At 70.7% G+C, this 57671-nt stretch carries 42 protein-coding genes and 1 pseudogene; 24 read left to right on the forward strand and 19 right to left on the reverse strand.

The window, feature by feature from the left end:
* Positions 1-180: 180 nt before the first annotated feature.
* Positions 181-1458: a winged helix DNA-binding domain-containing protein gene (locus ACFV2J_RS09315; RefSeq protein WP_385097808.1), complete on the reverse strand. Its 1278-nt coding sequence runs from the start codon at positions 1456-1458 to the stop codon at positions 181-183.
* 157 nt (positions 1459-1615) lie between these two features.
* On the opposite strand from ACFV2J_RS09315, the gene ACFV2J_RS09320 reads away from it, so the two are divergent.
* Positions 1616-2776, forward strand: a complete 1161-nt coding sequence (locus ACFV2J_RS09320) for a magnesium and cobalt transport protein CorA (RefSeq protein ID WP_385437934.1) — start codon at positions 1616-1618, stop codon at positions 2774-2776.
* 1065 nt (positions 2777-3841) lie between these two features.
* On the opposite strand, the gene ACFV2J_RS09325 is transcribed toward ACFV2J_RS09320, so the two are convergent.
* Positions 3842-4087, reverse strand: a complete 246-nt coding sequence (locus ACFV2J_RS09325) for a transposase (RefSeq protein ID WP_385087661.1) — start codon at positions 4085-4087, stop codon at positions 3842-3844.
* Positions 4088-4656: 569 nt separating this feature from the next.
* On the opposite strand from ACFV2J_RS09325, the gene ACFV2J_RS09330 reads away from it, so the two are divergent.
* The 8 genes and pseudogenes from ACFV2J_RS09330 to ACFV2J_RS09365 form a co-directional block, all read left to right on the forward strand.
* A complete protein-coding gene (locus ACFV2J_RS09330) occupies positions 4657-6516 on the forward strand; it encodes a WD40 repeat domain-containing protein (protein WP_385087663.1) in 1860 nt (619 codons plus the stop codon).
* 23 nt (positions 6517-6539) lie between these two features.
* On the forward strand, positions 6540-7028 hold the full coding sequence (locus tag ACFV2J_RS09335) for an NADPH-dependent FMN reductase (protein ID WP_385087665.1): 489 nt from the start codon (positions 6540-6542) through the stop codon (positions 7026-7028).
* A gap of 3 nt (positions 7029-7031) precedes the next feature.
* The gene (locus ACFV2J_RS09340) at positions 7032-7424 is read left to right on the forward strand and encodes a VOC family protein (RefSeq protein WP_385087666.1); all 393 of its coding nucleotides are present in this window, start codon (positions 7032-7034) and stop codon (positions 7422-7424) included.
* Between the two features lies 1 nt (position 7425).
* Positions 7426-8832 carry a hypothetical protein gene (locus ACFV2J_RS09345; RefSeq protein ID WP_385087668.1) on the forward strand — a complete coding sequence of 469 codons (1407 nt, stop codon included), beginning with the start codon at positions 7426-7428 and terminating at the stop codon, positions 8830-8832.
* Entirely contained in the window at positions 8829-10913 is a 2085-nt protein-coding gene (locus tag ACFV2J_RS09350; protein ID WP_385087670.1) for a hypothetical protein, read from the forward strand. Before ACFV2J_RS09345 ends, ACFV2J_RS09350 begins: the two co-directional genes overlap by 4 nt.
* Before the next feature lie 4 nt (positions 10914-10917).
* A complete protein-coding gene (locus ACFV2J_RS09355; protein ID WP_385437939.1) occupies positions 10918-11883 on the forward strand; it encodes a pyridoxal-phosphate dependent enzyme in 966 nt (321 codons plus the stop codon).
* A gap of 56 nt (positions 11884-11939) precedes the next feature.
* Entirely contained in the window at positions 11940-12539 is a 600-nt protein-coding gene (locus ACFV2J_RS09360; RefSeq protein WP_385087672.1) for a GTP cyclohydrolase II, read from the forward strand.
* 236 nt (positions 12540-12775) lie between these two features.
* Positions 12776-12961: pseudogene (locus ACFV2J_RS09365) on the forward strand (CorA family divalent cation transporter); the annotation flags it as partial.
* A gap of 110 nt (positions 12962-13071) precedes the next feature.
* On the opposite strand, the gene ACFV2J_RS09370 reads toward ACFV2J_RS09365, so the two are convergent.
* The 5 genes from ACFV2J_RS09370 to ACFV2J_RS09390 form a co-directional block, all read right to left on the reverse strand.
* Positions 13072-15255, reverse strand: coding sequence for an MMPL family transporter (locus ACFV2J_RS09370; RefSeq protein WP_385087673.1), 2184 nt, complete (start codon positions 15253-15255; stop codon positions 13072-13074).
* 192 nt (positions 15256-15447) lie between these two features.
* Complete coding sequence (locus tag ACFV2J_RS09375) at positions 15448-15969, reverse strand: MarR family winged helix-turn-helix transcriptional regulator (protein WP_385087674.1); 522 nt, start codon at positions 15967-15969, stop codon at positions 15448-15450.
* A 122-nt stretch (positions 15970-16091) separates the two neighbouring features.
* A complete protein-coding gene (locus ACFV2J_RS09380) occupies positions 16092-16562 on the reverse strand; it encodes an MSMEG_6728 family protein (RefSeq protein WP_385087675.1) in 471 nt (156 codons plus the stop codon).
* Between the two features lie 93 nt (positions 16563-16655).
* Positions 16656-17306: a DUF3159 domain-containing protein gene (locus tag ACFV2J_RS09385; protein ID WP_385087677.1), complete on the reverse strand. Its 651-nt coding sequence runs from the start codon at positions 17304-17306 to the stop codon at positions 16656-16658.
* 131 nt (positions 17307-17437) lie between these two features.
* Positions 17438-18658: an FAD-dependent oxidoreductase gene (locus ACFV2J_RS09390; protein ID WP_385087679.1), complete on the reverse strand. Its 1221-nt coding sequence runs from the start codon at positions 18656-18658 to the stop codon at positions 17438-17440.
* A gap of 132 nt (positions 18659-18790) precedes the next feature.
* On the opposite strand from ACFV2J_RS09390, the gene ACFV2J_RS09395 reads away from it, so the two are divergent.
* A complete protein-coding gene (locus tag ACFV2J_RS09395; RefSeq protein WP_385437946.1) occupies positions 18791-19447 on the forward strand; it encodes a TetR/AcrR family transcriptional regulator in 657 nt (218 codons plus the stop codon).
* A gap of 375 nt (positions 19448-19822) precedes the next feature.
* Positions 19823-20455, forward strand: coding sequence for an NAD(P)H:quinone oxidoreductase (gene wrbA, locus ACFV2J_RS09400; RefSeq protein WP_385083359.1), 633 nt, complete (start codon positions 19823-19825; stop codon positions 20453-20455).
* 180 nt (positions 20456-20635) lie between these two features.
* On the opposite strand, the gene ACFV2J_RS09405 is transcribed toward wrbA, so the two are convergent.
* Positions 20636-21157: a GNAT family N-acetyltransferase gene (locus ACFV2J_RS09405; protein WP_385083361.1), complete on the reverse strand. Its 522-nt coding sequence runs from the start codon at positions 21155-21157 to the stop codon at positions 20636-20638.
* 26 nt (positions 21158-21183) lie between these two features.
* Between ACFV2J_RS09405 and ACFV2J_RS09410 the strand changes: the two genes are divergently transcribed.
* Positions 21184-21717, forward strand: a complete 534-nt coding sequence (locus ACFV2J_RS09410) for a CGNR zinc finger domain-containing protein (RefSeq protein WP_385083362.1) — start codon at positions 21184-21186, stop codon at positions 21715-21717.
* A 63-nt stretch (positions 21718-21780) separates the two neighbouring features.
* Here ACFV2J_RS09410 and ACFV2J_RS09415 read toward each other — a convergent pair whose 3' ends face one another.
* Positions 21781-22635 (reverse strand): alpha/beta hydrolase, encoded by an 855-nt coding sequence (locus tag ACFV2J_RS09415; RefSeq protein WP_385437951.1) that lies wholly within the window; start codon positions 22633-22635, stop codon positions 21781-21783.
* 94 nt (positions 22636-22729) lie between these two features.
* Positions 22730-23089: an ArsR/SmtB family transcription factor gene (locus tag ACFV2J_RS09420; protein ID WP_385083366.1), complete on the reverse strand. Its 360-nt coding sequence runs from the start codon at positions 23087-23089 to the stop codon at positions 22730-22732.
* Positions 23090-23181: 92 nt separating this feature from the next.
* On the opposite strand from ACFV2J_RS09420, the gene ACFV2J_RS09425 reads away from it, so the two are divergent.
* Positions 23182-24372 (forward strand): cation diffusion facilitator family transporter, encoded by a 1191-nt coding sequence (locus tag ACFV2J_RS09425; protein WP_385083388.1) that lies wholly within the window; start codon positions 23182-23184, stop codon positions 24370-24372.
* Between the two features lie 18 nt (positions 24373-24390).
* On the opposite strand, the gene ACFV2J_RS09430 is transcribed toward ACFV2J_RS09425, so the two are convergent.
* On the reverse strand, positions 24391-25431 hold the full coding sequence (locus ACFV2J_RS09430) for a cation diffusion facilitator family transporter (RefSeq protein WP_385083367.1): 1041 nt from the start codon (positions 25429-25431) through the stop codon (positions 24391-24393).
* A 1171-nt stretch (positions 25432-26602) separates the two neighbouring features.
* Between ACFV2J_RS09430 and ACFV2J_RS09435 the strand changes: the two genes are divergently transcribed.
* The 7 genes from ACFV2J_RS09435 to ACFV2J_RS09465 all read left to right on the forward strand — a co-directional run bounded on the left by ACFV2J_RS09435 (position 26603) and on the right by ACFV2J_RS09465 (position 43727).
* Positions 26603-33799, forward strand: a complete 7197-nt coding sequence (locus ACFV2J_RS09435; RefSeq protein ID WP_385437953.1) for an SDR family NAD(P)-dependent oxidoreductase — start codon at positions 26603-26605, stop codon at positions 33797-33799.
* A 5-nt stretch (positions 33800-33804) separates the two neighbouring features.
* On the forward strand, positions 33805-38568 hold the full coding sequence (locus ACFV2J_RS09440; protein ID WP_385437955.1) for a beta-ketoacyl synthase N-terminal-like domain-containing protein: 4764 nt from the start codon (positions 33805-33807) through the stop codon (positions 38566-38568).
* Complete coding sequence (locus ACFV2J_RS09445; protein ID WP_385085618.1) at positions 38558-38905, forward strand: acyl carrier protein; 348 nt, start codon at positions 38558-38560, stop codon at positions 38903-38905. The genes ACFV2J_RS09440 and ACFV2J_RS09445 overlap by 11 nt, the downstream gene beginning before the upstream one ends.
* 2 nt (positions 38906-38907) lie before the next feature.
* Complete coding sequence (locus tag ACFV2J_RS09450) at positions 38908-39711, forward strand: alpha/beta fold hydrolase (RefSeq protein WP_385085616.1); 804 nt, start codon at positions 38908-38910, stop codon at positions 39709-39711.
* Positions 39712-41010 (forward strand): glycosyltransferase, encoded by a 1299-nt coding sequence (locus ACFV2J_RS09455; RefSeq protein ID WP_385437960.1) that lies wholly within the window; start codon positions 39712-39714, stop codon positions 41008-41010.
* Positions 41007-42812 (forward strand): ABC transporter ATP-binding protein, encoded by a 1806-nt coding sequence (locus ACFV2J_RS09460; protein WP_385085612.1) that lies wholly within the window; start codon positions 41007-41009, stop codon positions 42810-42812. Before ACFV2J_RS09455 ends, ACFV2J_RS09460 begins: the two co-directional genes overlap by 4 nt.
* Positions 42813-42932: 120 nt before the next feature.
* Positions 42933-43727, forward strand: a complete 795-nt coding sequence (locus ACFV2J_RS09465; protein ID WP_385085610.1) for a polysaccharide deacetylase family protein — start codon at positions 42933-42935, stop codon at positions 43725-43727.
* A gap of 51 nt (positions 43728-43778) precedes the next feature.
* Here the strand turns inward: ACFV2J_RS09465 and ACFV2J_RS09470 are convergent, their stop codons facing one another.
* Positions 43779-44786, reverse strand: a complete 1008-nt coding sequence (locus ACFV2J_RS09470) for a DUF2278 family protein (protein ID WP_385437963.1) — start codon at positions 44784-44786, stop codon at positions 43779-43781.
* Positions 44787-44911: 125 nt separating this feature from the next.
* On the opposite strand from ACFV2J_RS09470, the gene ACFV2J_RS09475 reads away from it, so the two are divergent.
* Positions 44912-45385 (forward strand): SRPBCC family protein, encoded by a 474-nt coding sequence (locus ACFV2J_RS09475; RefSeq protein ID WP_385085606.1) that lies wholly within the window; start codon positions 44912-44914, stop codon positions 45383-45385.
* 67 nt (positions 45386-45452) lie between these two features.
* On the opposite strand, the gene ACFV2J_RS09480 is transcribed toward ACFV2J_RS09475, so the two are convergent.
* The 5 genes from ACFV2J_RS09480 to ACFV2J_RS09500 all read right to left on the reverse strand — a co-directional run bounded on the left by ACFV2J_RS09480 (position 45453) and on the right by ACFV2J_RS09500 (position 52133).
* Positions 45453-46604 carry an XdhC family protein gene (locus tag ACFV2J_RS09480; RefSeq protein WP_385085604.1) on the reverse strand — a complete coding sequence of 384 codons (1152 nt, stop codon included), beginning with the start codon at positions 46602-46604 and terminating at the stop codon, positions 45453-45455.
* A 61-nt stretch (positions 46605-46665) separates the two neighbouring features.
* A complete protein-coding gene (locus ACFV2J_RS09485; RefSeq protein WP_385085602.1) occupies positions 46666-48123 on the reverse strand; it encodes an NCS2 family permease in 1458 nt (485 codons plus the stop codon).
* 166 nt (positions 48124-48289) lie between these two features.
* On the reverse strand, positions 48290-50671 hold the full coding sequence (locus ACFV2J_RS09490) for a xanthine dehydrogenase family protein molybdopterin-binding subunit (protein WP_385437968.1): 2382 nt from the start codon (positions 50669-50671) through the stop codon (positions 48290-48292).
* 2 nt (positions 50672-50673) lie between these two features.
* The gene (locus tag ACFV2J_RS09495) at positions 50674-51246 is read right to left on the reverse strand and encodes a (2Fe-2S)-binding protein (protein ID WP_385085598.1); all 573 of its coding nucleotides are present in this window, start codon (positions 51244-51246) and stop codon (positions 50674-50676) included.
* A complete protein-coding gene (locus ACFV2J_RS09500) occupies positions 51246-52133 on the reverse strand; it encodes an FAD binding domain-containing protein (protein WP_385085596.1) in 888 nt (295 codons plus the stop codon). Before ACFV2J_RS09500 ends, ACFV2J_RS09495 begins: the two co-directional genes overlap by 1 nt.
* Before the next feature lie 334 nt (positions 52134-52467).
* On the opposite strand from ACFV2J_RS09500, the gene ACFV2J_RS09505 reads away from it, so the two are divergent.
* A complete protein-coding gene (locus tag ACFV2J_RS09505; protein ID WP_385437971.1) occupies positions 52468-54141 on the forward strand; it encodes a PucR family transcriptional regulator ligand-binding domain-containing protein in 1674 nt (557 codons plus the stop codon).
* Between the two features lie 149 nt (positions 54142-54290).
* The gene (locus tag ACFV2J_RS09510; protein ID WP_385098239.1) at positions 54291-55064 is read left to right on the forward strand and encodes a hypothetical protein; all 774 of its coding nucleotides are present in this window, start codon (positions 54291-54293) and stop codon (positions 55062-55064) included.
* A gap of 91 nt (positions 55065-55155) precedes the next feature.
* Here the strand turns inward: ACFV2J_RS09510 and ACFV2J_RS09515 are convergent, their stop codons facing one another.
* Both ACFV2J_RS09515 and ACFV2J_RS09520 read right to left on the reverse strand, forming a co-directional pair.
* Positions 55156-55470, reverse strand: coding sequence for a hypothetical protein (locus ACFV2J_RS09515; RefSeq protein ID WP_385093375.1), 315 nt, complete (start codon positions 55468-55470; stop codon positions 55156-55158).
* Between the two features lie 203 nt (positions 55471-55673).
* The gene (locus ACFV2J_RS09520; protein WP_385093380.1) at positions 55674-56498 is read right to left on the reverse strand and encodes a GntR family transcriptional regulator; all 825 of its coding nucleotides are present in this window, start codon (positions 56496-56498) and stop codon (positions 55674-55676) included.
* Positions 56499-56712: 214 nt separating this feature from the next.
* Between ACFV2J_RS09520 and ACFV2J_RS09525 the strand changes: the two genes are divergently transcribed.
* Entirely contained in the window at positions 56713-57591 is an 879-nt protein-coding gene (locus ACFV2J_RS09525; protein ID WP_385093372.1) for a (2Fe-2S)-binding protein, read from the forward strand.
* Positions 57592-57671 lie beyond the last annotated feature (80 nt).

Below are 57671 nucleotides of genomic sequence, written 5' to 3' on the forward strand. Positions count from 1 at the left end.
GCCCCTCCGCCCGCGGCTCCGGGGGGGGGGGGGGCCCACCCCGCCCCCCCCCCCACCCCCCCCCCTGTTCCACCATCGCCGTCCCGGCACACGGGTACGGCACGCGCATCCGGCGGCCATCCGGCGGACGCGTCCGGACGGTGCGGCAAGAAGGCGCGGCGGGGAGCGTCACGAGCGCCGCTACCCGGTGACGGTCCCGAAGCGGATGTCGTACGACCCGTCGCCGGACATCACCCGGAGCATCCGCTCCGCCTCCCCCACCACCTCCTCCCGTCGCCCCTTCGTGAGCGTGCCGAAGGGCTCTACGGTGAGGACGTTCCCGTCCTGCCGCCACAGCCCCGCCAGGAATCCGTCGACGAGCAGGGTGCGGTACGCCTGGTTGCCCGCCCAGGTACGCCCCTTGAGGCCGGCGGGCACCACCCGGGAACGGTCGGCGTGCGCGAGGAGCAGGTTGTCGAACTCGGGCAGGAAACGCGGCGGGGCCGGGGTGTCCGGGTCGGGGCGGGGCGCGTCCGGAAGGTCGAAGAGTTCGACCCCCTTCTCGTCGCGGAAGGTGACCAGCCGTGGCCGCAGCCGCTCGAACGCCTCCCGGAGCCGGGTCAGCCCCGCCCAGGTCTGCATGTCCTTGACGGAGGCGGGCCCGAAGGCGGCCAGGTAGCGCAGCACGGTGGCGTCGGGGGCGGGCGCGGGCTCGGCGGGGCGGCCGAGCCAGTGCTCGGCCGTGGTCAGCGCGACCTGCCCGCTGTGGCCCCACAGTCCGCGCGGGGTGACCTGGACGAGCGGCAGCCCGCAGCGCGCGGCGACCGAGAGCGCGAACGGGTCGGCGTCCGGCCACCGGGCGAGCAGCGCCTCCCGCAGTTGCTTCATGGTGCGCGGCTCGGCCTCCACCAGCTCACGGGCGATCACGGCGAGCCGCTCCAGGTCCACGCCCACGAGCCCCTTGCGGAAGGCGTTGAGTTCCCGGTCCCGGGCCGGCTGCACGAGCGGGCGCACCGAGAGCGCGTCGGCGGCGGTGTGCGTGTGGATGGTGGAGCGGAGGGTGACGATGCGGACGACGGCCCGGTCCGCCATGGCCGTCGACAGATCCTCGGGACGGAACCCTTCGAGGCGGGCGGCGAGGGCGTAGTACGGCGGCTTCACGTTCTGCGCCTGGAGGCCGACGAGGTGACCGACCGCCTCCGTGGCGGTGAGAGCGGCGGACCGGCGCAGCAGGTGCTGGCGCTCCAGGGTCGCGCGGTTGAGAGCCCGGGGGCCGAGCACGGGCACGGCGGACGTGGCCTCGCCGGCGCGCGCCGTCACCGACGCCTTCGCGGGCGCGTTCCCCCGCGCCTGCGTCCGCGGCTGTGCCTGTGGCTGCGCCTGCGTCTGTGGCTGCGCGTCCGTACGCTCGGCGGCGCCGTGCGCCTCGGTGCCGCGCCTCTCCGGGGAGCCCGCCGTCGTGCCGTTCGTCCTCGTCATGCCCCGCACGTTAACGGGGCTCGCGGACACCCTCCGTCCTCGATGACCGGCCAAGCTGTGCCCGGTCGGTACGCCCGCCCCCTTCCCGTGACATTTGACCCGTATATCCTGCTCGGTGATCACACACACGTACGGACCCGCATGGGAGGCAGCCGCAATGTCCGAGCGACGCCCCCGCCCGGCCGCCAGGAACGGCAAGAAGTCCGTCTGGCGGCGCGCCCTCAACGCGCCGGACGCGCCCCCCGTCGCACCCCCGGCGCCCCGCCCCGACCCGCCGGCGACGGAACCCTCCGACACCGGCAGCGTCGTGCAGGCCGCCCTGTACCGCGACGGCGTACGCGTCTCCACGCCCGCGTCCCTCGCCGACACCTTCCGGGAACTGCGCGACCAGCCGGACGGCATGGCGTGGATCGGCCTGGCCCGTCCCACGGAGGCCGAACTCCTCTCCCTGGCGGCCGAGTTCGACCTGCACCCGCTTGCCGTCGAGGACGCCATGGAGGCCCACCAGCGGCCGAAACTGGAGCGCTACGGCGAAACGCTCTTCGTCGTGCTGCGCGCCGCGCGCTACCTGGACGCGCTGGAGGAGGTCGACTTCGGCGAACTGCACGTGTTCGTGGGACCCGACTTCCTGATCACCGTCCGGCACGGTGCGGCGCCGGACCTCTCCGCGGTGCGGCGCCGGATGGAGGACACCACGGAGCTGCTGAAGCTCGGCCCGGAGGCCGTCCTCTACGCGATCCTCGACTCCGTGGTCGACGGGTACGTCCCCGTCGTCTCCGGTGTCCAGAACGACATCGACGAGATCGAGACCGAGGTCTTCCGCGGCGACCCCGCGGTCTCCCGCCGCATCTACGAACTCTCCCGCGAGATGGTCGAGTTCCAGCGGGCCACCCGCCCGCTGGTGGGCATGCTGCACGCCCTGATGGCCGGTTTCGCCAAGTACGGCACCGACGAGGAACTGCAGCGCTACCTCCGCGACGTCGCCGACCACGTCACCCACACCAGCGAACGCGTCGACGGCTTCCGCCAGGCCCTCGCCGACATCCTCACCGTCAACGCGACCCTGGTCACCCAGCAGCAGAACGCCGAGATGCGCGCCCTGGCCGAGGCCGGCTTCGAACAGAACGAGGAGATCAAGAAGATCTCCTCGTGGGCAGCCATCCTGTTCGCCCCGACGCTGGTCGGGACGATCTACGGGATGAACTTCCGGCACATGCCGGAGTTGCACTGGGTGCTCGGATACCCCTTCGCCATCGTCCTGATGGCGGTCGTCTGCACCAGTCTGTACGTCATCTTCAAGCGGCGGGACTGGCTCTGAATAATCAGGCCCACGAGCGAGTGCTACCGATTCGAACCGCTGAGAAACCACGTCCTGGCCGCTCTCGGGGGGATAGGGAGGCTCCCCAAAGAATGAGACGCGCTCCACGTCGCCGGAAACTCCCCACCACAGGCCGAATAGTCTTGTCGCACCTTCAGCAACAGCATCAACGGCGAACACCGGTCCCGATGACCGGAGTCCAAGCCGATGCGGGGATCGTGAGAGCGTGTTGGGGGATGACCTCGGTGAGCACGATGCAGACCGATTAGCACAATCACCGGCCGCACTGGGCGAGCCAGGCCACAAGATCGTAGGTACCGCCCGCGGAGTCGCCGCGGATGAGGGTCCGCCGCCCCCGCCACTATTCCCCGGGCAGTTGGGCGAGGGCAAGACGGGTGTTCGTGATGTGGCCGGCGACGGTGTTCGAATCTGCCCTCCCGGGGCGGAATAGAACGGTGACCAGTTCACCGGTCCCGCCCAGCCCATCGTGGACCATCTTCATCTCAGCGGGTGGTGATCGTAGGTCCCTTTCCCAGGTCGAGGTGGGCGCCGATCAAGATTCCGTCCAGGTCCACGGTCCCCGCCCACCGGTGTCCGGAGCTCGGCGTTCTACCAACTTCCACATATACGGCCGGACTTCAGACAGGGCGTTGCGGATCGCGATCAGTGCTTCTCATCGGATCCAGCAAGCATGTCGATCAGAGAAGAAGTCAAGGGGGCGGAGGCACTGCTCCGAACACCGCCGGCTCGGCCCAGTAGTGCATATCGGCGACGCAGTCCCCGCCGAGCAGACCGCCAACGCAAGATCCATGTGTGTCCTACCCGGGTAGTGAACGGCCCGTGGATTGCGGCAAAGGGCGAGTGCTGCTGATGTGATGCGGTCAAGGCCGGTCTTGCGGGCCGCTTCGACCAGTAGAACGGAACCGGTCTGCGAGACCACGAAACAGCCGTCATCCCGCACCCGCATCTCGCCGACCACGTCCAGGACCAGTTGCCAGTTCTCGGCATGCGCAAATCCGCCGCGATACAGCACCGATCGCGAAGGACCACCCTGGCGGAATCGGCCTACGACGAAGCCGGCTCCCAGCTGCTGGGGAGGAACAGGCGCCAGACGATCGCTGCCGAGGCGGTGACCGAGGGCAGGTGCCGAGACACGCCCGCCTGGCAGGTGATCACCTTGCCGGCGGTGCCGGTGCCCTGCCGCAACACACAAGCCGACGCGTCACCATCCACGAGAAAGCCCGCGCCAATGATGATCAGAGCAATAAGTTTGATCGCCGCGGCCGCCTTCCATGCGAGGCGGGCACGCACATGCGCCGAATCTCACGGGATGGCAGTGATGAAGTGGCCCACGGGCCTGCAGTCGCCGCCCTCCCCGGCCAGCCAGCCATGGGCTCGAACGATTTCACCTGCCTCCCCAGCAGATACACCAGGCCCCGCCGACGCTGATCCGCCCGGGCGAACGGCCCGAACACATCAGCCGCCGACATTCCGAAGGATTTTGGGCCTCATCCAACTCTCCGCGTGCCGCAGACCGGGCAACAACACAGCCCCCTCAACCGGACACGCCACCAGCAAATGAACCTGACCATGCACAACCAGAGGTTTGTTGACCTGCGACTTTCGATCAAATCCCCTCTGTATCACCACCTGTACCACACACTGCTGATTGTCTCTCCCGTCACAGGTTGTGAGCTGCTGGTGAAGGCATGGGTGCTGGCTGGCTGCGAGCCGCCTGCTGTTTCGGCGTCACCCCGCCTTTCATCCCTACCGTCCACATCTACGATCGCGAAACGTCAGATCCCCACGCAGCACCGCGAGTTCAACCTCAGTGGTAGGATGTCGGCGCATTGGGTAGCCCTGTGCAAGGGCGGCTTGGCATGACCAAGTGCCTGTACGGACTGTACGGCAAGACTCGCATTTTCTTGGGAGGCTTGAGCGTGGGGGATTTATCAGTGCAGGCGGTTTGGAGTGCACAGCCAGACCTTAAAGGTCATTTATCTCCCGTAACATCGGTAGCCCTGTGCCCTGTCAGTGGTGATGTCCTGACGGCTTCTTACGATGGCTACGTGATCCGGTGGGATTCAGCAATCCAGATAATCCGCTGGACTGTCCGCTTCCCCGATCTAGTCAACAGCATCTCGGTCAACACGAACGGCGCCCTGGTGGCCGCAGCGTGCGCGGATGGCTTCGCCTACGTATTGGACGCCGTGAGCGGATTTGAGCGGTTCCGTCTTGGTAGCCACCGAGACGACGTCAACGATGTGGCCTGGAACCCGAGTCACGACAAACTTGCGGTTGTTTGCGACGCCGGCGAGCCAGGGATAAGCATCTGGGACATCGGACAGCCGACTCCGTCTCGAGTTATTGTCGAGGGGCACCAGCACGGCGTGTTTTCGGTCTCGTACTCACCCAGTGGCGAGCGCTACGCGACAGCATCCGAGGATGGAACGGTTCGCGTCTGGCGAGACCGAGAGGAGATCGGAAAACTCCCTCATGGGGGCGATGTAGAAACGGTTGCTTGGTCGCCGACGGACATGCTGCTCGCAACCGGCTGTGACGACGGCGCACTTCGCCTGTGGAACACGGACACACTTGAGCTAGCACATGAACTCCGCGACTCGGCCGCATCGGTACGCCGCGTGGCATTCTCCTTGGATGGGTCGCTCGTGCTCGCAGGTTGCTACGACGGGAAGTTACGTGTCTACGACACTGGCAACGGTGAGATGGTCGGCGAGCATAGCCAGGCACTCCAGTGGGAGCGAGCGGCCGTCTTTGACCAAGACGGTGCTGTAGTTGTGGGCTCCTTCGGAGCTCGCCCCACTCGGACTGCAGACGCTCGAGTAGCGAGCGCACCTCCGCCAGCGACCTGGGGCATAAACGCCCTTTGTTCTTCGCGTCGGGGCATCTACTTCGCAACTGACTGTGGGTATGTCGGCGATCTCGACGGAGCCATACAAAATGTTGCCGACACCATGATCTGCGATATCTCCGGAACCGTCAACGGTGACCTTCTCGTCCGAACGACTGACTATCTCGGTCGAGTGATTGACGTGACCGAGGACGCGTCGCACGTTGCTTGGACTGTGGGGGGAGGACCTGCCAACACCCTTACCGAGACTCCCACAGGAACAGTGGTCGTTGGCAGCTATGACGGTCACCTCAGCCATTGGACTCCTAATGGGATTCTCCTCGGCCGAGCGCCCGCCCATCACGGACCGATCAAGAAGGTTGCCTGGTCCGAACAGTTGAAAGCCGTTGTGGTCGGTTCGTCGGACGACACAGTCAGCATCTGGTCCGTCGAAGACGAAATCAAGATCATCAACCGGCTGAAAACTGAAAACCTCGCACTGGTCAACGATGTGCATCCACTCCTGACTGCCCAAGCAATAGCACTAGCCTCCCGCGACCGGATGCTGCGCATCTGGTACCCCAAGGATGGGACTGTCACAACATTCCCGATCGTGCACTCTAAGTCGGTCAAGGCAATAACTGGCACTCCAGATGACTCACTCATTGTTACAAGCAGCTACGACGGTAGTCTCTGCTTCTGGCGACTCGACGGAAATCAGCAGCTAGACTCCTACCGCCAAGTCTTTCACCACGGCAAACCGGGTGTTCCAGCACTAGCCGTTCATGGAACTCGTTTGTTCAGCGGTGGCTGGAACGGCACGATAGCAGAATGGGACTTCGGCGGAAACTTGATACGCACATACGAACCCAGGGAATGGCACCAATGAGCAGTGCGACGAGAGTGCTCGTGATGACCACTAGCAGGTCACTGGAATCGCGATCGAGAACCGCTGGGCTCCTGGCATCGCGACACCTGGGAAAAAGAGAAATCGATGTCGATTACTTCGACGCCCGGAATCTATCTTATGAACTAGACGACGACGAGCTTCAAACGCTCAGAGGTCGGTTCGCGGCAGCCGATGGCCTTCTCTTGTGCTTCCCAATTCATGATTGGGGCGCCTGTCCATTCACGCGACAGATTCTCATCAAGGCGTTCAGTGAAGAGTTGCATCCTTTCCGCCCTACCGGGTTGATCGCTGGCGGCGGCGGCCCGCGGTCATTCTTGGCCTATGCCGATCTGGCACTCATGCTCACAGCGGAATCCAATGCGACTATTGTTGGGGCCGCGGTACATGCTGCGGGGGAGTTGGTCGACCCCGCGACTGGCGACATTGATCCAGGGTTGGCCGGGCGTATCGAGGCCCTCGCTGAAGCACTGGCACGATTGGCTAGAAGATAACTCATGGTCACAGCAGTAGAATCTTTCTGTGAAATTTATGTTCGCGACTTGGGATTGAACATCCAGTGGTTCGTGACAGAACTTGGATTTCACTGTGAACGCTCAGAGCGCGATTTCGCAGAGCTAACGGCAGGGGCGACCCGGCTGCTGCTAAATTCACAGGCAGTGGCTGAGTTCGAACCAGCCAACCCGATTCATAAGATCGCCCAGAACGCGCCACGCGGCGCTGGAGTCGAGATCGGCATCTATGTGGACGACCTCGATCAGGCGTACGCCGCAATTGTGAACAATGACGCTTTCGAGATCGCTGGACCGCCGAAGGCGGTCCCCTGGGGAGGGCGCGACTTCCGGATGGTCCATCCGGATGGCTTTTACATCAGGATTGCCGGGGTGTGACATGGGATCTCCTGCAAATGTCGTGATCCATGAGGCGGCCAGAGCACTCGCCCTGCTCGACCTGTCAGTCGCCCATGAAACTCATGGCACGTTTGCAGAATGGATCAATAATCGAAAATTGCCTAGTAGCGCACGACAAAAGCTACTGGGCACCTTCGGAAACATCGGAATCCTTGACGTTGAAGGTATCGAGCCTGTTTTAACCGAGTCGGCGAGAGAACAGTTGTGGGGGACATCCGTGCGCTCGAAGCGCGCCATGGCTCGTCACGAGTGGTTCCAGCAGAAGCTCTGGATCGAGGTCGACAGCGCACTGCGCGGTTTGGCAATCCCACTACAGCAAGATCACACGCTTGCGAACGACGAAGAACGACTATCAACCCTGCTGGCTGCCATGAGCCATGCAGACATTGGATTGAGCGCTTCGCTGGCAACACTGCCATGGCCCACCGGAACTCAGCTCTGGGACATCGCCGGCGGAAGCGGACATCTATCGATCGGAATAGCAAGAAATTTCGACCCGATGGAGTTCGAGGTTGTCGTAATTGACCACCCCGCAGCGGCCGATGCGGTACGGAGCGAGGTGTCTAAGCATCGGGGCGGAAGCGTCAGGTGCAAATTCATTGCGTCCGACGTATTGGCCGAGATGTCCTCCAGCCTTCCGGGCTTGGATCCGCCGAACGGCGTATTTCTCTTCAGTAGATGCCTACACAACTTCAGCCCGGGAGCCCAGGACGAGTTGCTGTGGGCGGCATGGCGTGCTTCTGAGGCGTCGCTGCGAATCATGGTGGTCAACCCATCCTGGGACTGGGACGTGGCGACGGGTGGTGTATGGAATCCTGGCGTAGCGATATTCGGCTTCTACATGGCGGTAAATGCAGTCGGTGGCGGCGTTCCTCGTCGTTCGGTACTTGCGGAGCGACTTGGACGTCTCGGCACCGTTGTTCGTGATCAATTGACCGATACTCTCGATTTGTTCTCCATTGGCGCGAGTCCAAAGTCGCTCGAGGGGTGGGAGGTCGACCACAACCATCGTAAGAGTATGGACTTCCCAGCCACCGCCGAGGACGATCTCGAAAGGATATTCGACGCCTTCGTTCCGGCGGCACTCTTAACGACAATCTCTGACTGGAAACTTGATGAGTTTACTTCGATGCCTCGAACTCTAGGACAGTTGGAGAAGTATCTCGGTCTTCCTACCGCAGTCGCCGAGAGTGTAATGGGGGGTATTGTCGCACTCGGGTGGTGCCGGCGAGATGAACATGGAAGATTTCTGTGGACGATCGCTCGTTTAACCGTCGATGATCGGGTACTCCTCAGTCGCTTTCGAAACGCGTGGCGCATGCTCGCGGCAGACGTGCCAAATTCCATGTCTAGTAGTTCAGCGAGAGAAATCATGATGTTTCTATGAAGAGCTGGCTGGCCCTACGCGACGCTACTGAGGCGCAGGCTAAAGCCTGCGGTGGCAAGGTATTCAACACGTGGCGATTGATCCGTCTGCTCGCTAGATCCTCGTGCAACGTCTCGGTGCCCGAATCGGCCATAATTCCCAACCTCGCCGAGTCAGCACGTCAGCCGGAGGCGGCACTCATTCCGGCAGCGTACCCGCTGATCTTCCGATCCAGTTCGGTACTAGAGGACGCCGGTGATTCCAGCTTCTCTGGGCTTCTCACATCGACCCCAGTGTTCGGGGAGGAATCAGTTCCAACGACGCTGTCGACAATGGCGGAAGAAGCGGCGGCCCTAGAAGCGTATCCCGCTTCTGCTCTAGTTCAACCTCTGATCTCGGTCCATACCGGATTCGTTGTGGGAATTGTCGGAAACGGGTCGTCTCCGAAGACAGCTCGCGTCGAGCACGCAGTTGGGGAAGTTCCCGTGGAATCGTCGCCCGACGGTTGGCTGATGTTCAAGATGGGTATTGAGGACGGATCCCCTGTATGGGAGCTGGACGACGAGTCTACGAGCCTGACGGGTCCCGTTGACCTCGTTGGTATTGCGCAGGAGTTGCTGCTGCTCGCTTCTCTCGACTGGGATGAGAAACTCGCCGAGACCTGGTACATGGAATTGGAAGCCGGAACAGACGGGATTGGCAGGCTCTGGTGCTTCCAAGTCCGCTTTGATCTTCGCACTACTCCGACATGGGCAGATCGTCCTCTCCGGGTCAAGGAGTTCGGAACTGATCGAAACTTTCCGCCTCCTGTGTCAAATTTGACGGCATCACTACTCGGCCCCGTGTTGAGCAACCAGTTCAAGGCACCGATTGTCCTGGATGAGAGGTCACGGACGTTGGTTTGTCGCTCAACCAGCGTGCCACCGGCTGCATTTCGCGAGCAGTGCATTAAGGCTGTCCGCAATTTTGGAACCCTTGACGTAACATCGCTGGTCGACCATCTGGACTCTCTCAATAGCCTGTGGCGCAGGGTTCGGGAGTCATGGGTGTCGTCTCTCGATGACGAGAGCGTTTCGGGTGCCCTGGATCGCCTGCGCATGACGGAGGCATACGTGGAAGGCTACTTCAGCACCTCCTGGTTCCGCTGTGGTGTCGGCACTGAGATTATTTGCGCACCCCAACTTGAAGCCATTGAACTGGCGGCTCTTGATACCGGCTACCGCTCAAGACTTGCGTTGGAGCTGCGGGACGCCACCTATGACGAACTCCTACGGCTGACCGGTGATCTCCCCCATCTATCAGTTCTTCTGTTTGGGAGCGATGCCGTCGGCGAGGATCGATTGGTCCACAGCTTGAGTCTGACACCAGCCGAGCAAGCGCGTCTACTCGGAAGATTCTTCGATCGTGACATGCTAATTGACGCGGATACGCTGGTCAGCATCCTTCGTCCGTATCGGTCCGACTCCAAACTTCTCGAATCAATGACCGTTGCACTATGGGCGCAGGACTTCGACAACCAGATCAAAGACGCAGCTTATCTAGTCGCGTACAATGCAATCGACCGTATCGCATCGCATCTGGCTATTGACCGGTCACTGCTCCATTTTCTGAGTGTGGACGAAATCGCGGCAGCGTGTACGGACTCAGCGCGAGCAAGTCAGGCCAATCTACTGGCCGGGCTTCGATCGGCTACTGTCGAAGTTCTAGACAGCGGGGCACTGAACGAAGCAGCGATCGAGGCGCCAATTCAACTGTCACGAATTAGTCAACCGATTGCATGCGACGAAGTGCTTGAATTCGTTCTGGCTGATTCATTTGAAGATATCTGCGATGATTCGGATTCCCTTCGAGGACGCCGGGTCTACGTGATCTCGGCATTGTCGCCGACAGAAGCCCTGCACCTTCCTCCGGTCAGGGGTATATGGTTGTTTGAGTTGGGAGAGATGTCCCACGCCTCACATCTTCTACGTGTGCGTGAGGATATCGGCTTCATAGTACTTGGCAGACGGCAACCAATGGAGAAGATGCTCGGTACGTACTCCTGCAAGGTTGTCGACTCGGCATTGGTACGCACCAGTGCGAGCGGTCCGGCTGATGCCTAGGAGGGTGAATTCGGGAAGTGCGGCAACGCCACTCACTACGATCTCTATTGAGACGGGCGCTCACCGCTTATTGATTGATATCAAGCGGGAGGACATGGGGGAATTCGGTTCCATCAAGGGTCGTGTTGCCGCTGCACTCGTAGCCGACGGACTTCAGAAGAATCCAGGTGCCCGCCACTTCGTGGAGTCAAGTTCGGGAAATCTCGCAGTTGCAATGGCACGAATCTGCTCCGGCATGGGGCTGCGCTTCACGGCAGTCGTTGACCCTCGAACGCCCAAGGCGCTCGTTTCCGAAATCCTGGGCTCTGGCGGGGCAATAGAAATGGTTGACTGCATAGATTCAGAGGGGAACTACCTCAGTGAGAGGATTCGGCTAGCATCGAAGATTGGTGCCGACCAAGGCGCGTGGTGGCCCAATCAGTATGAGAATTTTACTAATCCACTGACACATTTCACGACGCTCGCTCCAGAAGTGTTTGAGCCGGCCCGTGGTCCTGTTGCAGCGGTATTCGTCGCGGTCTCAACAGGCGGAACCGCACGTGGGATCTACGACTATTCGCGCATCCATTCGCCAAGAACACGCGTTGTCGCAGTCGACGTTGAGGGATCGAGAGCGCTGGGTGCTGAAGCGGGGCCACGCATGGTTACCGGTATTGGCTCGACGCGGGAGAGCACGTTCCTGCGAGGCTTAACCGGTATCGAGCGCGTCTGGGTAACTGAGGAGGAGGCAGTTTCTGAGATGGTTCAGTTCAATCTTGACGCAGGCATTGCCCTAGGCGTGTCTGCAGGGGCCTTACTAAGGGCAGCAATCAACCAATCTTTCGAGCTTTCGGGTACCGGCGGCCGCATCGTGTGCGTGGCAGCCGATGGCGGCACTCCATACACCGAGCTGCACGGGGCTTTCGATAGCCGCCGATTGGGACCACGTCGGTACTCATTGATCTGGGATGGCCGTGCGCATCCTAACTGAAAGAGAGCGTGTAATATCGGACGGATTTAGCCCGCAACTAGGGTCGGGGGTTTACAGTGTTCTCCGTTGTCGATATCGCCACGTGCCGTCTAACGACGAAATGGGGTGATGCCGCTTGCGACGTATTCCGCTTCCAGAGCGGGAGAGAGCAATTAACGCTGAGATTTGGCGATGGATTGTCCACCGTAGCGGACGGAGTTTTGACACGGATCCAGTCAGAATGCCTGACCGGGGAGGTGCTGGGGTCGATGCATTGCGATTGCGGCGGCCAACTCGCACAGGCACTAAAGACCATTTCACTATCGAATGATGGTGGGATTTTGATCTATTTGCGAGGTCATGAAGGGCGCGGAATTGGCATCTTTGACAAGATCCGCGCTTACGAACGTCAGACAGGCCTGGGCGAAGACACTGTCGACGCGAACGTCAATCTGGGACTTCCCATTGATGCCCGTAATTACTATGAGGCGATTTCGATATTGAGGTATTACGGTGTCGTGTCAGTTCGTCTCATGACCAACAACCCGCTTAAAGTCATGGCCCTGGAAGGGGGCGGGATCACAGTATCTGAGCGGGTACCGCATTCCGCGAGCGTTGATCATCCTATTGCGGAGCGGTACTTGGAGACAAAGCGAAGCCGCATGGGGCATAACTGACCCCCCCCCTGCGTTCCATACGCAGATGAGCCTGTAGACGTCGCGGGGTCATGACACCCGTGATCGCTGCGGTCCCGCAAGGCCGGGCGCCGCACAGGAGCGGAACAGGATGATCAGCTCCGGGCGCCGAGCGGGTCAACGACCACTTAGTGCCCTGAACGACACCGAAAGAGTCATCTTCTCAATTCAGAGACGGACACGACCACATCACCGCAGGTCAGCAGGACCCAGCAGACTTCAAGAAGATCTCCTCGTGGGCGGCCATCCTGTTCGCCCCGACGCTGGTCGGGACGATCTACGGGATGAACTTCCGGCACATGCCGGAGTTGCACTGGGTGCTCGGATACCCCTTCGCCATCGTCCTGATGGCGGTCGTCTGCACCAGTCTGTACGTCATCTTCAAGCGGCGGGACTGGCTCTGAGCGGTCACGGTGAGGGCCACCACCGCGAGAGGGCACAGTCCCGATCGTGGCCGCCCGGCCTGGACGCTCTGATCAGAACGCCCTCACGGTCACCGAGATGTTCCACGGCATCAGGTCTGTTCACCCCCGGTCGGCGGACGGTGAGGAGATGCACCGTGGAGCGCGGGACCTGCCCGCTCCGCGCCGTCGCGCTCGGCCCGGTGGGGCACGGGCGCCGTTTCGCGGCTCAGCGCTCCCGGCCACCACGCGCGGCGGCCGATGTCGCGGACGAGCGCGGGGACCAGCAGGGAGCGCACCACCAGGGTGTCGAGCAGGACGCCGAACGCGACGATGAAGGCGATCTGGACCAGGAAGGCCAGCGGGATGACGCCGAGGGCCGCGAAGGTCGCGGCGAGGACGACGCCCGCCGAGGTGATCACCCCGCCGGTGGCGACGAGCCCGCGCAGCATCCCTTGGCGCACTCCGTACCGCAGTGACTCCTCACGGACCCGGGACATCAGGAAGATGTTGTAGTCGACACCGAGGGCGACGAGGAAGACGAAGCCGTACAGCGGCACGGACGCGTCGGTGCCGGTGAAGCCGAGGACGTGCCGGAACACGAGCGACGAAATGCCCAGTGTGGCGGCGAAGTTGAGCGCCACCGTGGCCACCAGCAGCAACGGCATCAGGACCGAGCGCAGCAGGCCCGCCAGGATGACCAGGATGATGGCGAGGACCACGGGGACGATGAGGGTGCGGTCGCGTTCGGCGGTCTGCCGGGTGTCGTACTGCTGGGCCGTGTAACCGCCCACGAGCGCGTCGGCGTCCGGGACGGCGTGGACGGCGTCGCGCAGCCGGGCGACGGTGTCCTTGGCCGTGTCGCTGTCGGCGGCGGCCCGCAGGGTGACGTCGACGCGTACCCGGCCGTCGACGATCTTGGGGTCTCCCCCGCCGGGCCGTCCGGACTCCGTCACCGCGGCGGCCGAGGCGACGCCGTCCGTGGCGCGCGCCGCGGTGATCACCTGGGTGACCCGGCCGGCGTCGGCGAGAATCACGGCGGGGTTCCCGGAGCCGCCGGGGAAGTGCTCCGAGAGGGTCTGCTGGGCGGCGACGGAGGGGGCGTCGTCGACGAAGATCTCGTCGAGGGGGACGCCCTTCGCGGTGAGGGTGGGGGCGAAGGCCGCGCAGGCGAGGAGGCCCGCGAGGGCGATCGCCCAGACCTTGCGGGGTGTGCGGTCCACCAGGTCGGCGACCCGGCGCCAGACTCCACCGCGGGCCCCGGCGCCCCCGGTCGGGCGGGGGCGGGCCGGCCAGTAGGCGGCACGGCCGAGGAGGACCAGGACGGCCGGCAGGAAGGTGAGCGTGCTCAGTACGGCGCAGACGACGCCGATGGCGCCGACCGGTCCGAGCGCCCGGTTGTTCGTCAGGTCGCTGAGCAGCAGGGCGAGCAGACCGAGGGCGACGGTCCCGGCACTCGCGACGACCGCGCCCCAGGACTGCCGCAGCGCCGCCCGGACGGCGGTGAACCGGTCGTCGTGCAGGGCGAGTTCCTCACGGAAGCGGGCGGTGAACAGGAGCGCGTAGTCGGTGGCCGCGCCGATCACGAGGATGGAGAGGATGCCCTGCACCTGGCCGTCCACCCGGACGACGTCGTGGTCGGCGAGGACGTAGACGACGGAGCAGGCCAGGCCGAGCGCGAACACCGCGCCGAGGATGATGACGAAGGGCAGCAGCACGCTGCGGTACACGAGCAGCAGGATGACCAGGACGGTCGCGAGGGCCACGCCGAGCAGGAGGCCGTCGATGCCGGCGAAGGCGTCGGTGAGATCGGCCCGGCCGGCGGCGGGCCCGGCGATGCGTGCCGTCGTTCCGGGGACGCGGTCGGCGGCGGTCCGGACGCGGTCGAGGGTGTCGGGCAGCTTGTCGCCGAGATCGGGCCGGAGCTGGACGACACCTTCCAGTGCCTTGCCGTCGCCCGACGGCAGAGCGGGAGAGGCCTGGCCGACGACGCCGGGTGTACCGGCGAGGGAGGCCAGGGCGCGGGTCGCCGCCGTCCGGCGCGCCCCCTGCACCGAGCCCTCGCCGTCCACGGTCCACACGACGATCGCGGGCAGGGTCTCTTCCTGCTGGAAGGCGCGCTGCTCGGAGACCACCTCGGTGGACTCGGCGCTGCGCGGCAGGAAGGCGGCCTGGTCGTTGGTGGCGACCTCACCGAGCCTGCCGGCGTAGGGGCCGAGGGTCCCCCCGATGCCGAGCCAGGCGACGAGCAGGACGACGGGGATCAGCCACAGGGCCCGTCGTGGGGTGATGGACATCGCTCTCCAGGTGTCACGGCGGCAAGGCGTTCGACGCACGGGTGTCCAGATATCTCAATGAAAAACAATCTCGATCATTGAGTTATCTGGTGGCCGGATCGTAGACCACGGGGATGTTTCCGGGGACGGCGCCCGTCCGGATGCGGGGGTGTCCGGCGGTTCCCGCGCGTCGGTGTGACCGGCCGAGGGGCCTCAGCGTCCGGGGGACCGTACGCCGGCGAGCTGTTCGTTCATGGCCGTCAGGAAACGCAGGACCACGGACAGTTCGTCCTCGCTGAAGCCTGACCGGACACTCGCGGTGACCTCGGCGAGCGGCCGGAAGTGGGCGCGGGCCGCCGACTTGGCGTCGGGGACCCAGTACAGGTGGACCACTCTGCGGTCGGGGCTGTCCCTGACGCGCCGGATGTGGCCGGCCCGTTCGAGCCGGTCCAGGCAGGCCGTGACGGCACCCGAGGTGAGCCCGAGGTGTTCCCTGAGCCTGCCAGGGGTGAGCGGCTCGGGAGCGTCGAGGATCGCGGCGAGTGCCTGGACGTCCGTGGCGTGCAGTCCGTGTTCGCCGGCGAAACCGTGCACCAGCCGGTTGACCTCGCCGTTCATCCGGCGGAGCTGCACGGCGAAGGCCTGGAGGCCGGTCTGCGCGGCGCGCTCGCGCTCCGGTCCCCCGCCGGGGTCCCGCTCACCCGCCCGGTCGTCGGAGTCGTCTGCTCTGGCCACGCGGGTCAGCCTATAGAAGTCGGCGGCGACGGCTGGTCCCCGAGCCGCCGGCCCACCGGCTGGATCCGGGGGCTCTCCCGGCTCGGTGTCACCATCTGCCGTACAGGACTGGGCGCACGGTTCTACGAAGTGGCCCGGTCGGACGTCGGCCAGACGTACGGAAGGTCGTCGGGAACGTCCGGGAAGAACGGGGTGTAGATCTCCGGTGCCTTGCGCACCAGTGCCGACTGGTGGCTCCGGTGGAAGGCGGGGTCTCCCAGCCAGGGTGGTAGCTCGTGGTCGTCGGCGAGCTGCTCCTGGACACGTACGGTGGCGCCGGGACGGTGCCTGGCGAAGTCGGTGGTGAGGGTGGAGGCACACGTGTCGGCGCGCGCTTCCGCCGTCCACATGGCGCACACCTCCAGGCCGTAGCGGACCAGGGCCTCCTCGTAGCCGGCCCACATGCGTACCGCGGGATGGTGTCGCCATCCGTAGTCGGGGACGATCAGGCCGCGCAGCACCTGGAGGGCCTCGACTCGCTGTTTGCCCAGACGTGCCTGGTCCAGCACCGCGGCGGACTGCGTGAAGTCGGGATACGGGAGAAAGGTCTGCACGCAGGATGCCTACCGCGGCCGGCCCGTTCTCAAAGATCTCGTCGTGGGCGGCCATCCGGTTCGCTCCGACACCGGTCGGGACGCCCGCCGGGGTCACCGGGTGGTACGGGAGACGCCGGCGGGCATGGCCCGGCGGGCGAGTGTGACGGTGCCCGCCACGATCGCGGCGAAGACGGGGCCGGTGGCGATGTGCAGGATGCCGAGGACGACGGGCTCGTCCCCGCGGTAGTAGACGACCTGCAGCGTGGCGTTGACGACGTTGACGGCGACGCAGATCCAGGTCGAGACGGTGTAGACGCGCCGCAGTGGCGCGACGAGGCGCCAGTCGGCCGGACCGCCGCTGACCTTGTTCAGGATCACGCCGGTCAGGGGGCGTCCGATCACGATGCTGACGACGCAGACGGCGAGGACGACGAAGGGGATCAGGGCGGGTACGAGGAAGAAGCCGCGCGCTTCGCCGGTCAGCGCCGCGACCGTGGCGCACACGGTGACCGTGGCGAGGCCGATGACGGCCTGGCGCAGCTTCTCCTTGCGGACCAGCCGCCAGGCGAACGCGGCCACGGCCACCACCGCGGCGGTGATCACTCCCGTGGTCAACGACGCCAGGGCGTTGGCCACCAGGAACGCGATGGTGGGAAGGGCCGCGACCAGCACACCGGCCGCCCGCTGCCGCCGGACGCCCCGGCGGGCGCTCGGGCCCGTCGCCTCCGCGGGATGGGACGGGGAGTGCGGGGCGGGGCTCACGCTCGTCCTCCTGCTGTCTGAACCGGTCCTGTGCATGTTCATCCCCTCGTGGTCGTCGTGACGGTGGCGGTTGTGGTGCGCCGCCCTCGGAAGCCGGGCGGGCGCCGGGAGTTCGGGCCGTGGTGGCGCGGTCAGGCGGAGAACATCGCCCGCTTGAGGGCCGGCACCCGGTCCGCCACCCGCAGCAGGGTGCGAAAGGCGGTTCGCGGCAGAAGGGCCTCCGTGCCCGCGTGACGCGCGTTGCGCAGGGAAGCGGCCACCGCCGGATTGGCGTAGCCCCGCATCCGGGCCTCGTAGGCCGCCACGGCCGTCACCAGATCGCAGCGGCCGGCCGTGACCTCGCGCAGGGCGCGGCGCAGACCGGCCGCGTCCCGCAGTGCGGTGTTGGCGCCGACTCCGGCCATCGGGGTCATGTTGTGGATGGCGTCGCCCAGCAAGGTCACGTTGCTGGAGTCCCAGCTGGTCAGTTCGGGCATGCTGCGCAGGGCGACCGGCGCGACCGAGTCGACGTCGCACCGGTCGACCAGGGTCGTCAGTGCGGGCGACCAGGTGCGGATACGGGAGAGCACCAGCTCCCGCAGGGCCGCCGGGGTCTGCCGCGTCACGTCAGGGGGCAGGGAAGCGCGGTCGGCTATGTAGGCCCAGACCACATAGGGTCCGCCACCGGTGTGCTCGGCGGTCAGGGGGATGCCGGTGCGCCAGGCGCATACGAACATCCAGCCGGGTCCCGCGGGCACGATGCTGTTGGGCGTGCCGTCCAGGATCTCGGCGGGCAGCCCGGCGGTGGCCTCGGGGGTCAGCGGGGTGCGTCCGGCGACGGTGAGGACCCCGGTCTCCTGTCGGGTGATGCCGGGCAGATACTGCCGGCGCACCCGCGAGTCGCTCGCGTCCGCGCCCACCAGCAGATCCCCCTCGGCGTAAGTGCCGTCGGCGAAGTGGGCGCGTACCCGACCGGTCGGCAGCTGCTCGTAGCGCTCGAACTCCTTGCCCCAGTGCACCCGCTGCTCTGGGAGCCCCTCCAGCAGCAGGTCGCGCAGGGCCAGGCGGCCGACCGAACGGCGGCTGCCCTGGCGGCCGTTGCCGACGCGGGTCAGGCGCCGCAGCCGGTGGTCGTAGAAGCCCGCGGTACTGCCGGCGTACCCGGCACCGGCGTCGATCCTCGACCAGTTCGCGGGCGGCACGCACTCCCGCAGCGCGGCACAGCCCGCCTCGTTCAGGTGCAGGCCGTACCCCTGAAGACCCACGGTGCGATCCGAGCGGCGCTCGAAGACGTGCACGTCGACGCCGTCGCGATGCAGCCCCTGCGCCAGGGCGAGACCGCCCAGGCCTGCGCCTATGACCAAGACCTTCATGTCCACTCCCACGTCCACTCCCTCGGCGGTTGCTCCACACAATGTCATTCATCTTGATGACAAAGTCAAACAGACGAATGACAAAATCACATGGGTGGATGAACTGGGAGGTCAGGGCTATGCTCTGCACTCATGGCAACGGACAAACGCCCCCGTCGGGCCCCTCAGGAGGCCGACCGCCGCAGGGACTCGGGGCGCACTCGGGAGCGGATCATCAGCGCCGCCGTCGGCGAGTTCAGCGCGCACGGGTTCTCCGGCGCCCGCGTCACCCGCATCGCCAGGGCCGCGGGGGTGAACGCGCAGCTGATCTCGTACCACTTCGACGGAAAGGCCGGCCTCTACCAGGCCGTTCTCGAGCGCGGCACCAGCGCCCTGGACCCGCTGCCCGCCGCCGACAAACCGCTGAGCGACATCGCCGCCGACTACGTACGCATCACCGGCCGCAACGCGGACATCACCCGCCTGCTCGCCTGGGAGGGCCTCGGCCACACCCCCGAAGCGGGCGAGCACGCCGGTATCGAGGAGCACGGCCAGGGACGGGCCGACTTCATGCGCCGCATCGTCGGCCAGCTCCGCGAGCGCCAGGCCGGTGGCGAGTTCCCCGACGACCTCGACCCCGGCCACCTCCTGCTGGCCCTGTACGCCATGGCCAGCGCGCCGGTCCTGCTGCCCCAGGTCGCCCGCCAGATCTTCGGCGCCGACGCCGACCGCGCCGACTTCCAGGAGATGTTCGCCCAGCAAGTCGCCCGCCTCGTCGCACACTTGGCCACCGGCGACGCCACACCCTGACTTCCGGGACAGGACGTCCGTCAGGCGGCCCGGGCGGTGGCAGGGATGGTCCCACCGGGTCGCGGCGGGCGGTCACGTCGGCGAGTTCGCACACGTCGGGCCGCCCTCCGTGACGGTGCAGCCGAGCGGCGGGACCGGTGGGGCCGGTCTGCCAAGACCGGGTCGGGCCGGGTCGCCGCTGCCGGTGGCGGCGCGCAGGGACGGTCCGGCCTCGAAGGGGTCGAAGGCCAGGGCGCTGCCCGGTGGAGCGCGGCGCGGCCGTCCCGTTCCGCGGCGCCGACCATCTGTTACGATGGAGAAGGTATCGTTCAATACCGTTTCACGAGATACGCCTACCGCTGACGCGCACCGCGCACCGCGAGGAAGGTGAGACTCATGCCGGAACCCACCGCGCACGTCGCCGTCGTCTACTACTCCGCGACGGGAACGGTCTTCACGCTGGCCGACGGGATACGCGCCGGCGCCGCCGACGCGGGGGCCGAGGTCCGCCTGCGCCGCGTCACGGAGACCGCGCCCGCCCAGGCCGTGGCACGCAACGGCGCCTGGATGGACCACATCTCCGCCACCCAGCACATTCCCGTCGCGACGCACGAGGACCTGCTGTGGGCGGATGCCGTCGTCTTCGGCACGCCGTCCCGCTTCGGGAACGTCGCCGCCCAGCTCAAGGCGTTCATCGACACCCTGTCCGGGCTGTGGCACCAGGATCTGCTGGCGGACAAGGTCTACAGCGGCTTCACCTCGACCGCCTCACGTCATGGCGGCCAGGAGTCCACCCTGCTGGCCCTGTACAACTCCGTCTACCACTTCGGCGGCGTCATCGTCCCGCCCGGCTACAAGGATCACGTGATCGACGGCCCCGGCAACCCGTACGGGACCGGCCATGTCACCGGCGAGGCGGGAGACATCGCCGTCGGCGAGGAGTCCCTGAGCGCCGCCCGCGCCCAGGGCCGGCGTGTGGCGGAGACGGCGGCGGCGCTCAAGGCGGGCTTCGCCGCGAAAGCACGGTGAAACGCCACCCGTCCGCAGACGTCCGCGCGACACCCTTCCGCACGACGTCCCCACGACGCTTCTCCGCACAACGCCTCTCCACACGACGTCTCTCCACACGACGCCTCTCTGCACGACGTCCGCGCGGCGCCTGTCCGCCGGCGCAGCGGACCTCGCCGGCTCGATCACCGCGCTCCGGGCTCACGGCCGCCAGTACAGCGCGGGGTCGGGGTGATCGGTGAAGCCGAGTCGGCGGTAGAGCGGTTCTCCGTCGGCGGAGGCGTACAGGTCCGCTCGGGCCACCTCGCGTTCCCCGAACCAGTCGAGCAGCCCCCGCATGATCGCGCGACTGTGTCCGCGCCGCCGGTACGCCGGGTCGGTGACCACACCGATCACGTGCCCGATCCTGCCGTTGCGCAGATGCGGGCCGGGCAGCCGTTGTTCGATGGTCGCGATGCCACAGGCGGCGAGCCTCCCGTCGCCGCCACCGCCCGCGTCGTCACCACCGTCGCCGTCCACCACGAGGATGCGCACGTCGGACGCGGTCAGTTGTTCCTTCAGCACCACGGCCAGGGCGTCCAGCCACTCCTCGTCCGCCGGCTCGGGACGGAAGAAGTGACCGCCCAGGTTCTCGAACAGCAGGGCTCGCAGACGTACGAGCTCCACCAGGTCGTACTCCACCGCCTGCCGGACGTCCGGCCCGTTTCCCGTGCGTTGTCCCATGCCGACCAGACTGATGTAATGGCCTTATGCACCTCAACCCTTACGGTGAGGACGCCGTGAACCTGGCCGCGGATCTGGCCAATCGGCGTCCAGCCGACGCCGGGGAGCTCGCCGACCGCTGCCGCGCCGCCGGACTGGTGGTGGAGGACCCGCCCACTCCCCAGGACCTCGACCGCGCCCTGGACGCGCTGAAAGCCTGGGAGGAGGTCGTCGACGCCACCGACGAGATCGAACGCGCCGAGCTGCTCAACCGGATGCTGGCGGCGGCCGCCGCCCACCCGCGGATGACCAACCACGCCGGCAGCGGCTGGCACCTGCACTTCCGCGACGACCGGCAGACACTCGGCTCCGTACTGATGTCACTGATCGCCGTGGGCACCGCGCTGCACCTGACCGGGCGTGGCATGCACCGCCTGGGGCGCTGTGCCGTGCGCGAGTGCGCCACGGTCTTCGCCGACACCTCCCGCACCGGACGGCAGCGGTACTGCTCCCCGCGCTGCGCCAACCGCGACGCGGTACGACGCCACCGTGCGCAGTCCCCCGTGAAGCGCTCCCCGTGAGCACTCCGTGCGACATTCCGCGTGACGTTTCGTGTGACGTTTCGTCGCGCCGACGTCCTCGGGTCAGCCGAGTTCGTTCCGCGCCAGCCGCTCCAGCGCGGCGGCGGCATGGCGCAGGACGGAGATGTGGCCGTCGGCCGGGTGGAGGCCGAGTTCCGAGCGGGGGCACCGGCTCGCGAGCCACCGGCCGTGGGAGGAGGGGACGACCCTGTCCTGTCCGCCGTGCAGCAGGAGTACCGGGCCCGTGATCGTCCGTGGATCGCATCCCCACGCGCCGACATAGGCCAGGTCGTCGTCGATCAGGCCGCCCGGGCCCGCTTCTACGGCGGGGCCGACGACATCGTGGAACCAGGACCACTCGCCGGCGAGGGCGGCGTGGTCGGCGGCGGTGAACATGCCCGGGTCGTACGTCGCGCGCGCCTCGTGGCGCGCCTTCTCCTCGCGGCCCGCGGCGGCCGCGGTCAGCGAGGCCCGGCCGGAGTCGTTCATGCCCGCGAACCAGTCGAGCCCCTCGGCGCCGAAGGGGGCCGGCCCCGCCACGCTCACCGTGCCGAGCACCCGTTCCGGCAGCAGGGCCGCACACGCCAGGGCGTGCGTTCCACCGCCCGAGTGGCCCATGAGCGCGAAGCGGCCGACGCCCAGCGCGTCCGCGACCCGGGTGACGTCGGCGGCGGCCGATGCCACGTCCCGGCCCGGCAGCGGGGTCGATCCGCCGTAGCCGGGACGGTCGTACGACACCCAGCGGACGCCCAGCCGCTCCGAGGCGGCGAAGAGGGGCTCGGGCGGCGCGCCGATGTTGGGCGTGCCGTGGTGCCAGACGACGGTGAGGCGAGCGGACGCGTCCGCGCCGGTGTCGTAGACGTGGAGTCTGCGTCCGTCGGCCAGTTCCAGGTCGCGCTCCGTCACCTCGGTGCCCATGGCCTCGGACCTCTCCTTCGCGCAGTCGTCAGGTGCCGCAACCTACCCGGTCCGGCGGAGGCCACGGTCCGCCTTCTCCCACGCCTCGGACGCCTCAGTCATGTACGGGACGGTCGCTGATCCTGTGGTCGGCCAGGTTGAGGGCCTCGTCCACCACCCGGCGCAGGTGGCCGTCGCGCAGCGCGTAGACGACCCGGCGGCCCTCCTTGCGCGTGGTCACGAGTCCCGCGAGACGGAGCCGGGCCAGGTGCTGGCTGACGGCAGGGCGGGCGGCACCGCAGCTCTCGGTGAGGGTGGTGACGTCGGCCTCGCCCTCGGTCAGGGCGTGCAGCAGCGCCAGACGGGTGCGGTCACCGAGCAGGGCGAGCAGTTCGGCGGCGAGGGCGAACTGCTCCTCGCCGGGTGTGCGCGGGTGCGCATCGGTGGCAGGTGACAGATGCATGCGTGCGCTCATATGCACATAATGGAGCGGTGGACACCGTCGTGTCCACCGACGCCGCGCCGCCTTCCCGCCCGCGTACCGGACGGCCCGGAAAGGGGACCCTCGTGAGCCACCACCACCACGCACCCGGTCACGCCCACCCGCACAGCCACGAGGACGGGGAAGGGCATGGCCACGGGGGCGAGCACGGGCACGGGCACACTCCCGGCGCTCCAGGAATCGCCGGCCGCCGACGGCAGCGGCTCGGGCACCGGCTGCGGCATCTGCTGACGCCGCACTCGCACGAGGCCGCCGACAAGGTGGACGCGGCGCTGGAGTCCTCCGCCCGGGGCATGCGGGCCCTGTGGGTCTCGCTGGCCGTGCTCGGCGCGACGGCGCTCGTCCAGGCGGTGATCGTGGTGGTCTCCGGGTCGGTCGCGCTGCTGGGCGACACCGTCCACAACGCCGCGGACGCGCTCACCGCCGTCCCCCTCGGCATCGCCTTCGTCCTGGGCCGCCGCGCCGCCAACCGCCGCTTCACCTACGGCTACGGGCGCGCCGAGGACCTGGCCGGCATCGCCGTCCTGCTGACGATCACCGCGTCCGCGGCCTTCGCCGCCTGGGCCGCCGTCGACCGGCTGCTCGACCCGCGGGACGTCCAGCACGTCCCGGCGGTGGCCGGCGCGGCCGTCGCCGGGTTCATCGGCAACGAGTGGGTGGCCCGCCACCGCATCCGTGTCGGCCGGGAGATCGGCTCCGCCGCCCTGGTCGCCGACGGTCTGCACGCCCGTACGGACGGGTTCGCCTCGCTCGCCGTCCTGCTCGGTGCGGGCGGCGCGGCGCTGGGCCTGCGGTCGGCGGACCCGATCGTCGGACTGCTGATCACGGCGGCCATCCTGCTCGTGCTGCGGGACGCCGCCCGCGAGGTCTTCCGGCGCGTCATGGACGCCGTGGACCCGGCCCTCGTCGACTCCGCGGAGACGGCGCTGCTGGGGGTCGACGGCGTGCGCGAGGTGAGCGAGCTGCGGTTGCGCTGGATCGGTCACCGGCTGCGCGCCGAGGTCGCCGTCGTCGTCGACGGGGAGTTGTCCGTACGCGCGGCGCACGCGGTCGCGGTCGCGTGCGAGCACGCGCTGCTGCACACGGTGCCCAGGCTCGGCGCCGCCCTGGTGCACGCCGATCCGGCGATCGCCCCCGGCGAGGCCGATCCGCACCTGGCGCTGGCCCATCACGCACCGGTGCTCCGCACCCCTGCGCCCCACACCCCGGCCCGTCGTCCACGGGAGCGGACGCGGGCCGGCCGCGCCTCGGCCTGACCCGGCCGCGGTGCCCGCTCAGTGGTCGTGCGGTTCGTCCCGGTGGACCGGTCCGTGGGCGTCCTCGCAGTGCCCCGGGTCGTCGAGGAGCTTGCGGTCGCCGGGGAGCGCCACCTGGAGCACCTGCTCCGAGGCGTGGTCGACCTGGAGCGTGGTGTGCGTGATGCCGTAGTCGTGGCGCAGGAGTTCCTCCAGGTCCCGGCGGACCGCGTGGCAGTCGCCGGCGGGCTGGGCCAGGACGTGCGCGGACAGGGCCGCCTGGCCCGAGGTGATCTGCCAGACGTGCAGGTCGTGCACCTCGACCACGGCAGGCAGGGCGACGAGCCGGTCGCCGAGCGCGTCCGGGTCGACGTCCGCGGGCGCGGCCTCCAGGAAGATGCGGCCGGAATCACGCAGGAGCCCGTACCCGGCCTTCGCCATCAGGCCCACCACCATCAGCGTGGCGATCGGGTCGGCGCGGCTGAAGCCGGTCAGGACGATCACCAGCGCGGCGACCGCGGTGCCGACGAAGGCGAACAGGTCGTTGAGGATGTGCTGGTAGGCGCCCTCGACGTTGAGCGAGGAGCGGTTGGCGTGGGAGATGCACCAGGTGGCGGCCACGTTCACGGCGATGCCGACGAGGGCCGTGACGAGCATCAGGCCGCCCTCGACCGCGGGCGGGGCGATGAGGCGGCGTACGGACTCGTACGCGAGCCAGGCCCCGAGGAGCAGCAGCGTCAGGCCGTTCGCCTGCGCCGACAGGATCTCCGCGCGCTTGAGTCCGTACGTGAAACCGCCGCGGGCCGGCCGGGCGGCGAGCCGCATGGCGATCAGGGAGAGCACGATGGACGCGGCGTCGGTGAGCATGTGAGCGGCGTCGGAGATGAGGGCCAGGGAACCGGCGATGACACCGACGACGACCTCGACCGCCATGAACGCGGTGATGAGGGTGAGCGCGATCGCCAGCCAGCGGTGGTCGGCGCCCGCCGACACACCGTGCGAGTGCCCGCCATGACTCCCCGAGCCGTGCTCGTGCCGCTGCGCGCGCCCGGATCCGTGGTCATGACCGTGATCGCTCATGCTGTCCGTGTTCCCCCTGTGCGTCGAGTGCCTCGATCGAAGTGAAACGCACGGCCGGGCATTCGGCAAAGGCTGCACCGGTCACCGTTGTCATCTTCGGTAGGGCGCCCTTGACCTGCGGCGACGCATTCGTCGGCCCAGAGCGTCCGCCGACCGCTGTCCGCCGGCCGTCTGCTGCTGTCCGCGGGCCCGGGCGGGCGGGGGGTCCTGTCGGCTCTGGAGCCGGTGCCGTTCATGGTGCTCGGCCCGGTCCGCACCCGGCGGGCGGAGAGCGAGACGGAACGCCGCCCACCGCCGTGCCGCCCGCCGCCGTGCCGCTCACCCCCCCCACCGCCGTGCCGCTCACCGCCCTGCCGCCGTGCCGCCCTGGACGTCGTACACGGCCGTCGACGAGCCGCGGCGACGCCGGCGCTCCACCGTGCCGTGCACCCCGGCCGACCCCGGACGGCCCCGGACGGCAGGTGGACAGCCCCGTGCCGGCGTCCGCCGCTCCCCTCGATGACCGGAAACCTCATCCCCCGCACGGTCCACGGCAACGAGTTCGCGCCGTTCTTCGAGGGGTCCGGGGACCCCGCACCGGCCCGGAACCCGGCGGAACGAACCGGAAGCCGCCCTGGGTACAGGCGCGGGCAGGCCGCCCGCCTGCCCGCTCCGTGCTGCCGAAAGAGCATGATCCACAGGGTCGCGGACGGTGCCGAACTGGCCAACCTACTGGCGAGTACGAATCGCGGCTATTCACACCCAAGTGATGAATCCCACCCTTTTGCCCCGCGCGAATTCCGATTATGCGAGACAGAACTGTTGAAGGATTCAATTTACATCGAGGGAAACAATACGTTTCCCCGCGCGCCCTCCCGCGCCCCTTTTTGACTTTTCGTCAGGAGTCATTTCCGCAGGCCGCCCCAGTGGGCGACCAGCACCCGAACAGTGGTCGACCAGCCGCTCAACTGCCCAGGAACAAAGCACCTGTTGCCCGTCGACACGGGAATCCGAAGCCGCCATGTCAGCAGTGTTACGTATGGTAACTCCTGCCTCCTTGAGAGTTTGACTTTCACCCGGATGCGCAATAAGCATGAGCGTGCTTCGCATCGGCCGCGGCTTGTTGTGAAGCGCAAGCGCTCTCCGCTCTCCCCCACCATTCCTCACTCCCGTGTGATATTGGAGCGTTCGCGTGCCTGTGTCGAATATCGATACTTCCGGCCTGCTTGCTGTCGACGACATCGTCATCGCCGTGAACCCGTTCGCCGTCCCGTCGGCACGGGTGACCGCCGCCGCCGTGCGGGCCGGTGGTCTGGGCGTGCTGGACCTCACCGCGGGCGGGCGCCGGGCCGCCGAGGAGCTCGCGCTCGCCGGCGAATGGTCGCCCGCCGGTTTCGGCGTACGGCTCCGGGACGACGACGCCTTTCCCGCGCGGGAACTACCCGACGGTGTGCACACCGTCCTGCTGACCGACGACGCCACCTGCACCCCCGCGGACTTTCCGGACCGTCGCGTGCTCGTCGAGGTCACCGGCCACGAGCAGGCGTTACGGGCCGCCGCGGCCGGCGCTGACGGACTGATCGCCCGGGGCCACGAGGCAGGCGGAGCGGTCGGCGAGCTCAGCACCTTCGTCCTGGTGCAGCAACTGCTCGCCGACGAGACGTTCGCCCTCCCGGTCTGGGCCTGCGGCGGCGCCGGACCGTACACCGCGGCGGCCGTCGTGGCGGGCGGCGGCGCCGGGGTCGTCCTGGACACCCAGCTCGCCCTGCTCAGCGAGGCCGAGGCGGGGCTGCCCGCCGGGACCCGCGCCCTGCTCGCCGGACTCGACGGCTCCGAGACCACCCTGGAGGCGGGCCGCCGCGTCGTACGCCGCCGGGGAGCCCCGGACGGCGCCCCGGCGCCCGAGATCGGTCAGGACGGTTTCCTCGCGGCCCGCTTCCAGGAACGCTGGGGCACCGTCCGGGCGGCCGTGCGAGCCGTACGGGACGCCGCCCTCGACGCCCTGAAGGAGGCCGGCCCCGCGCTCGGCGCCGGCAGTGCGGGCAGCCGCGCGCTCGGGACCGAACTGCCGGTCGCCCAGGGGCCGATGACCCGGGTCAGCGATCAGGCCGCGTTCGCCGCCGCGGTGGGCGGACACGGCGCGCTCCCCTTCGTCGCGCTCGCGCTCTCCGGCGCCGAGCAGACCCGCGCCCTTTTGGAGCGCACCAGGGACACGCTCGGCGACGCGCCCTGGGGCGTCGGCGTCCTGGGCTTCGCGGACGAGGAGATCAAGTCCGCCCAGCTCGCCGTCGTACGAGAGATCCGCCCCTCCCACGCGATCATCGCGGGCGGCCGTCCCGCGCAGGCCGCCGCACTGGAGGAGGCGGGCATCTCCACCTTCCTGCACGTGCCGTCCCCGGGCCTGCTGAAGCAGTTCCTGGAGGCGGGCGCGCGCAAGTTCGTCTTCGAGGGCGCCGAGTGCGGCGGACACGTCGGACCGCGCAACAGCTTCCCGCTGTGGGAGGCACAACTCGGCGTGCTGGACGACTTCCTGGCGGGCGCGAGGAACGGCACGGCGGCCGAACTGCACCTGCTGTTCGCGGGCGGGGTGCACGACGAGCGGTCCGCCGCGATGGTCACCGCCCTCGCCGCGCCGCTGAGTTCCCGGGGTGCCGCCGTCGGCGTGCTGATGGGCACGGCGTACCTGTTCACCGAGGAGGCGGTCAGCGCGGGCGCCGTGCTGCCGCTGTTCCAGCGTCAGGTGATCGCCGCCGAGCGCACGGACCTGCTGGAGACCGCCCCGGGGCACGCCACCCGCTGCGTTCGCAGCCCGTTCACCGACGAGTTCGCCGCCGTCAAGGAGGAACTGGCCGCCCGCGACGTGCCCGGCCGCGAGGCCTGGGAGCGGTTGGAGCGGCTCAACGTGGGCCGGCTGCGGCTGGCCAGCAAGGGGATCGAGCGGGCCGGGGGCGAACTGCGCGAGGTGAGTGAGGAGAGACAGCTCGCCGAGGGCATGTTCATGGCCGGTGAGGTGGCCGTGCTGCGCTCGGCCGTCACCACCGTCGCCGCCCTGCACGCCTCGGTCACCACCGGGGCAGCCGCCTTCCTCGCCGGCCGGCTGGCAGCCCTCGGCCTCGCGGAACCGGCCGCCGTCCCGTCCCCCGAGCCACTGGACATCGCCGTCGTCGGCATGGCCTGCATGTTCCCCGGCGCCCCCGACCTCGCCACCTTCTGGGCCAACGTGCTGGCGGGCGAGGACGCCGTCACCGAGGTGCCCGCGACCCGCTGGGACGCCGGTCTCTACCACTCCGCGGACGGCTCCGGGACGGGTGAGAGAACCCCGTCCCGGTGGGGCGGCTTCCTTCCCGAAATACCCTTCGAGCCACTGCGGTACGGAATTCCGCCGGCCTCCCTGCCCTCCGTCGAACCCGTGCAGCTGCTGGCCCTGGAGGCCGCGCGCCGGGCCCTGGAGGACGCCGGCTACGCCACCAGACCCTTCGAACGGGCCCGCGCCTCGGTCGTGTTCGGCGCGGAGGCGGGCAGCGACCTGTCCAACGCCATGACCCTGCGGTCCGTGCTGCCCTCCTACCTCGGTACCGTGCCGCCCGCGCTGGACGCGCAGTTGCCGCGCCTGACCGAGGACTCCTTCCCCGGCATCCTGGCCAACGTCATCGCGGGCCGGATCGCCAACCGTCTCGACCTCGGCGGCGCCAACTACACCGTGGACGCCGCCTGCGCCTCCTCGCTCACCGCGGTCGACGTGGCGTGCAAGGAACTGACCGGCGGCACGAGTGACCTGGTGCTGTGCGGGGGCGCGGACCTGCACAACGGCATCAACGACTACCTGCTCTTCGCCTCGGCCCACGCCCTGTCCCCCTCCGGCCGCTCGGCCCCCTTCGACAGCGCCGCCGACGGCATCGCGCTCGGCGAGGGCGTCGGCTGCGTCGTCCTCAAGCGGCTCGCCGACGCCGAGCGCGACGGGGACCGGGTGTACGCGGTCATCAAGGGCGTCGGCAGCGCGAGTGACGGCCGGGCGCTGGGGCTGACCGCTCCCCGTCCCGAGGGCCAGTACAACGCGCTGACCCGGGCGTACCGCAACGCGGGTGTCTCGCCCGCCGAGGTCGGGCTCGTCGAGGCGCACGGCACCGGGACCGTCGTCGGTGACCGCACCGAACTCGGCGCCCTCACGCGGGTGTTCGAGGAGGCCGGCGCCGAGCCGGGCAGCTGCGCTCTGGGGTCGGTGAAGTCGCAGATCGGTCACACGAAGTGCGCCGCCGGGCTGGCCGGCCTCATCAAGACCTCGCTGGCCCTGCACACCGGTGTACGACCGCCGACCCTGCACCTCACCGAGCCGAACCCGGCCTGGGACGCGGGCAGCAGCCCGTTCGCCTTCCACACCGAGGCCCGGCCCTGGGCCGCCGCGCCCGCGGAACGCGTCGCCGGTGTCAGCGCCTTCGGCTTCGGCGGCACCAACTTCCACGTCGTGCTGCGGGCCCACGAGGACGGGCCACCGCCGGTCACCGCCGCCCAGCAGTGGCCCGCCGAAGTGTTCACCTTCCGTGGCGCGGACCGGGCGGCCGCCGCGCGCGCCGCGGCCGAGCTGCTCGCCCTGGTCGAGGCGGACCCCGGCCCGTACGAGCCCTGGCGGCTACGGGACTTCGCCCTCGCCGCGTCCCGGCGGGCCGAGGCCGCCGCGCCCCGCGGTCTCCCCGTGCACATCGCGTTGATCGCCACCTCCACCGACGAGCTGAGAGACCTGCTCGGACGGGCGGCGGCGGGCGAACACAGCCCGGAGGACGGCTTGTTCACCGCCTCCCCGGAGGCCGGGCCGCCAGCCGCCGGCCCGGGGGACGGCCTGCACGTCTCCGCCCCGGACGGTGGCCGGTCCGTCGTCCCAGCGGACGACGCGGGCGTCGCGATGCTCTTCCCCGGGCAGGGCAGCCAGCGCCCCGGAATGTTCGCGGAGCTGTTCGTGGCCTTTCCCGAGCTCCAGCGTCATCTGCGGCTCGACCAGGCGACGGCCCGCGTGCTCTTCCCGCCCACCCCGTTCGACGAGGCGAGCCGCAAGGAGCAGCGGGAGCGGATCACCGACACCACGCTCGCGCAGCCCGCGCTCGGCCTGACCTCACTCGCCGCCTTCCAGCTCCTGAGCAGGGCCGGGATACGGCCGGCGATGGCCGCGGGGCACAGTTACGGAGAGCTCGCGGCGCTCGCGGCGGCCGGTGTCCTGTCGCCCGCGTCCCTGGTGCGGGCCAGCCACGAGCGGGCCGCCGCCATCCTGGGCGCGACCGGCGGCGGCGATCCCGGCACCATGGCCGCCGTGACCGCACCCGAACCGGAGGTCGCGACGGCCCTGACCGAGGCCGGCCTCGCCGGAACGGTGGTGACGGCGAACCGCAACTCCCCGCGCCAGACGGTGATCTCGGGCCCCACCGAGGACGTGCTCCGCGCCGTGGAGCGGCTGCGTGCCCAGGGACTGAGCGCCCAGCGCATCCCGGTGGCCTGCGCGTTCCACAGCCCGCTGGTCGCGGCCGCCGGGGAACGGTTCGCCGAGGCGCTCACCGAAGTCCCCCTGGAGGCACCCGACTTCCCGGTCTGGTCGAACCGTACGGCCGACCGCTACCCGCGGACACCCGGGGCGGTCCGGGCCGAGCTGGCCGCCCAGATCGGCGCGCCGGTCCGGTTCGCCGACCAGATCGAGGCGATGTACGAGGCCGGGGCCCGGGTCTTCGTCGAGGCCGGCCCCGGTTCGGTGCTGACCCGGCTGGTGGGCGCGGTGCTCGGCGACCGGCCGCACCGCACGGTGGCCCTGGAGGACGGCCGCCGCACCGGACTCACCGGGTTCCTCGCCGCGCTCGCCCGGCTTTCCGTCGCCGGGGTGGACGTCAGGACCGGGTGGCTCTTCCAGGACCGGGACGCGCGCGACGCCGCCCGCGCCACGCGTCACAGGCGCGCCTCCTGGACCGTCGACGGCCATCTGCTCCGTACCGCGGACGGTGTGATCCCCGCCGCCGCACTCCATCCCGCCGAGCGTGTCCCGGAGGCCCTCATGACCAGCAGCGGCACCTCGCACGGACCGGCGGCCGTGACCGGCTCCGAGGCCCTGATCAGCGAGTTCCTGCGCACCAGCCGGGAGATGATCGCGGCGCAACGGGACGTGATGCTGGGGTATCTGGGCGCCGACCCGGGGGTACGACCCGCCGTTCCCGCCCCGGTCACCTACGCCACCGCCGGCGCCCCCGCCCCGGTCACGTACGCCGACGCCCCTGTCTCCGTGACGGTGCTGCCGGCGACCCCCGTGCCCGCGCGGACCGGGGCGGCGAACGGCTCGGTGCTGTCCGTCGTGCTGGAGGTCATCGGTGAACGGACCGGCTACCCGGTCGACATGATCGAACCCGACCTCGACCTCGAAGCCGACCTCAGCGTCGACTCCATCAAGAGAGCCGAGATAGCGGGAGAACTCGCCACCCGCCTCGGACTCACCACCACCGGTGACACCGACACCGGCATCGAGGAACTGACGAAAGCCCGTACCGCCGCGAGCATCGCCGCACTGGTGGAACGGGTGACCGGGACGCGAACCGACCGGGCGGCCCTGCCGGGCCGGACTCCCGCGGACGCCGTGGCGGGCACCGCCCCGACCGCCGAGACCGTCCTCGCCCTCGTGCTCGAAGTGATCGGCGAGCGGACCGGCTACCCCGTCGACATGATCGAACCCGACCTCGACCTCGAAGCCGACCTCAGCGTCGACTCCATCAAGAGAGCCGAGATAGCCGGAGAACTCGCCACCCGCCTCGGACTCACCACCACCGGCGACACCGACACCGGCATCGAGGAACTGACGAAAGCCCGTACCGCCGCGAGCATCGCCGCACTGGTGGCGGGCGTCCGGGGCGAGGTGGCCGGCCCCGGTCCCGCGGCGGACGCCGGGGCCGGGCCCATGGAGGACGGGGTCGCCACCGCCGAACCCGTCGTCGTGGCGCCCGGGCGGCTCGTGATGCGGGAGTTCGACCTCGAACCCGCGCGACCGAGCACCGCCGCGGACCAGTTGGCGGGCCGAAGATTCCTGCTGCTCGGCCACGGACCGGTCGCCGAGGCGCTGACCGTACGGCTGACCGCACTCGGCGCCCACGCGGTGACCGCCGAAGAGCCGCCCGCCGGGGCCGAGTTCGACGGTCTCGTCCACCTCGTCGCACCGGACTCGCCCCCCGTCCTGCCGGACGTCTATCCCGCGTACCGGCAGGTGCTGGCCGGCGGCCCGCGCTGGGTCCTGGCGGCGGGGGCCGCGGCGGGACTGCGCGGCTTCTTCCGCTCCGTCGCGCGCGAGTACCCCGACACCGTGGCCCGGGTGGTCGAGCACTCCCCCGGCACCGCACCCGAGGACCTCGCCGCCGATCTCGTCGCCGAACTCACCGCCCCCGACCGCGAACCGGTCGTGCTGCGCTCGCCCGGGGCGCGGCGCGGGCTGCGCATGACCGAGGAGGGCCTCGGCCTGCTCGGGAGCACGGGCGCGGGCCCCGCCGGGGACGGCGCGGCCGAGGCCACCGCGCTCGGCCTCGACTCCACGTCGGTCGTCCTGCTGGTGGGCGGCGCCCGGGGCATCACCGCCCGGTTCGCCGCGACCCTGGCCGCCGCGAGCCGCTGCCGGATCGAACTGTTCGGCCGCACCGCCCTGACCGAGGGCGAGGAGGACCCCGCCGTCGCCGCCGCGCACAGCGCGGGCGAACTGCGCTCCGCGCTCATCGCGGGCGGTCTGCGTGTCCCCGCCGAGATCGAACGGACGATCGGCCGGATCCAGGCGGAACGCGAGGTCCGCGCCACCCTGCGCAGGCTCACCGCGCTCGGCTCCGAGGTGCGCTACCGCGCCGTCGACGCGCTGGACGGCGACGCCGTGCGCCGGGCCGTGAAGGAGATCCACGCCGAGCACGGCCGACTCGACGGTGTCGTGTACGCGGCCGGCGTGATCGAGGACAAGCTGATCGCCGAGAAGAGCCCGGCCTCCTACGACCGGGTGTTCCGTACGAAGGTCGACGGCGCGCGCGAACTGCTCGACGCCGTCGGTGACCTGCCCGACGGCCCGCGGTTCGCCGTGCTGTTCGGCAGCATCGCGGCGACCCTCGGCAACCGCGGCCAGAGCGACTACGCCGCCGCCAACGACGCCCTGGAGTCCCTCGGCGCCCGCTGGGCTGCGTCCGGGCCGGGCCGCCGGGGCCTCACCGTCCACTGGGGCCCGTGGGCGCCGACCGGCGACGGCAACCACGGGATGGTCACCCCCGAGCTGATGCGGCACTACGCGGGGCGGGGCATCCAGCTCATCGACCCCGAGGAGGGCACGGGCAGTCTGCTGCGCGAGCTGGCGTGGGGACCCGCGGCCGACACCGCCGTCGTCTACACCGCCTCGGGCTGGTGACCGGCGTGACGGAGACACGCGCCGAACCCGTCGCCATCGTCGGCATGGCGGTCCTCTTCCCCGGCGCCCCCGACCTCGCCGCGTACTGGCGCAACCTGGTCTCCGGCGTCGACGCGATCACCGACGTGCCCCCGGGCCGCTGGGACGCCGACGAGTACTACGCGCCCGGCGCGGAGCCCCGCGCGGACCGGGTCTACTGCCGGCGCGGCGGCTTCGTGGACGAACTGGCCGAGCTGGACGTCACCGAGTTCGGGATCATGCCGGCCGCGGTGCCCGCCACCGAACCGGACCAGCTCATCGCGCTGCGGGTGGCCGCGCAGGCGCTCGCCGACGCGGGCGGCGCGGACCGGCTGCCCGCCGACCGGCACCGGGTCGGCGTGGTGCTCGGCCGCGGCGGCTACCTCACCCCCGGCCTGGTCCGGCTCGACCAGCGGGTGCGGACCGCGAGCCAGCTGGTACGGACCCTGGGCGAGCTGCTGCCCGATCTCGACGCGGCCCAACTGGAGTCGGTGCGGCAGGCGTTCACCGACCGGCTCGGCCCGGAGGCGCCGGAGTCGTCGATCGGTCTCGTGCCCAACCTCGCCGCGTCCAGGCTGGCGGGCCGGCTCGACCTGCGCGGCCCCGCCTACACCGTGGACGCGGCCTGCGCCTCCTCGCTCATCGCCGTGGACCACGCGGTGCGCGAACTCGGCAGCGGGCGCTGTGACGTGATGCTGGCCGGCGGGGTGCACCACTGCCACGACATCACCTTCTGGAGCGTGTTCAGCCAGCTCGGCGCGCTCTCCCCGAGCGAGCGCATCCGGCCCTTCCACAAGGACGCGGACGGGGTGCTCATCGGGGAGGGCACCGGGGTGGTCGTCCTCAAGCGCCTCGCCGACGCCGAGCGCGACGGCGACCGGGTCTACGCGGTGATCACCGGCACCGGTGTCGCCTCCGACGGACGGACCACCAGTCTGATGGCGCCCGACTCGGGCGGCCAGGTCCGCGCGGTCCGCCAGGCCTGGCAGGCCGCCGGGCTCGACCCGGCGGCGCCCGGCTCGATCGGGCTGCTGGAGGCGCACGGTACCGCCACCCCGGCCGGCGACGGCACCGAACTCGCCACCCTCGCGGAGGTGTTCGGACCACCACCGGGTGAGCGGCCCGGCACGGCCTCGGCCGGCGACGGGACCGGCACGGCACCGGCCGAGGCAAAGTTCGCCCCGGGACCGGCCGGGGACGGGTCCGGCCCGGCACCGGCCGGCGGGCGGGCGTCCGGCGCGGCGGCCCCCGGCCGCGCGCCCGACGGCCTCCCGGGCGGTCCGCCCCACGGTCCGTCCGCCGTCATCGGCTCGGTGAAGTCGATGATCGGGCACACCATGCCCGCCGCGGGGATCGCCGGACTGATCAAGGCCGCACTCGCCGTCCACCACGGGGTGCTGCCGCCCACCCTGCACTGCGACGAACCTCATCCGGCCCTGGCCCGCACCCGGTTCGCCCCCATCGGCACCGCCCGTCCCTGGCACACCGACGACCGGCAGCCGGTGCGCCGGGCCGCCGTGAACGCCTTCGGCTTCGGCGGCATCAACGCGCATGTCGTGCTCGAACAGGCGGCGGCCCGCAGGACGGTCACGTCGCTCGAGGTCCGGGAGCCGGAACGGGTGCTGCGGCTCACCGCGCCGACACCCGCGGCGATGGCCGCGCTCCTCGACCGCTCCGACTCCGCGCTGCTCGCCACGGGGCTCGACGAACGGGCCACCGCGCCCGCCGGCGATCCGGTGCGGCTCGCCGTGGTCGGACCCACCGCGAAACGACTGGCACTGGCCCGCAAGGCGGTCGCCAAGGGCAAGGGATGGCGGGGCCGCAACGACGTGTGGTTCGTGCCACGGCCGCTGCTGGGGCCGGGCGGCGGCGGGCTCGCGTTCGTCTTCCCCGGCCTGGAGGCCGAGTTCGCACCCAACTCCGGTGACATCGCCGCCCACTTCGGGCTTCCCTGGTCCACGGCCGTCACCGACGCGACCGTGGGGCACGTGGGCCGGCAGGGCACCGGCGTCTTCGAGCTCGGGCGGCTCCTGGACGCGGCGCTGCGCCGGCTCGGCGTGGTACCGGACGCCCTCGCCGGACACAGCCTGGGCGAGTGGACCGCGATGGCCGTCGCCGGCATCCATCCGCCCGACGAGGTCGACGCCTTCCTCGCCGGCTTCGACCCGGACGCGCTGACCGTGCCCGGACTGGCGTTCGCCGCGATCGGCGCCCCCGCCGGACAGGTACGGGCGGAACTGGCCGGCCGTGCGGACGTGGTCCTCTCGCACGACAACGCCCCCAACCAGTCGATGATCTGCGGCCCGGAGCCCGCCGTCGCCGCGCTCGTCGGGGTGTTCCGTTCACGGGCCGTGGTCTCGCAGATCCTGCCGTTCCGCTCCGGGTTCCACACCCCGATGCTGGAGCCCTACCTCGACCCGATCAGAAAGGCGTCCGAGGCCTACACCCTGCGCCCGGCCGCACTGCCGCTGTGGTCGGCGACGACCGTCGCCCCGTACCCGGACGAACCGGCCGCGATCCGCGAGCTGTTCGTCCGCCACCTGCTGGAACCGGTCCGCTTCCGGCCGCTCGTGGACGCCATGTACGCGGCCGGCTTCCGCGCCTTCGTCCAGCTCGGCGCCGGACAGCTCGGCTCCCTCATCGGCGACACCCTGCACGGCCGTGACCACCTGGTGGTCCCCGCGCACTCCCCGCACCGCACAGGCCTGCCCCAACTGCACCGGGTGGTGAGCGCGTTGTGGGCGGACGGGGCGGCCCCGGACCTCGCCCCGCTGCTCGGCGGCCCACCGGAGACCGCCCCGGCCGCCACCCGCTCCGGCCGCCGGGCGGGCCGGCCGGTCCGGCTGGACCTCGGCGGTGCGAACGTCTCCCTGGACGCGGCGACCCGCGACCGGGTGGCCGCCGCCCTGACCCGGCACCGCACCCCGGCCGCGCTGCCCCCGGATCTGGACGTCCTGGACGAACAGGGCCTGCTCGGGGCCGAGTTGTCGGCGCTGCTGCGGGAGGCGACGACGCTCGCCTCGGACGTGGTGACGGCGGGCCGCTCGGCACGCCTCGGGTCCCCGCCGGCCGCCCGGGACACCGGCGTGCCCGTCCCCCCTGCCCTCACACCGGCTCCCGGACCCCGGCCGCTCGAAGCGACCCTGCACGTCTCCGTCGAGACCATGCCCTACCTCCTCGACCACTGCTTCTTCAGACAGCCCCCGCACGCCGACCCGGCCGACCGATGGCCGGTGGTCCCCGGCACCACCGTGATCGCCCACCTCATGGAGTACGCCGAGCGGGCCGCCCCCGGCCACCGTGCCGTCGCCGTCCACGACGTACGGCTGCACCAGTGGGTCACGGCCGTCCCGGCGGTCGACATCCCCGTCCGGATCGTGCCCGAGGGCCCGGACCGGGTGGCCGCCTCGCTCGGCCCGTACGCCCAGGCCGGCGTCGAACTCGCCCCGGAACACACACGGTTCGCCCCCGTCCGGCCCTGGACCTTCCCGACGGCCGAGGAGGAGAGACCCGAACTCACCGCCGCGGAGCTCTACGCACGCCGCTGGATGTTCCACGGTCCGCTCTTCCAGGGCCTGGCCGAACTGACCGCGGTCGGCGACCGGCACGTACGCGGCGTGCTCGTCACTCCGGCCGCGCCCGGTGCCCTGCTGGACAACGTGGGTCAGCTCCTCGGCTACTGGATCATGTCCAGACTGCCGGTGCGCACCACGGTGTTCCCCGTGGGCATGAAGGAGATCCGCTTCCACGGACCGCATCCCGCCCCCGGCGAGCGGCTGGAGTGCCTGATCCGGATCACATCCGTCACCGACAGCGCCCTCGAAGCCGATATGCAGCTCGTCCGGCAGGGCAGGGTGTGGGCCGAGTTCAGCGGCTGGCAGGACCGCCGCTTCGACAGCAACCCGTGGATCCGCGCGGTGGACCGGGAGCCCGAGCGGTACACGCTGTCCCGGAGGCAGCCCGGCGGCTGGGCCCTGCTCCACGAGGAGTGGCCCGATCTGGCCACCCGCGAGCTGATCATGCGGAACATCCTGGCGGGCGAGGAACGCGAGCAGTACGCGGCACACGCGCCGCGCGGCCGGCGGCAGTGGCTGCTCGGCAGGATCGCCGTCAAGGACGCGGTGCGCCACCTGCTGTGGGACCGCGGCGCGGGTCCGCTCTATCCCGCCGAGATACGGGTGGACAACGAGCCGACCGGCCGCCCCCGCGTGACCGGCGGCTACGGCCGGACGCTGCCCGCGCTGCACGTCTCGATCGCCCACCGGGGAACCACCGCCGTGGCGATGGCCAGGACGGACGGGCCCTGCGGGATCGACATCGAGGAGGTCACCGACCGCCCCGACGCCACCCTCGCCGTCGCCCTCACCACCCGCGAGCGCGAACTGCTCGGATTCCTCGTCCGGCGGACCGTGGCCGACACCGGACACCACCACCAGGACCGGGACCGGAACGAGGACCGGGACCAGAACGGGTCCGGGGCCGACGCCGGCGCCAGGCGGCTCTGGTTCACCCGCTTCTGGGCCGCCAAGGAGGCCGTCGCGAAGGCGCGCGGCACCGGACTGGGCGGCGAGCCCAAGCGGTTCGAGGTCACCGCGGCGGACGACACCCGCCTGACCGTCCGCACCGCGGGCGAGGACCACCGCGTGCGGCACTGCGCGCTGACCGCCCCCCAGCCGTCCGCAGGGCCCGGCACGGAGTACGTCGTGGCCTGGACGGCCGTCAACGACCAGGAGAGCGAAGATGACCACTGAACTCGAAGGCCCCCGCCCGGACACGCAGTCGGCTCCGAGCCCGGCGCCGGACACGGCGACCGTCCTCGCGGACATCTCGGCCATCCTGCGCGTCGTACTGGAGGAGTACGGACTCGACGACTTCGAGATCACCATGGAGACGTCCTTCCACGACGACCTGGAGCTGGAGAGCATCGACCTCGTCACGCTCTCCGCCCAGCTGCGCGAGTTCTACGGCGAGCGCGTCAACTTCGCCGCGTTCATCGCCGACCGCGGGCTGGAGGAGATCATCGAACTGACCGTCGGCGATCTCGTCGGCCATGTGGTGGACACGCTCGCCGTCGCGGAGGTGCGCTGACCGTGGCGACGCTCCGGGTGAACGGCATCGACGTCCACGTCCAGCGGCTGGGGCACGACCCCGACGTCCCGCGCCCGGTCGTGGTGCTCATCCACGGCCTGCTCATCGACAGCCTGGCCAGCTACTACTTCAGCCTCGCGCCGCGGCTCGCCGAGGAGGGCATGGACGTCGTCATGTACGACCTGCGCGGGCACGGCAGGACCTCCCGGCCGGCGACCGGCTACCGGATGGAGGACTTCGTCCGCGACCTCGACGAACTGCTCGACACGCTGGCGGTCGAGGTCCCGGTGCGGCTGGTCGGCAACTCCTTCGGCGGTGCCGTCGCCTACGCCATGGCCGCCGCGCACCCCGGACGGGTCGCCGGCGTCGTCGCGATCGAGGCCGAACCACCGGCCCGGGCCTGGGCGGAGAACATGTACGAGGGCCTCGTCGGGGAGCAGGGCGGCCAGGTCGTCCAGGAGGTCACCGAGTGGCTGCGGGAGAACCCGGGCGAGCGCAACGCCCGGCCGTTCCGCGCGGCCGGCAAGGTGCTCGACGAGACCGCGCTCGCCCGGGAGATCCCGCTGAGCGGTCTTCTCGACGAGAACCTGTCCGCGATCCGCTGCCCGGTCCTCGCCGTCTTCGGCGGCGCGTCCAAGCTCAGCGCGCAGACCGGGATGCTGGAGGCCTCGCTCGCCGACTGCCGTACGGTCGTCCTGCCCGACCGCGGCCACTCGGTGCTGGTGGAGGCCACCGAGGAGACGTACGTCCTCGTACGTGACTGGCTGCTGCGCCAGGAGGCGCACGCGCTGCGGGAGGCCCGCTAGATGGGCAGGTTCCTGTTCGTGGTGCCGCCGCTGGTCGGACACGTGAACCCGGCCGTCGGCACCGCGGCGGCACTCGCGGCCCGCGGCCACGACGTCGCCTGGGCGGGCCACCCGGAGCTGGTCCGGAGCCTCGCGGGGTCCGACGCCGTCGTCCACCCGTGCGCGCTCCCCGGTGACGTGCCGCCCCGGCCCGCCGACCTGAAGGGGCCGGCCGCCTTCCGATTCCTCTGGGAGAGCTTCCTCGTCCCGCTGGCCGACGCCATGGCCCCCGGCGTTCGGGCGGCGATCGGGGCGTACGACCCGGACGTCGTCGTCTGCGACCAGCAGGCGGTGGCGGGCGCGCTGGTCGCCGAGTCGCTCGGGCGGACCTGGGTGACGTCGGCCACCACCTCCGCCGAACTGGTCGACCCGCTGGCCGCCATGCCCAAGGTGGCGGCCTGGCTCGACGAGTTGCTCGCGGGGCTGCGCGCCAGGGTCGGCGGCGCCACGGGCGGGGCGGACCCACGGTTCTCGCCGCACGGTGTGCTCGCGTACACCACCCGCGCGCTGCTCGGTCCGGTCGAACTCCCCGTCCCCGTCTGGCTGGTGGGCCCCTCCGTCGCCGCCCGGCCGGCGGGTGGCGACGACTTCCCCTGGGCATGGCTGGACGACTCGGGGCCGCCCACCGTCCTGGTCACTCTCGGCACCGCCAACAACGACGCCGGCGCCCGCTTCCTGAACGAGTCCGCGCGGGCGCTGGACGCCCTGGCCGGCCGGGTGCGGGCCGTACTGGTCGATCCCGGCGGGCATCTCGCGGGCCCGCTCCCCGACCACCTCCTGGTACGCCCGCACGTCCCTCAACTCGCGTTGCTGGAAAGGCTCGACGCGGTCGTCTGTCACGCCGGGCACAACACCGTGTGCGAGGCGCTGTGGCACGGTGTCCCGCTGGTCGTGGCGCCCATCCGGGACGACCAGCCGATCGTGGCCGGCCAGGTCGTGGACGCGGGCGCCGGCGTGCGACTGCGGTTCGGCCGCGCCGACGCGGCGAGGATCGGCGCCGCCGTCGAGGCCGTGCTCGATCCGGCGTGGGGCCACCGCAAGGCGGCCGAGGCCGTCGGGGAGTCCTTCCGGGCGGCGGGCGGCAGCGAGTCCGCCGCGGACCGCCTGGAAGCGGTGGCGGCCGGGTCCGCCGGAGCCACCGGCAGTCCCGGCAGTCCCGGCAGTCCCGGCAGTCCCGGCAGTCCCGGCAGTCCCGGCAGTCCCGGCAGCGGCACGGGTACCAGCAGCGACAGCGATGACGGTGAGGTGCGTGTCCCGTGACCGCCGAAGGGCTGCCCGCCACTCCCCCGGGCTCGCTGTCCGCCCTGGTCCGCTACGCGAGGCCGCACTGGCGGGTGCTGCTGCTCTCCCTGTTCCTCACCCTGCTGGCCGGTGTGTCAGGGCTGGCGCAGCCGAAGTTCGCGCAGACGATCCTTGACCAGCTGGACCACGGCGGCGGCGTCGCCGCACCGGTCGCGCTGCTCGCCGCGCTCCTGGTCGCGGGCGCCCTGCTGACCGGCCTCAACGCCTGGCTCCAGCAACGCACTTCGGAGCGGGTGGTCCGCGAGGTGCGGCGCGGTCTCGTGCACCGGCTGATCCGGCTGCGGGTCTCCGAGCTGGACCGGCGGGCCCCGGGTGACCTCATCGCCCGCGTCACCTCCGACAGCACCCTGCTCAAGAGTGCCGCCACCGAGGGCCTGATCATGACGGTCAACGGCGTACTGACCTTCGCCGGGGCGCTGTTCATGATGGCGACGCTCGACGTGCGTCTGCTCGGTGTGACCCTGCTGGTGCTGACCCTGGTCGCGGTCGTGATCACCGTCGTGCTGCCCCGGATCAAGGCCGCCGTGGCCCGTTCCCAGGCGTCCGTCGGCGCGGTCGGCGCCGTCCTCGACCGCACGCTCGGCGCGGCCCGCACGGTCAAGGCGAACGGCGCCGAGAGCCGGGAGACACGCGCCGCCGAGGCCGCGGTCGAGGAGGCGTACGCGGCCGGGCTGGTCGGCGCCCGCTACGGCGCCCTCGTCGCCATGGTCGGCGGCGCCGCCATCCAGACGGCGTTCCTGGTCGTGCTGGGCGTGGGCGGCACCTTCGTCGCGAACGGCACGATGTCGGTCTCCGAACTGATCGCCTTCCTGCTGTACGTGTTCTTCCTGGCGAGCCCGGTCTCGCAACTGGTCGGCGGGGCCGCCCAGCTCCAGCAGGGGCTGGGCGCGGTGGGCAGGATCCAGGAGGCCTTCGGGCTGCCGGCCGAGGACGACATCGAGGCGGTGCCCGGCTCCGTGCCGGACCACACTGCCGCGCCCGCCGTCGAGTTGAGCGGGGTCGGGTTCGCCTACCCGGGCCGCGCGCCCGCCCTGCGCGGTGTCGGCTTCACCGTCCCCGCCGGCACCCGGACCGCGCTCGTCGGTCTGTCCGGCGCCGGCAAGACCACGCTGTTCTCACTCCTCCAGCGCTTCTACGAACCGACCGCGGGCACCATCAGGATCGGCGGTGAGGACATCGCCACGCTGCCGCGCGCCGAGGTGCGGCGCCGGATCGCCTACGTCGAGCAGGACTCCCCCGTGATGGCCGGCACGCTCCGCGAGAACCTGGTGTACGCGGCGCCCTCGGCGACCCCCGGGCAGCTCGCGGAGGTGCTGGCCCTGACCCGGCTCGACGGCCTGGTCGCGCGCCTGCCCCAGGGTGTGGAGACGCCGGTCGGCCCGCGCGGTGTGACCCTGTCGGGCGGTGAGCGCCAGCGCCTCGCCATCGCACGTGCCCTGCTGCGCCGCCCCCAGGTGCTGCTGCTCGACGAGGCGACGGCTCAGCTCGACGCGCGCAACGAACAGGCCCTGGGCGAGCTCGTCGCGCGCGCGGCGGGCCGGTGCACGGTGCTGCTGATCGCCCACCGGCTGTCCACGGTCACCGACGCCGACCAGATCGTGGTCCTGGAGCACGGCGAGGTCCGCGCCGTCGGCACCCACGAGTCGCTGGTCGACGACGACACGCTCTACCGCGAACTGGCCGCCACCCAGCTGCTGGCGGCCGAGCCCCAGGCGCGTCCGCCGGCCGGTCCGGTCGGCGCGGCGTCCGCCGGGGCGTGAGCCGGCCCGTGGGTGAGTCGACGGCCTCTACGTGAGTCGGCACAGCGGCGGCGAATACCAGGTGACGGGTGCACCCACCCCCTATACATCGGGTGTATACACCATCTGTATAGTCACGGCATGCCTTTTCAGACCAGGAAGACGAAGAGATCGAGCCGGGGGTTCCGTCCGGCGGCCGCCCTCGTGGCGGCCGCCGCGCTCACGCTGCCGCTGGCGGGGTGCACCACCGTCCACACCACCGCACCGGCGGCCGTCCGGGCGCAGACCGCGTCCGACGTCACGGCGGCCGGACGGTTCGGGACCGTGGACTGCCGTGCCGCCAAGTGCATCGCGCTGACCTTCGACGCCGGGCCCAGCGAGCACTCGGCCAGGCTGCTGGACATCCTCAAGGAGAAGAAGGTCCCGGCCACCTTCTTCCTGCTCGGCAAGAGGCACATCGAGAAGTACCCGGAACTGGTCAAGCGGATGGCCGCCGAGGGGCACGAGGTCGCCAGCCACACCTGGGACCACAAGATCCTCACCCGGATCGGACCCGACGAGATACGCGCGGAGCTGCGGCGGCCGAACGACGCGATAGAGAAGCTCACCGGCCGCCGGCCCACGCTGATGCGGCCGCCGCAGGGGCGGACCGACGACACCGTGCAGAAGATCTGCCGGGAGATGGGCCTCTCGGAGGTCCTGTGGAGCGTGACGGCCAAGGACTACAAGACGTACGACCCCGACGTCATACGGGAGCGCGTCCTGAAGCAGTCGACCCGGGACGGGATCATCCTGCTGCACGACCTCTACCCGGGCACCGTGCCCGCGGTGCCCGGGATCATCGACGCGCTCAAGGAGCGGGGGTACGTGTTCGTGACCGTGCCCCAGTTGCTGGCGCCGGGCAAGCCGAAGCCCGGCACGGTCTACCGCCCCTGACGGAGCCCGCGTGGGGCCCGTACCGAACGGGACGGGTACCGGAGCGGGGGGTCAGAAGACGACGGTCCAGCCTTCCCGCCCGGCCTCCGCCGCCGTGTACGAGACACCGTGGACCTTGAGGCCCTGTCCGTCGAGCAGGGTGATCCGGCCGCCCTGGTTGCCCAGCTGGACGCCGTCCGTGAGCGGGACCACCAGACACGCGCCGGGGGCGAGCGGGCCCGGCGGCACCGCGCAGCCGTGGTCGAGCCGGTCGGCGAGGCGCCAGCCGGTGAGGTCGAGCGGATCGGGCGAGGCGTTGAGGAGCGTGACGGTCTCGGACTCGGGGGCCGGCCCCCGCGGGTTGACGAGGGCCGCCAGGATGCGCACCGGCTGACCGCCCGGATCGGGGCGCGAGCCGTCCACGGGCAGGGTGTGCCCGGTGATGTCGTCGGTGTGCCAGGACTGGTTCTGGAAGGCGAGGAAGATGCCGACCCAGCGGGACTGTGCCGGGAAGTGGAGGAGCAGGCCGCCGTCCTGCCAGACGCCGTCGTCGCCCTGGAAGCGCCCGCTGTTGCCCTGGTTCATATGGATGTCGTGGACGCCGTTTCCGGGCAGGAAGCCGAAGACCTTGTCGCGGACGGCGGGCTCGGGCCCGAAGCGCTCACCGAACACGAGGACCCGGGCGGCCGGGTCGGCCACCGCGCGCTGGACGTAGTGGTCGAGCAGGTCGGCCAGGTCGTTGTCGGGACCCTGGGCGTCCGGGGGCAGCGAACGCATCGCCGCCGGGTCGAAGAGGTTGCCGCGCACGAAGTCGAGGTTCGGGCCGCCCGGACCCGGCGGCAGTGTGTTCCAGCCGGACGCCAGGCCCTCCAGGTGCGAGGTGACCGGGTGCCGGAGGTCGTCGTCGACCAGGTAGAGCAGCTCGGAGGGCTCCTCCTGGGAACGCACGTTGACCGCCGCCCGGTAGTGCGTCCCCTGGTCGTCCGTCAGGTGGATCTGGTAGTGCGGGGTGTCGGTGGAACCCTCGCGCCGGACGTCGACCGCCCGGGTGATCAGTACGCCGTAGGCCTTCAGCGGCATGTCGGTCAACTCCCCCTGCGCGCAGTGCGGTTGGCCGTGCTATGGGGGAATGGTAGGACCGTGGCGCGCCCTTTCGCCCGGCCGCGCGGGAATGCGTCCGGTGTTCGGCCGCCTACGATCGCCCCGTGGTCCTCTTCCTGCTGGAACGCGTCTGCCCGACTCCCCCCGCCGAGACCTGGCGGCGTCTGACCGAGTGGCCTCGGCACGCGGAGGCCGTACCGCTGACCCGGGTCAGCGTGGTCACCCCGCCGCCGACGGGTGAGGGCACGGTGTTCGTCGCCCGGTCGGGGGTGGGGCCGGTGGCGTTCGACGACCCGATGGAGGTCGTGACGTGGCGGCCGCCCCGGGGAACGGACGCGGGACGGTGCCGGCTGGTCAAGCGCGGCACGTTCGTCACGGGGTGGGCCGAGATCGAGGTGCGTCCTGCGTCGGACGGGGGCTCGCGGGTGCTGTGGCGGGAGGATCTGCGGGTGCGCCTGCTGCCCGGGATCTGCGACCGGCCGCTGGCGTGGGCGGGCCGGTGGATGTTCGGGCGGGCGGTGGACGCGCTGCTGCGGGAGCCGGTCCCGCGACGACCCCCGGGACCGCCCTCGCCGTGACCGCCCCGGTCACCACCCCGTCACCGCCCAGGTCACCACCCCGTCACCGCCCAGGTCACCGCCCAGGTCAGGCGAACGACCCGATCCTGCGGACCGGTGCGGGCGTCGCGTCGTGGTGGATCGGCGTGTGCGCCCCGGTGAGGGAGAGGCCGCTGCCGCCACGTCGGCCGGCCACGATCTCCGAGGCGATGGACAGGGCCGTCTCCTCGGGGGTGCGGGCTCCCAGGTCGAGGCCGATGGGAGAGCGCAGGCGGGCGAGCTCCTGCTCCGTGACGCCGACCGCGCGCAACCGCTCGTTGCGGTCCAGATGCGTCCGCCGGGAACCCATCGCGCCGACGTACGCGACCGGCAGGCGCAGCGCGAGCCGGAGCAGGGGTACGTCGAACTTGGCGTCGTGGGTGAGGACGCACAGGACGGTCCGCGCGTCGACCTGGGTGCGCTCCAGGTACCTGTGCGGCCACTCCACGACGATCTCGTCGGCGTCGGGGAAGCGGACGGAGGTCGCGAAGACCGGGCGGGCGTCGCAGACCGTCACGTGGTAGCCGAGGAACTTGCCGATGCGGACCAGCGCCGACGCGAAGTCGATCGCGCCGAAGACGATCATGCGAGGTGACGGCACCGAGGACTCCACCAGAACCGTGAGCGGTGCTCCGCAACGAGAGCCCCGCTCACCGATCTCCAGGGTCCCGGTGCGACCCGCGTCCAGGAAGGCGCCCGCCTCGCCGACGACGGTCCGGTCGAGGTCCGGGTGGCCGCCGAGACCACCCTCGTACGAGCCGTCGGGGCGGACGAGCAGCGCGCGCCCCAGCAGTTCCGAGGGACCGGCCACGATCCGCGCGAGGGCCGCGGCCTCCCCGCGCACGGCGGCGGCCAGTGCGGACGCCAGCACCTCCCGGAGCGGGCCGCCCGCGCGTACGGGGGTGACGAGGATGTCGATCACGCCGCCGCACGTCAGGCCGACGGCGAAGGCGTCCTCGTCGCTGTAGCCGAAGCGCTCCAGGACGGTCTCGCCGTCCTCCAGCGCCTGCCGGCACAGTTCGTAGACCGCGCCCTCCACGCAGCCGCCGGACACCGAGCCGATCGCCGTGCCGTCGGTGTCGACGGCGAGCGCGGCGCCGGGCTGACGGGGTGCGCTGCCGCCGACGGCCACCACGGTGGCGACGGCGAAGTCGCGCCCCTGCCCGACCCACCGGTACAGCTCCTCGGCGATGTCCAGCATGTCTCGGTCTCCTTCGGCGGCGGTTGCGGGGAGGGCCTCGCGGCGGGCGTCCGGCGGGTGCCTAGTGGACGCCCATCCAGCTCTCGATGGGGTGGAGGGCGTAGAAGACGAGGAAGATCACCGTCAGGCCCCACATGAACGCCCCGATCTCCCGGACCTTGCCCTGGGCGACCTTGATGGCGACGTACGAGAGGACTCCGGCCGCGACGCCCGCGGTGATGGAGTAGGTGAACGGCATGATCACGACGGTGAGGAAGACCGGGATCGCCGTGGCGCGGTCGGCCCAGTCGACATGGCGGGCGTTCATCATCATCATGGCGCCGATGACGACCAGGGCCGCCGCCGCGACCTCGCCGGGGACGATCGCCGTCAGCGGGGTGAAGAAGAGGCAGGCGGCGAAGAACAGTCCGGTGACGACGGAGGAGAGGCCGGTACGGGCCCCCTCGCCGACCCCGGTCGCGGACTCGACGAAGACGGTCTGGCCGGAGGCGCCGGCGACCCCGCCGACCGCTCCGCCCGCGCCGTCGATGAACAGTGCCTTGGACAGGCCCGGCATCCGGCCCTGCGCGTCGGCCAGTCCGGCCTCCGTGCCGACGCCGATGATGGTGGCCATGGCGTCGAAGAACCCGGCGAGGACGAGGGTGAAGACGATCATGCCGACCGTCATCGCGCCCACGTCGCCCCAGCCGCCGAACTCGACCTCGCCGAAGAGCGAGAAGTCCGGCATCGAGACGGCGCTGCCGTGCAGTTCGGGCGCGCCGCTCGCCCACTGCCCGGGAGCGATGACGCCGAGGCCGTTGAGGACCACGGCCAGGACGGTCCCGCCGACGATGCCGATCAGGATGGCGCCGGGGACGCCGCGCGCCTGGAGCATGAAGATGGCGAGCAGGGTCGCCGCGAAGAGCAGCACCGGCCAGCCGGCCAGTTCCCCGGTCGCCCCGAGGGTGACCGGGGTGGCCTTGCCCTGGTGGACGAAGCCGGCCTTGTAGAAGCCGATCAGCGCGACGAACAGGCCGATGCCCATGGTGATGGCGTGTTTCAGCGCCAGCGGTATCGCGTTCATGATCATCTCGCGCAGGCCGGTGACGACGAGCAGCATGATGACCACGCCGTACATCACGCACATGCCCATGGCCTGCGGCCAGGTCATCTGCGGGGCGACCTGGGAGGAGAGCACTCCGGAGACGGAGAGTCCGGCGGCGAGGGCGAGCGGCACCTTGCCGACGAAGCCCATCAGGAGCGTGCTGAAGGCCGCGGCGAACGCGGTCGCGGTGATCAGTGCCTGCTGGCCGAGCGTGTTCCCGGCGGCGTCCTTGCCGGACAGGATCAGGGGGTTGAGGAGGAGGATGTACGCCATCGCCATGAAGGTGGTGACGCCGCCGCGCACCTCGCGCGCGACGGTCGATCCCCGCCCGGTGATGTGAAAGTAACGGTCGAGCCAGGACCGTCCGGCCGGGACGCGGGTACCCGCACCCGCGTCGTCGGCGACGGTCCTGGGCTCCACTGACTGGTGGGTCATGGTGCCAACTCCCAAGGTTCACAGGGGCACCCGCATCAGCCGCCGGTGGCGACTGAGGTGAACCGCCGTTGCGGCTGCGGGATTTGGGAAGGTGCACGACCCGGGGGACGGCCCGAGACGAACGGAAGGGGGTACGGGGGGACAAGTCCCGCCCGGTCCCTGGGGGTTACTTGCCGGTGAGGTGCTCGGGCCGTACCGGCGTCCGGTTGAGCTCCAGCCCCGTCGCGTTCCGGATCGCCGCGAGGACGGCCGGGGTGGACGACAGGGTGGGGGCCTCGCCGATGCCACGGAGCCCGTACGGGGCGTGGTCGTCGGCGAGTTCGAGCACGTCGACCGGGATGGTCGGCGTGTCGAGGATCGTGGGGATCAGGTAGTCCGTGAAGGAGGGGTTGCGCACCTTCGCGGTGACGGGGTCGACGATGATCTCCTCCATCACCGCGATGCCGAGGCCCTGGGTGGTGCCGCCCTGGATCTGGCCGACCACCGACAGCGGGTTGAGGGCCTTGCCGACGTCCTGGGCGCAGGCCAGTTCGATGACCTTGACCAGGCCGAGTTCGGTGTCGACCTCGACGACGGCGCGGTGCGCGGCGAACGAGTACTGGACGTGGCCGAAGCCCTGTCCGGTGCGCAGGTCGAAGGGTTCCGTCGGACGGTGCCGCCACTCGGCCTCGACCTCGACGGCCTCGTCCTCCAGCACGTCCGCCAGATCGGCGAGCACCTCGCCCGCGTCGGTGACGACCTTGCCGCCCTCCAGCAGCAGTTCCGCCGTCGCCCACGCCGGGTGGTACGTACCGAACTTGCGGCGGCCACGCTCCAGGACCTTCTCGCGCACCAGCTCGCAGGAGTTCTTGACGGCGCCCCCGGTGACGTACGTCTGGCGCGACGCGGACGTCGAACCGGCGCTGCCCACCCGGGTGTCGGCGGGGTGGATGGTCACCTGCGCGACGCCGAGCTCGGTGCGGGCGATCTGCGCGTGGACGGTGACACCGCCCTGGCCGACCTCCGCCATCGCGGTGTGCACGGTCGCGACCGGCTCACCGCCCACCACCTCCATGCGGACCCTGGCGGTGGAGTAGTCGTCGAAGCCCTCGGAGAAGCCGACGTTCTTGATGCCGACGGCGTAGCCGATGCCGCGGACGACGCCCTCGCCGTGCGTGGTGTTGGACAGGCCGCCGGGCAGCTGCCGTACGTCGGCCCCCTCCGAGCTCTCCCACTGGCGCTCCGGCGGCAGCGGCATCGCCTTGACGCGGCGCAGCAGTTCGGCGACCGGGGCCGGCGAGTCGACGGGCTGTCCGGTCGGCAGCAGGGTGCCCTGCTCCATCGCGTTGAGCTGCCGGAAGGCGACCCGGTCCATGCCGACCGCGTCCGCCAGCTTGTCCATCTGCGCCTCGTAGGCGAAGCACGCCTGGACGGCGCCGAAGCCGCGCATGGCGCCGCAGGGCGGGTTGTTGGTGTAGAGCGCGATGGCCTCGATGTCGACGTCCTCGACGACGTACGGGCCGACGCTCAGCGAGGAGGCGTTGCCGACGACCGCCGGGGAGGCGGACGCGTAGGCGCCGCCGTCCAGCACGATACGGGCCTTCATGTGGGTGAGCTTGCCGTCCTTGGTCGCCCCGTGCTCGTAGTACAGCTTCGCGGGGTGGCGGTGGACGTGTCCGAAGAAGGACTCGAAGCGGTTGTAGACGATCTTGACCGGCTTGCCGGTGCGCAGGGCCAGCAGGCAGGCGTGGATCTGCATCGACAGGTCCTCGCGGCCGCCGAAGGCGCCGCCGACGCCGGAGAGCGTCATCCGGACCTTGTCCTCGGGCAGGCCGAGGACGGGGGCGATCTGCTTGAGGTCCGAGTGCAGCCACTGGGTGGCGATGTACAGCTCGACGCCGCCGTCCTCGGAGGGCACGGCGAGGCCGGACTCGGGGCCGAGGAAGGCCTGGTCCTGCATGCCGAAGGTGTACTCGCCCCGGACGACGAAGTCGGCCTTCTTCGCGGCCTCTTCGACGTCGCCGCGGACGATCGGCTGGCGGTGCACGATGTTGGGGTGCGGGACGTGGCCGATGTGGTGGTCGTCGCGGCCCTCGTGGACGAGGATCGCGTCGGGCGCGGTCGCGGACGCCTCGTCCGTGATGACCGGCAGCTCCTTGTACTCCACCTTGATCTTGGCGGCGGCGCGGCGCGCGGTCTCCGGGTGGTCGGCGGCGACGATCGCGACGGGCTCGCCGTGGTGGCGGACCTTGCCGTGCGCGAGGACGGGGGTGTCCTGGATCTCCAGGCCGTAGGTCTTCACGGCGGTGGGCAGGTCGTCGTAGGTGAGGACCGCGTGGACGCCGGGCTGCGCGAGGGCCTCGGAGGTGTCGATGGACACGATCTCGGCGTGCGCGACGGTGGAGCGCAGGATCTGGCCCCAGAGCATGTCCTCGTGCCACATGTCGGACGAGTACGCGAACTCCCCGGTGACCTTGAGGGTGCCGTCCGGGCGGAGTGTGGACTCGCCGATGCCGCCCTTGGTCTCGGTGCCCTGGGTGATCTTGGTGGGGGTGCCGGTGGTTCCCATGGTCAGACCGCCTCGGACTGCCGGGCGGCCGCGAGGCGGACCGCGTCCATGATCTTCTCGTATCCGGTGCAGCGGCAGAGGTTGCCGGAGAGCGCCTCGCGGATGTCCGCGTCGGTCGGGCTCGGGTTGCGCTCCAGCATCTCGTCCGCGGCGACCAGCAGACCCGGGGTGCAGAAGCCGCACTGGACGGCGCCGGCGTCGATGAACGCCTGCTGGATCGGGGAGAGTTCGGTGCCCTCGCCGGTCTGCGAGTCATGGCCCTTGGCGCCCCACCGCCTGGCCTCGTCCAGCGACGTGCCGCACGGGCCCGTCCCGCAGGAACGCTGCTGGGCGTACTCCGCGAGCCCCTCGACGGTGACGACCTCGCGGCCCTCGACCTGACCGGCCGCCACCAGGCACGAACACACCGGCACGCCGTCGAGGCGGACGGTGCAGGAGCCGCACTCGCCCTGCTCGCAGGCGTTCTTGGAACCGGGCAGGCCCATCCGCTCCCGCAGCACGTACAGCAGGGACTCGCCCTCCCACACGTCGTCGGCTTCCTGCGGACGGCCGTTGACCGTGAAATTGACGCGCATTACGCGACTCCCTCCGTGGCGGCGGTGCCGCGGTACGACTCCCAGGTCCAGGTGAGGGTGCGGCGGGCCATCACGCCGACCGCGTGGCGGCGGTAGCTCGCCGTGCCCCGGACGTCGTCGATCGGGTTGCAGGCGGCGGAGCAGAGGTCCGCGAACTGCTTGGCGACCGACGGGGTGATGATCCTGCCGTTGTCCCAGAACCCGCCCTCGTCGAGCGCCGCGTTCAGGAACTCCTCGGCGGTCTTGGCGCGGACCGGGGTCGGCGCGGCGGAGCCGATGCCGGTGCGCACCGTGCGGGTCGCGGGGTGCAGGGCGAGACCGAAGGCGCACACCGCGATCACCATCGCGTTGCGGGTGCCGACCTTGGAGTACTGCTGCGGGCCGTCGGCCTTCTTGACGTGGACGGCCCTGATCAGCTCGTCGGGGGCGAGCGCGTTGCGCTTGACCCCGGTGTAGAACGCGTCGATCGGGATCAGCCGGGTGCCGCGCACCGACTCGGCCTCGACCTCGGCGCCCGCCGCGAGCAGGGCCGGGTGGGCGTCACCGGCCGGGGACGCGGTGCCGAGGTTTCCACCGACGCCGCCGCGGTTGCGGATCTGCGGCGAGGCCACGGTGTGCGAGGCCAGGGCCAGGCCGGGCAGCTCGGCGCGCAGGTTCTCCATGATCTGGGTGTACGGGACGGAGGCGCCCAGACGCACGCTCTCCTCACCGACCTCCCACTCGCTCAGCTCGCCGACGCGGTTCAGGTCGAGGAGGTACTCGGGCCGGCGGTGGTCGAAGTTGATCTCGACCATCACATCGGTGCCCCCCGCAATCGGCACAGCGGTGGGGTGCTCGGCCTTCGCGGCGAGCGCCTCCTCCCAACTGGCGGGGCGAAGGAAGTCCATGAGTGGCTCTCTTCTTCTTCGTCGAAGGTCGTGTCGATCAAGCCAGATCGTGTGCGGCGGCCCCGGCTCGTTCATGAGTTGTTCACGCGGATCGAGGTCAGTACACAGCCCTGTCCTCCGCCGGGGTCAGTCACCGAAACCATGAAGGAGTTGGCTGGCCAGGGCACTCATCTTGTAGATTCATATGAACGGGAGGCGTCAGTAACCTCTCCGGTTTCCCAGTGAAACACCCAGCACATGCCGGGACCTGGGAAGACGGCTCACGGGCGCGTCCGCCCCGTGCTCACCCTTCAGATCCATCGTAGATTTCGAGACAAGAACGGCGGCGACGAGAATGCGGCTGCGCGCACTGCTGGACACCGACGCGCTGGGCCTGCGGCTGCTCGGCGGCGAGGGCGAGCTCGACCGCACCGTACGCGGTGTGATGACCACCGACCTCAAGGACCCCAGCCGTTATCTCTCGGGCGGCGAACTGGTCCTGACCGGTCTCGCCTGGCGGCACGGCGCCGCGGACTCCGAGTCCTTCGTCCGCATCCTCGCGGCCGCCGGGGTCGCGGCCCTCGCCGCGGGCGAGGCGGAGCTCGGCGACGTCCCCGAGGACCTGGTCCTCGCCTGCGCCCGGCACCGGATGCCGCTGTTCGCCGTGAACGAGTCGGTGGCCTTCGCGACGATCACCGAGCACGTCGTACGGCAGGTCTCGGGCGAGCGCGCCGGGGACCTGGCGGCCGTGGTGGACCGGCACCGGCGGATGATGACGTCCGGTCCGGCCGGCGGCGGCCCCGACGTGGTCCTCGACCTGCTCGGCTCCGACCTGGACCTGCGGGCCTGGGTGCTGTCCCCCACCGGGCGGCCCGTCGCGGGCTCGAAGCTCGCGGGGGCCGCGCTGCCCGCCGAGGTGTGCGCCCGGCTGGCCGCCGAGCACCTCGCGGCCGTGCGCACCGGCCGGCGCGGGCCGCACCGGGTCGTGGTCGGCACGACGGCGTACTCCCTGTTCCCGGTCCGGTCGTCCGGGCGCTCCGCGGGCACCGGGCGCGACGTGCGCGAGACGGTGCTCTCCGACTGGCTGCTCGCGGTCGAGGCGGACGCCGGTGACTGGCCCGCGGAACGGCTCGACCTGCTCCAGGGTGTCACCCAGCTGATCGCCGTCGAACGCGACCGCCGGGACGCGGCGCGTTCGGTCCGCCGGCGCCTCGCGCAGGAGGTCCTCGAACTGGTGCAGTCGGGAGCCGCGCCCGCGGAGATCGCGGCCCGACTGCGGGTCGCCGCGCCGGTGCTGCTGCCCGGACTCGGGGCTGCCCCGCACTGGCAGGTGGTGGTGGCCCGCGTCGAGTGGGACGGCGGCGAGATGGACGGCGGGCCGGTCGCGCAGTCGCTCCTGGAGGAGATGCTCGTCGACCCGCTGACGACCGGCCCCGAGCACGCGGACCGGATCGCCGTCGCCCACACGGACGGCGAGGCGATCGCGCTCGTCCCCCTTCCGGCGGTCTCCTCGGAGCACGACGGTTCGGAGACCGGGCTGCTCGCGGACTCGCTGCTCGCGGCCGTCCGCGACCCGCTGTCGGCGGGCCTGGACGACGACGGGCGGCTCACCCTCGGCGTCAGCGCCGCCGTGCACTCGGCGGAGGGCCTGCGCGGCGCCCTGGAGGAGGCCCGGCACGCACGCCGGGTCGCCGCCGCACGCCCCGGCCGGGTCTGCGCGGCCGGACACCAGGAACTGGCCTCCCACGTCCTGCTGCTGCCCTTCGTGCCGGACGACGTGCGCCGGGCCTTCACCGCCCGGCTCCTGGACCCGCTGCGCGACTACGACCGCCGCCACCGCGCCGAACTGATCCCCACCCTGGAGGCCTTCCTCGACTGCGACGGCTCCTGGACGCGCTGCGCCGCCCGTCTCCACCTGCACGTCAACACGCTGCGCTACCGGGTGGGGCGTATCGAGCAGTTGACGGGCCGGGACCTCTCGCGCCTGGAGGACAAGCTCGACTTCTTCCTGGCCCTGCGCATGAGCTGAGGTCACGGGGCGGTGAGGGGCGTGTCACCAAGTGGCACCCCTGTCGCACGACTTTGTGAAATCCTTCACCCAGCCCCTTGGCCGGGTGCCGCGATCCGTGCTGAGATGCCACCACTCAACAGCTCAATGGCGTGCTCGGGGAGGGCAACGTGGCGCATACCGCCATGTCTGGTTCCGGAACGAACGCAGGGGACGATCCACTCCAGACCGCGGTATGGCGGCTGCGCTCGCGCGCCTGCTGGGTCGACGCGGCCGCACTGATCGAGCCCCTGACGGCTCAGGCGTCGCTGCAGAGGGCCTCGCTCCTCGTCGAGCGGTGCCTGTACACCGAGCAGGGCTGGGCGGAGGCCGAGGACGCGCTCCGCACGGCGGAGGCGGTGGCCCGCAGCGACGACGAGCGGGGCGCCGCGGCCTGTGAGCGCGGCCAACTCGCCTACGCGGCCACCCTGCTCGGGGTACGCGACCGGGCGGACGAGGCACGGGCCGCGCTCGGCCGGGCCGCCGCCCTGATCGCGCCCGGGGCGCCGGGCCGCGCGCTCCTGGACTTCCGCCGCGGACTGCTCGCCGAGAACCTCGCGCAGTCCCCGCAGGCCGCCCGCGCCGCCTACCGCCGTGCCCACGCGGGTGCCTCCGCCCTGGGCGACCCGCTGCTGCTGTCCTTCACCTGGCGACATCTGGCCGGACTCGCCCTGAGGGACGGCGAGTTGGCGGAGGCCCGGCACGGGTTCGGCGAATCCCTCAGGATTCGCGAGGAGTTGGGCTACCTGGTGGGGACGGCCCCTGCGCTGGCGTCCCTCGCGGACGCCGAGACCGAGCCGGAGGCCTCCCGGCTGCGGGCGGAGGCGGGACGGCTGTTCCGGCTCCTCGGGGGTGTACCGACCTGGCTGGCACGGCAGTTGAGCCCGCCGGCCGCCACCGCCTGAGACGTCCGGCGGACCGGGGCGCGACGGCTCCCCGGGCCGCCGGACGCCGTGGGCCGTCGTGGGCCGCCGTGGGCCGTCGGCCGCGCTCGGGCTAGCCGCTCTGGACCTTCGACAGCAGGTCGCGGGCGAACGTCTCGATGGTGGTGCGGAGTTCGGGGTCGTGGGCCAGATGGACGCCCCCGGCCACGACCACCAGCAGGAGCAGGAAGCCCAGGCCGCCGCCACGGACACCTCGGACGCCCCGGACGCCCCGCGCGGAGCCGTGGGACACGGGACGGTACGGGTGCGGCGCACGGGTGCGGCGGGCGTGCTCGTGTGCCGCGTGGTGCAGGTCGCGGTGGTGCCGGACGTGGTTCCGATGGGCCTGCTGGGCCTGCTGGGCCGCCTGCCAGGACGGGTCGGGCATCGGTGTCTCCCCCGGTTGCGGTCGGCTCGCGCCGTGTACCGGTGGGCACGCGGACCGGGTCGCCCGGGTTCCCGTCGACGGGGTCCGCGACCGGTCCCGTACGAAGCCGTTACGTCCAGGGCGGGAACGCCACATACCGGCCGGCCCGGGACACCCTCCCGGGCCCGGGACGCCGTCCTGCGGGGCCCGGGTCACCTGGGCCCCTACGCGCCCGCGAAGTGCTCCCGCACGAGGGACTGCACGACCGGCAGGTCCTGGACGATCAGGGCCTCCAGGAGGGCGGTGTGCTCGGCGGCGTCGGCCACCAGGTCGGCACGGCCCCGGGAGACGGGGCCGCCGACCAGCGGCCACTGGGCGCGGCGGTGCAGGTCTTCGGCGATCTGCACGAGCTGGTCGTTGCCCGCGAGGGCGAGGACGGCACGGTGGAAGGCGCGGTCGGAGTCGGCGTAGGTGGCGCGGCAACCGGTGGACGCGGCCCGCACCGTGGCCTCGGCGAGCGGGCGCAGCTCGGCCCAGCGCGCGGCGGCCACCGTGCGCGCGAGGCGCAGCATCACCGGGACCTCGATGAGCGCGCGGATCTCGGCGAGTTCGGCCAGCTCGCGCGTCCCGCGCCGGACGACCCGGAAACCCCGGTTCGGCACGACCTCGACGGCGCCCTCCAGGGCCAGCTGCTGCATCGCCTCGCGCACCGGCGTGGCGGACACCCCGAACCGCTCGCCGAGCACCGGCGCCGAGTACACCTCGCCGGGGACGAGTTCCCCCTCGACGAGGGCGGTGCGCAGGGCCGCGAGGACCTGCCCGCGGACCGAGGCGCGCTGGACCACCGGGCGCGCGGTCTCCGTGCGGGGCGGCGGGTTCTCCGCGGGAGGGAACGCGGGATGAGACGGGAGGGGCACCTCGCTGTGCGTGTGCTCACCGCGGGCCGCGGCACCGACCGTGGAGGCGTCCGCGGCGACGTCCCGCTCCCGCTCCTGGCGCCGTTCCGGTGCCCGCGACTGGGCGGGCACCCGGACCGCCGCCGTACGCATGTCCGGGGCGCCGTGCCCGGTGGAGCCGTGCGTGCCCAGCGAACCGGCCTGCTCCACGGGGGCCTCCTCCGGGCTTGGTGGTACTTGGGGGTCAATGCGGCGGTTGTCACCTGTCCGTCAAGCACCATAGGCGCACACGGCCCCAGTTCAAACATCCGGAAGAACGGGTAAGGTAAGCCTTACCTGTCAACGATCGTGAAGCGGTGGTCACCGGATGTCCGCTCCCGCCCTGGCCGCAGACGCCACGGCCCGCCCCGGCGCCCGCCCGGCACCCTCGGCCCTCACGGACGCCTACACCCGGTTGACCGAGGTCGTCCCCGCCCTGAGCGTCACGGAACTGGAGCCGGGCGAGGCGGCCCCCGAGGGCGACGGCTGGGCCGGGGCGGCCCGGCTCGCGGCGGGCGGCCCGGAGCTCGACGCCTTCCTCGCCTGGGACGAGGCGCAGATCGTCCGGGACTACGGACAGCGGGCCCGCCCGGACGTCGTCGCCACGTTCGGGCTGCACCGGTACGCCTGGCCGGCCTGCCTCCTGATCACCGTCCCGTGGTTCCTGGAGCGCCGCGTGCCCCGCTTCCCTGTGGAGCACGTCACATTCCAGCGCACCCTCGGCCGGATGGCCGTGCGGACCGGCGAGTTCGCCTGCCTGCCGGACGACCCGGCCGCCACCCTGCCCGGCGCCCGCGTCGTGCCGGACGAGGAGGCGCTGCGGGCCGAGGTGCGGGCCGCGGTGGCCGAGCACCTGGAGCCGGTCCTCGGCGGCTTCGGACCTCGCATGCGACGCCGCGGCCGCGCCCTGTGGGGCATGGCCACCGACGAGATCGCCGAGGGCCTCTGGTACGTCGCCGGCCTCCTCGGCGAGGAGGAGCGCGGGCTGCGCGAACTTGAGCTCCTGCTGCCGGGGACGACCCGGCCCTACGTCGGCTCCGCGGCGTTCCGTGAACTGGCCAGACCGGACGGCGGAACCCTGACCACCCGCGACCGCGCGAGCTGCTGCCTCTTCTACACCCTGCGCCCCGACGACGCCTGCGTCACCTGCCCGCGCGTCGGCGACGTCGAGCGCGTCGCCAAGTTGACGGTCGCCTCCGCCAGTTGAGGCGCCCCGCGACGGGGTGGGTTCCGGGTGCTCTAAGATCAACTGCGACGGAGACACCCCTCGGGTCACAGGTGCTTCAC

The sequence above is a fragment of the Streptomyces sp. NPDC059668 genome (assembly GCF_042734135.1).
Taxonomy (GTDB): Bacteria; Actinomycetota; Actinomycetes; order Streptomycetales; family Streptomycetaceae; genus Streptomyces.

Excerpts from the sequence above, each read along its gene's own strand:
- ACFV2J_RS09315 (WP_385097808.1), bottom strand. The coding sequence starts at position 1,458 with ATGACGAGGACGAACGGCACGACGGCGGGCTCCCCGGAGAGGCGCGGC.
- ACFV2J_RS09320 (WP_385437934.1), top strand. The coding sequence starts at position 1,616 with ATGTCCGAGCGACGCCCCCGCCCGGCCGCCAGGAACGGCAAGAAGTCC.
- ACFV2J_RS09330 (WP_385087663.1), top strand. The coding sequence starts at position 4,657 with ATGACCAAGTGCCTGTACGGACTGTACGGCAAGACTCGCATTTTCTTG.
- ACFV2J_RS09335 (WP_385087665.1), top strand. The coding sequence starts at position 6,540 with ATGACCACTAGCAGGTCACTGGAATCGCGATCGAGAACCGCTGGGCTC.
- ACFV2J_RS09340 (WP_385087666.1), top strand. The coding sequence starts at position 7,032 with ATGGTCACAGCAGTAGAATCTTTCTGTGAAATTTATGTTCGCGACTTG.
- ACFV2J_RS09345 (WP_385087668.1), top strand. The coding sequence starts at position 7,426 with ATGGGATCTCCTGCAAATGTCGTGATCCATGAGGCGGCCAGAGCACTC.
- ACFV2J_RS09350 (WP_385087670.1), top strand. The coding sequence starts at position 8,829 with ATGAAGAGCTGGCTGGCCCTACGCGACGCTACTGAGGCGCAGGCTAAA.
- ACFV2J_RS09370 (WP_385087673.1), bottom strand. The coding sequence starts at position 15,255 with ATGTCCATCACCCCACGACGGGCCCTGTGGCTGATCCCCGTCGTCCTG.
- ACFV2J_RS09390 (WP_385087679.1), bottom strand. The coding sequence starts at position 18,658 with ATGAAGGTCTTGGTCATAGGCGCAGGCCTGGGCGGTCTCGCCCTGGCG.
- ACFV2J_RS09395 (WP_385437946.1), top strand. The coding sequence starts at position 18,791 with ATGGCAACGGACAAACGCCCCCGTCGGGCCCCTCAGGAGGCCGACCGC.
- wrbA (WP_385083359.1), top strand. The coding sequence starts at position 19,823 with ATGCCGGAACCCACCGCGCACGTCGCCGTCGTCTACTACTCCGCGACG.
- ACFV2J_RS09405 (WP_385083361.1), bottom strand. The coding sequence starts at position 21,157 with ATGGGACAACGCACGGGAAACGGGCCGGACGTCCGGCAGGCGGTGGAG.
- ACFV2J_RS09410 (WP_385083362.1), top strand. The coding sequence starts at position 21,184 with ATGCACCTCAACCCTTACGGTGAGGACGCCGTGAACCTGGCCGCGGAT.
- ACFV2J_RS09415 (WP_385437951.1), bottom strand. The coding sequence starts at position 22,635 with ATGGGCACCGAGGTGACGGAGCGCGACCTGGAACTGGCCGACGGACGC.
- ACFV2J_RS09420 (WP_385083366.1), bottom strand. The coding sequence starts at position 23,089 with ATGAGCGCACGCATGCATCTGTCACCTGCCACCGATGCGCACCCGCGC.
- ACFV2J_RS09430 (WP_385083367.1), bottom strand. The coding sequence starts at position 25,431 with ATGAGCGATCACGGTCATGACCACGGATCCGGGCGCGCGCAGCGGCAC.
- ACFV2J_RS09445 (WP_385085618.1), top strand. The coding sequence starts at position 38,558 with ATGACCACTGAACTCGAAGGCCCCCGCCCGGACACGCAGTCGGCTCCG.
- ACFV2J_RS09455 (WP_385437960.1), top strand. The coding sequence starts at position 39,712 with ATGGGCAGGTTCCTGTTCGTGGTGCCGCCGCTGGTCGGACACGTGAAC.
- ACFV2J_RS09465 (WP_385085610.1), top strand. The coding sequence starts at position 42,933 with ATGCCTTTTCAGACCAGGAAGACGAAGAGATCGAGCCGGGGGTTCCGT.
- ACFV2J_RS09470 (WP_385437963.1), bottom strand. The coding sequence starts at position 44,786 with ATGCCGCTGAAGGCCTACGGCGTACTGATCACCCGGGCGGTCGACGTC.
- ACFV2J_RS09480 (WP_385085604.1), bottom strand. The coding sequence starts at position 46,604 with ATGCTGGACATCGCCGAGGAGCTGTACCGGTGGGTCGGGCAGGGGCGC.
- ACFV2J_RS09485 (WP_385085602.1), bottom strand. The coding sequence starts at position 48,123 with ATGACCCACCAGTCAGTGGAGCCCAGGACCGTCGCCGACGACGCGGGT.
- ACFV2J_RS09490 (WP_385437968.1), bottom strand. The coding sequence starts at position 50,671 with ATGGGAACCACCGGCACCCCCACCAAGATCACCCAGGGCACCGAGACC.
- ACFV2J_RS09495 (WP_385085598.1), bottom strand. The coding sequence starts at position 51,246 with ATGCGCGTCAATTTCACGGTCAACGGCCGTCCGCAGGAAGCCGACGAC.
- ACFV2J_RS09500 (WP_385085596.1), bottom strand. The coding sequence starts at position 52,133 with ATGGACTTCCTTCGCCCCGCCAGTTGGGAGGAGGCGCTCGCCGCGAAG.
- ACFV2J_RS09505 (WP_385437971.1), top strand. The coding sequence starts at position 52,468 with ATGCGGCTGCGCGCACTGCTGGACACCGACGCGCTGGGCCTGCGGCTG.
- ACFV2J_RS09515 (WP_385093375.1), bottom strand. The coding sequence starts at position 55,470 with ATGCCCGACCCGTCCTGGCAGGCGGCCCAGCAGGCCCAGCAGGCCCAT.
- ACFV2J_RS09520 (WP_385093380.1), bottom strand. The coding sequence starts at position 56,498 with ATGCGTACGGCGGCGGTCCGGGTGCCCGCCCAGTCGCGGGCACCGGAA.
- ACFV2J_RS09525 (WP_385093372.1), top strand. The coding sequence starts at position 56,713 with ATGTCCGCTCCCGCCCTGGCCGCAGACGCCACGGCCCGCCCCGGCGCC.